The sequence below is a fragment of the Nocardioides sp. Kera G14 genome (assembly GCF_020715565.1).
GTDB lineage: Bacteria > Actinomycetota > Actinomycetes > Propionibacteriales > Nocardioidaceae > Nocardioides.
This window is the reverse complement of the sequence record NZ_CP085839.1, coordinates 3,062,209-3,118,558: the sequence shown is the minus strand read 5'-3', so window position 1 is coordinate 3,118,558 and position 56,350 is coordinate 3,062,209. Positions and strand designations below refer to the sequence as shown.

Genomic DNA, 56,350 nt, shown 5'->3' with positions numbered 1-56,350 from the left:
CACCAACCAGGTGCGGATCTCGAGAGCCCCGTTGCCGGCCTCGGAGAGGATCTCCTCGTCCGTCATCGACGCGATCGCGTCGAGGTCGCCGCGCTCCATCGCCTCGAGGACCCGGCGGTCCCACTCCTCGTTGATCTCGCCCATCCGGGGGATCGCCACCCAGTGCGAGAGTGCGCCGAGACCGAGCACGGCGACCGTGGTGGCCTCGGGGAGCTCGGCGATCGCCCGGCGCAGTGCGACGCCCAGGGAACGACACCGGCGGAGGGTGGGAAGCGGCGGTTCGTTGCAGCTGACATAGATCGGGACGACGTGGCGCTGCTGGAGCCCGAGTCGCTTGACGGGCACGAGGAAGCCGTGGTCGAGACGCATCTCGTGGGCGATCGCGACATCGAACTCCTGCGCGACGAGCGAGGAGTGCAGCACCTGCGCCGCCTTCGGGTCGCCGGCGACGTCCTCGACCGGGATGCCGTGCTCCCGGATCGCGCGGTGGATCTCGGCCGACCCGAGGGCGAAGATGGGGAGGTTCTCCAGCCCGAACGCCTCCTGGTGATCGGGCGCGATGAGGATCACGACGTCCGGGTCCGCGGCCGCGAGGTCGGCCGCCATCGCGTCCCAGCCGGCGGCCAGCGCGGCTCCCTGTGCCGTGTCGGTGCTCGGGTCGCGGAGGATGCCGCTCACGTGGGACGTGGTCCCGGCGTAGACGAGGGTTCCCATGCCTCGACCGTCGCATGTGACCGGGCTCACTGTCAACTGAAACGACATCATGTTGACCGAATGTGTCTGGCCTATCCTTGCGACGTGACCCTCCGAAGCGCGCAGAAGCAGATGACCCGCGACCTGCTCATGCGCTCCGCGCTGGAGGTCTTCGGGGAGAAGGGCTACGTCGGCACGACGGTCGACGACATCGCGGTGCGAGCCGGTGCGAACCGTGCCACGTTCTACCTCCACTTCTCCTCGAAGTCCGAGCTCGTGGCTGCGCTCGTCGGGGAGGTCAACGAGCTGGTCGTGTCGACCGACCGCCCGACGCTGACCGATGTCGTCGCCTCTGGTGAACGAGGCAAGATCGAGGCATTCTTCGCCCGTCGTTTCGACCAGTGGCCGCAAATGATGCCGTACGTCGTGGCCGCGAACCAGGCTGCGGATGTCGAGCCCTCCATCCAGGAGCTCGTCGACCGTTGGCACGAGAGCGCGATCGCCGAGATCACCGACGGTCTGACCCGTGCCGACCGGTTCGCCCCGGAGACCCGGCGCGCCCGGGCGCTGGCCGCGTTCGCCCAGCTGGAGTACTACTCCCGCCGGTGGGCGCACGTCGGCGGCTGGACCGAGCTGGTCACCCGTCAGACCGCGCTGCACGTCCTCACGGACGCGTGGCACTCGCTGCTCGTCGGCTGAGCCGGCTGGCCGCTGGCCGCGTCGGCGGTTGCCTTTTCGTTGAAACGATTGACACGCTGTCGAGTGACTCTGCATGATGTGCATCACATCGCGTGATCCCCATCACACCTGCAGCGGAGGCACCTGTGAGCTACTACGTCGGCATCGATATCGGCGGCACCTTCACCGACGCGGTCCTTCTGGACGACGAGGGCGTGGCGCGCCTGCTCAAGACGCCGACCACGCTCGACGACCCGGCCCGGGGCGTGAACAACGCGCTCGCGCTGGCCGAGAAGGAGCTCGGCTTCGAGGAGGGGTCGCTGCTCTCCCAGGTCGACTACTTCGGTCTCGGCACCACCGTCGCGACCAACGCGCTGATCGAGCGCAAGGGTGTCACGACGGGCATCCTCACCACGCGCGGCTTCCGTGACACCCTGCTCCTCCAGCGCGGCATGGGGCACTGGGCCGGCAAGGAGCTGCACGAGATCACACGCTTCTCCCGGCGTGAGCACCCGCAGCCGGTGGTGCCCCGGGAGCTGATCGCGGAGGTCACCGAGCGGATCGACTACAAGGGCTCCGTCGTCGCGCCGCTCGACGAGGCCTCGGTCCGGGCCTCGGTCCAGCGCCTCCTCGACGAGGGCGTCCAGGCGATCGCCGTCGTCCTGCTGTGGTCCTTCCGCAACCCGGCCCACGAGCAGCGCGTCGCCGAGATCGTCCGCGAGATGGCTCCGGACGTCTACCTCTCGGTCTCCTCCGACCTCGCGCCGGTCCTCGGCGAGTACGAGCGCACGGCGACCACGGCGCTCAACGCCTATCTCGGCCCGCACGTCCAGCGGTACATGAACCAGCTGCAGGAGTCCCTGCAGGCGCGCGGCATGAACGGCACGCTGCGCATCCTCGACTCCGGCGGCGGCGTGATCACGCCCGAGCGCTGTGGCGAGACGGCCGTCTCGGTCCTCACCTCCGGTCCCACCGGTGGCGTGCTCGCCTCCGCCAAGCTCGCCGAGCAGCTCGGCACCCCCAACGTCCTCACCACCGACATGGGCGGCACCTCGTTCGACGTCGGCATGATCCTCGACTACGAGCCCGTCGTGAGCCCGCGCCAGGAGGTCAACGGCTACCACGTACTCAAGCCAGCCGTGCAGGTCACCGCCATCGGCGCCGGCGGCGGCTCGATCGCCCAGGTCGTCGACGGCCAGCTGCTCGTCGGCCCCGAGTCGGCCGGCTCCGTGCCCGGCCCCGCGTGCTACATGCGCGGCGGCACCCGCCCGACCGTCACCGACGCCGACGTGGTCCTCGGCATCATCGACCCCGAGTACTTCCTCGGCGGTACCTTCCCGCTCGACCGCGACGCCGCGGTGCAGGCGATCAGGGAGCACGTCGCCGACCCGCTCGGCATCTCCGTCGAGGACGCCGCGGCCGGTATCAAGCAGATCGCCGACCACAAGATGGCCGATCTGCTCGACACGCTCACCGTCGGCAAGGGGCACGACCCGCGCGACTTCGTCGTCTACGCGTACGGCGGCGCCGGGGGTGCCCACTGCCACGGCTTCGGCCACGAGCTCGGCGTCCAGTCGGTCGTCGTCCCCTCCACCGCCACCGTGCACTCCGCCTTCGGTGCGGTGATGAGCGACCTCCACGTCGCCGCCGAGTTCTCCGACCCGCTGGCGACCCCGGTCTGGGAGGGCGCCGCCGAGATGCTGCCGGCCGCCCGGATCGCGGAGAACCTCGCCCGGCTCGAGGCCCAGGTGCGTGAGCAGCTGCTCGACTCCGGTGCCGAGGAGGACCGGATCCACGTGCAGCGCTACGCCGAGGTCCGCTTCCGGATGCAGTCCAAGTCGCTGCCGGTCGCGCTGCCGGCCGGTGAGCTGACCGCCGCCGACATGCAGCACCTGCTGGACTCCTTCGTCAAGCAGTTCGAGGAGACCTACGGCTCCGAGGCCGTCTTCACCGGCGCCGGCGTCGAGATCCCCTCGGTGCGGGTCCAGGCGAAGGGCGAGCTGAGGAAGCCGGCGATCAGCACGGTCATCTCCGGCGGCTCGGCGCTGGAGGTCGAGCGCCCGGCCACCCGCAAGGTCTACCTGCCCAGCGGCTGGACCGACGCCGACGTCGTACGTGGAACCGGGCTCAAGCCGGGCGACCTCGTCGACGGCCCGGCGATCATCGAGCACCCCGGCACCACCATCTTCATCGGCGAGGGCCAGCAGGCCGTCATCGACCGCCTCGAGAACACCGTCATCACCACGAAGGAGAGCTGAGATGGACCCGATCACCTACGAGGTCGTCCGCCACCGGTTGCTCGCGGTCGTCGCCCAGCAGTCGGCCGTGCTCAAGAACGTCTCCGGCTCACCGCTCGTCTTCGAGGCCAACGACTGCAACACCGGCGTCTACCTGCCCGACGGACAGATCGCTGCGATGGGCCCGCACATCGTCTTCCACTCCGGCTCGATGGAGCTCGTGGTGGGGAACATCATCCGGCAGTTCGAGGTCGAGTCCGACGGTGTCAGCGACATCAACGAGGGCGACATCTTCATCACGAACGACCCCTACTCCGGCGCGCTGCACCTGCCGGACGTCACCATGGTCGAGCCGGTCATCGTCGATGGCGAGCGGATCGGCTGGGTCGGGTCGTGCTGCCACGTGCTCGACATCGGTGGCATGACGCCGTCCTCGTGGTGCCCCGACGCCACCGAGAACGTCCAGGAGGGCCTGATCCTCCCGCCGACGAAGCTCGTGGAACGCGGTCGGACCCGCTCCGACATCTGGAACCTCATCCTCTCCTCGTCGCGTCTCGCGCCGAACCTCGGCCTCGACCTCAAGGCGATGATCGCGGCCAACACCCACGCCCGTAAGGGGATGTTGCGCCTGGTCGACCGCTACGGCGTCGACGTGGTCAAGGCCGTGATGGCGACCATGCTGGACAAGTCCGAGATCGCCACCCGCGAGCGGCTTCGGTCCCTGCCCGACGGCGTCTTCCAGGCCCGCAACTACTTCGACGCCGACGGCAAGAAGGCCGGGTTGCACCGCGTCGAGGTCGAGCTCACCAAGCGCGACGACACCCTCATCTTCGACTACTCGCGCTCGGCCGAGCAGGTTCCCTCGATCGTCAACTGCACCATCTCCGGCCTGCGCGGCGGCGTCTTCGCCTCCGTCCTCCCGGTCATCGCGCCGGACATCCCGTGGAACTCCGGCGTCATGCGTGCCATCGAGATCGAGGCCCCGGAGGGGCTCATCATCAACTGCGCCAAGCCCGCCCCGTGCGGCTCGGCGACCGTCGGCGGTGCCTACATGGTCAAGAACACCGCCCACGCCGCGGTCTCCACCCTCGCCGGCATCGACGACGTGACCCGCTCCGATGCGATGGCCGAGTCGACCGGCGCCATCCAGGTGCTGCACATCGGCGGGCTCAACCAGTACGGCGTCGGGTTCGGCGGCGCCCTCACCGAAGCGCTCTGCGGCGGTGGCGGTGCCACACCCGAGGCCGACGGTGCCGACTTCGTCGGTCCGCACGAGATCCTCTCCTACCAGTTCAACAACGTGGAGGGTGAGGAGGTCGCCTTCCCGCTGCTGTGGCTGCGCCGCGAGTTCAACACCGACTCCGGCGGCGCAGGCCGTCACCACGGCGGCACCTCGCTGTCCGCTGCCTGGACGGTGCACGACGCCGACTTCGTCCACGGCGTCCACATGGCGCACTCGCTCTCGATGCCGGCCTCCACCGGCCTGCACGGCGGACTGCCCGGCTCGACCCATGCGGTCACCGTGGCCCGCGGCACGGATGTCAACGAGGCCCTCGCGACCGGCCGGTCGGTGACCGGCGCCGCCGACCTCCAGGTCGACCCCGCCCAGGTGACCGTCTTCGACTCCAACCCGGGGGAGCAGATGTTCTTCCCGGGCGATGTCATGGACTGGTCCTTCCACGGCGGAGGGGGCTGGGGCGACGCCCTGGACGCCGACCCGGAGACGATCGCTCGCGACGTCCAGGAGGGCCGCATCTCCGAGACCGGTGCGCGACGCCACTACGGCGTCGTGCTCGCGGAGGGCGTCGTGGACGCTGCCGCCACCGAGGCGGCGCGGGCCGACGTACGCCGGCAGCGACGCGAGTGGAACCGCGCCCTGGTCGAGGAGTTCGCTCCCGTGACCGGCGAGGCACGCGTCGTGGGCGACAGGCTGCGCATCGTCGCCGGCCATGTCGCCTGCGAGTGCGGGCGGACGCTGGCGACGTCGGGTGAGGACTGGAAGCAGTACGCCGGCCACGCGACCCTCACCGCCGACGAGCTCGGCGAGAAGGTCCGCCTCCATCCCGACCTCGTCGCCGACGCCCACGCCTGCCCGGGCTGCGGCGGACTCCTGTCCGTCGAGATCCGGCACCACGAGGACGCGCCCCTGCGTGCCCTCACCCTCGCCTGAGCAACCAGGCACCAGATCTCGGGATCACCTCACCCCATCGGTTCGAAGGAGAGCCATGTCATGAACACGACCGTCGTCTCACAGAAGGGGTCGACCGGCCTGACGTATACGGCCGCCTACCTCTCCGTAGCGCTCGCCATGACGGCGTACGCGATCCCGGGCGCCCTCAACGGCACCTTCACCACCCAGTTCCACACCTCCGGTGCCGGCCTGACCTGGATCACCGCGATCTTCGAGCTCGGCATCGTCGCCTTCGAGCTCACCTTCGGCCTGCTGGGTGACCTCTTCGGCCGCAAGCGGCTCCTGGTCGGCGGCTCGGTGCTCGTCGTCATCGGTGCGGTCCTCTCCGCGATCGCGACCACGACCGGGTTCATGATCTTCTCCCAGGCCGTGATCGGCATCGGGTCGGGCATCCTCTTCCCGATCGGCCTGTCGATGGTCGCGGCGCTCACCGACGACCACGCCAAGCGGTCGAAGATCATCGCCACCTGGGCAGGCTTCCTCTCCCTCGGCGCCGTGATCTCGCCGGTCCTCTCGACGCAGACCCAGCTCCACTTCACCACCGACAGCTTCGCCGGCTGGCGGGTCACCTACTGGATCATCGTCGCCGTCGCGCTCCTCCTGGTCGCGATCTCCTTCGGCACCCGGGACTCCTCGGCGCCCGCCGGGCGTCACCTCGACCTGCCCGGCCAGATCACCTTCGCGCTGGGCCTGATCGCGGCGCTCTACGCCACGGTCACGGCCGTCGACAGCGGCTTCGGCGATGGCAAGGTCATCGGCGGGTACGTCGTCGGGGTGGTGCTCCTCGTCGCCTTCGTGGTCGTCGAGCTGCGCAGCCCGAGCCCGCTGCTGGACCTCGGTCTCTTCGCGAACAAGGACTTCTCACTCGGCTCCGTCGTGGCCGTGATCGGCATGTTCGCCTTCCTCGCGACCTGCTTCTCGACCTCGATCAGTGTCGGTGCCCTGGCGCAGGCGCCGGTCTGGGCGGTCGGCGTGCTCTTCGTCTTCATCCAGGGTCCGGCCTTCTTGCTCAGCCCGGTCGTCGGATGGCTGATCCACCACCGCTCGCCGCGGTTGGTGCTCACCGCGGGCTTCGCCTTCATCGCAGCCGCGGCGTACTGGCTCTCCTCGTTCACCCTGGGTGTGCCGGAGTCGTTCGGCGGCCCGTCGTGGACGGCGTGGATCGCGCCGCTCCTGCTGCTCGGCATCGGCTTCGCGCTGACCGCCGGCTCGATCACCGCGGTCGCGATCAACAACGTCGCCCCGCACCAGATCGGCATGGCGAGCGCCACCACCTCGGTGATGCGCGACCTCGGCTTCACGCTGGGGCCGGTGATCGGGTCGGTCGTCGCCTTCTCGATCGGAGCCTCGGACTTCGGCGCCAAGATCGGGGGGATCCTCACCGGTGCCAAGCTCCCTGCCGACGCCGTCGCCGGCCTCTCCCAGGTGCCGCCGCTCGGCTGGCTCTCCGGCTGGGACGGCGTGATCGGCCAGTTCTCCGGCCAGGTGCTGGCCTCGGGTGCGCCGCAGCAGGCGGTCGACGGCCTCGTCGCCGCGCTCAACGACCCGGCGACCAAGGGTGCCATCCAGGGTGCCGCGGACGCCTCGCTCGGCTCCGGCTTCGGGACCGTCTACCTGATCGCAGGCATCGCGGCCACGGTCTGCGCCCTCCTCACCCTCTTCATCGGACGCCGGGTGGACGTCCCGGTGACCGACGAGGAGATCGCCGAGCTCGTCGCCTGACACCACGCAGAAAACATCACAGGCCGGGGCTCTCGTCGACACGAGGCCCCGGCCTGCTGCATGCCGGTGAGGGAGTCTCAGAGGTGGCCGGCCTCGCCCTCGACGGTCTCCTCGAGGACCGTGTCGAAGGAGTGGTGCGGGGCCTCGCGCAGGACGGCGAGCACCAGCACCGCCACGACGAGGGCGAGGCCCGCGCAGGTGACCATGCCGATGTGCAGGGCGCCGACGAAGCTGTCGGTGAGCTGCGGGAGGCCGTCGAGCGGAACCCCGGCGGCGGCCGCTGCGGCGGCGCCTGCATCGAGGCCGGCCGGAAGCGCGCCGGCGAGGTGGGCGGTGACGATCGCCGAGAGGACCGCGGTGCCGATGGCGCCGCCGACCTGGAGGCAGGTGGTCTGGAAGCCGCTGGCCACACCGGCGAGGTGGACCGGAGCGCCACCCACGATGAGGTCGGCCGCCGACGGGATCGCGAAGCCGGAGCCGAACGAGATGAGGACGAACGGGATCGCCATCCACCAGTACGACGAGGTGGTGTCGACGTTCGTGAGCAGCAGCAGGCCGAGGGCCATCAGGGCCAGGCCGGTGGCGGCGACCTTACGGGCACCGATCCGACTCGTGAGGAGCGCGCCGATCGGTGCCGACGGGATGGAGAAGAGGCTCAGCGGCAGCATCATCAGACCGGCCCGGGTGGTGGTGTGGCCGAGCGTGTTGAGCAGGAAGAGCGTGATCAGGAAGGTCAGCCCGAGCATGGCGAAGAAGTTGGCCACGAAGACCGCGCCGCCGATGCTCACCGAGGGAGCCTTGAACAGGTGGAGCGGCAGCAGTGGCTCGGCCACGGTCTGCTCGACCTTGATGAAGGCGCCGAGGAGGACGACGGCGGCGACGAGGAGGCCGAGGGTGCGGGCGTCGCCCCAGCCCCAGGACTCCGACTGGACGACGGCGAAGACGACGCTGAAGAGCGTGAGTGCCAACAGGACGACACCGGCGAGGTCGAGCCGGCTTGCGGTGTCCCGCGGCGTCTCGGCGATCACGAACGCACCGAAGATGAGTCCGATGAGGGCGAACGGCGCGTTGATGTAGAAGACCCACTCCCAGCCGAGGTGCTCGACCAGGACGCCGCTGACCAGCGGCCCGCCGGCGATCGCGACGGAGGAGACGCCGCCCCAGATTCCGATCGCCATGCCGAACTGCTCGCGGGGGAAGGTGGCGCGCAGCAGCGCCACGGTCTGCGGCATCAGGACCGCTGCGGCCAGTCCCTGGACGGCGCGCAGGATGAGAACGCCCTCGATGCTGCCGATCAGGCCGATGCCGACGCTGGCGAGCCCGAAGGCGAGCACGCCGACGAGGTAGAGCCGCTTGCGGCCGAGGCGGTCGCCGAGCTTGCCGCCGAGGATGAGGAAGACCGCGAGCGTGAGCAGGTAGGAGTTGATCACCCACTGCAGTTCCGAGAAGGAGGCTCCGAGATCGGCCTGGATCGCCGGGTTTGCGATGTGGACCACCGTGGAGTCGAGTCCGACCATGAAGAGGCCGAAACAGACGGCGAGGAGGGTCAGGGCCTCGTCCTCCGCGAGCATCCCGCCAGTGATGGACGAAGTGTCGAGCTGGTCGCCACCGCCCTGGCGGAGGAGAGCCTGGCGCGGGTCCAGGCCTTCTGGGTGCAGCGCCTGCGCAGCGCCCCGACCGCCGTGCTCGCCGACGGCGCCCGGACCGCGAGCGCACTGGCCGCCCTCGCCTCCGCGCTCCGACAGGCCTGACCCTGACCTGGGCCCGACCTAGGATCGAGCGGGTGAGCAGGACCCACTTCTACGAACCTTCGCAGGGCCACGGACTGGCCCACGACCCGTTCAACTCCATCGTCGCGCCGCGTCCGATCGGCTGGATCTCGTCCCAGTCCGCCGACGGCGTACGCAATCTGGCGCCGTACAGCTTCTTCAACGGCTTCAACTACGCGCCGCCGATCATCGGGTTCGCCAGCCTCGGCTACAAGGATTCGGTGCGCAACATCGAGGTGACCGGTGAGTTCTGCTGGAACCTCGTCAGCCGGCCGCTCGCCGAGCAGATGAACGAGAGTTGCGCCGAGGTCGGTCCCGAGGTCGACGAGTTCGAGCTGAGCGGCCTGACTGCGGGCACCTCCAGCATCGTCAGCGCGCCGCACGTCGCGGAGGCCGGCGTCGTCTTCGAGTGTCGCCGGACCCAGATCCTGCGACTCCGGACCGCAGCCGGGGACGAGGTCGACAGCTGGCTCGTGCTCGGCGAGGTCGTCGGTGTCCACATCGACGAGTCGCTGCTCGTCGACGGTTCCTTCAGTACGACGGCGGCCCAGCCGGTCCTGCGCGGTGGAGGTCCTGCGGACTACTTCACGATCGGTGAGGAGCAGCTGTTCAGGATGCGAAGGCCGTCTCCGACGCGGGACTGACCACCTGCCGCGCCAGCACGAAGCAGCCGCCGCAGAGCAGTGCCGCGCCGAGCATCACGACGCCCATCGGCACGGCGGTGTCGTCGCCGGCCAGTCCGCCGAGGGGCGAGACGATGCCGCCCACAAGGAACTGCAGCCCGCCGATGACCGCTGAGCCGGCTCCGGCATGGTCACGCGCCTGCTGCATGGCGAGCGCGGTCAGATTGCCCGTGAGGAAACCGAAGGCGCAGGTCACCATGAGGAGCGGTCCGAGCAGCAACACCGGCCACGGGGAGAGCGCCGAGGCCAGCACGAGGATCGTGCCGCCGAGGAGGAAGGGGAGGGCTCGACGTACGGTGTGGGCCGGGTGGACCCGGTGGCGGGCCAGGCGGGTGGAGACGACGCCGGCGATCACGATGCCGACCGAGTTCACCCCGAATCCGACACCGAACGCCCAGCCGGGGAGGCCGAGCACGTTCTGGTAGACGAAGGACGAGCTTGAGATGTAGGTCATCAGCACGCCGAAGCTCAGCGCCATCGCCAGCGCGTGGAGAAGGTACGACGGCCGCCGTGCCACGACGACGAGGGAGGCGTAGGAGAGACGCGCTGCTCGTCGCTCGGGCGGCAGCGACTCGCGCACGACCCCGAGGACGCCCAGCCACTGCGCGGCCATCACGGCGAGGATGACCGCCAGCACGCCGCGCCAGGGCACGTGTCCGGCGAGGAGGCCGCCGACCACCGGCGCGGCGACCGGTCCGATGCCGTTGATCGTCATCATCAGGCTCAGTGCATGGGTGGCCCGGTATCCCGTCGACAGGTCGCTGATCACCGCACGCCCTATCACCAGCCCTGCGGCTGAGGCGAGGGCTTGGACGAAGCGGGCACCGATCAGCACCTCGACGTCGGGTGCGATGACGGTCACCGCCGAGGCCACGACGGCGAGGAGGGTGCCGGCGAACATCGGCCACCAGCGACCCACCCGGTCCGACAGCGGACCCCAGAGCAGTTGGCCGAGTCCGAGCCCGACGAGGAACGCGGTCAGGGTGAGCTGGATGTGCGAGGTGTCTGTCGACAGCCCGCTCTGCATCTCGGGGAACGACGCGAGATAGAGGTCGGTGGCGATCGGGGGCGTCACGGACAACAGCGCGAGGGCCAGGATCAGCGGAGTGCTGATGTCCTGGCCCTCGCGGCTGGGGACTGCGGTCGTCACCCTGCGACGGTAGCGGCGCCGACGTCGACGGAGTCGAGCGGGATCGGCGTGAACATCTCCGCCTCGTCCTCCGGGAAGAGGGCCGTCGGGCCGTAGAGCCAGTCCACGAACGAGTAGTCGTAGGTGTCCCGGGCGGAGAGGATCGCGTTGCGCTGCTCGCGCTTGGTCCCCACGTGATGCCAGAGGATGCCCCACTCGCGGCTCGTTGCCAGCACGCGGCGGGTGTGCTGCGTGCGGACGGCCTCGTAGGCCTTGAGTGCGGTGTCCCAGTCGACCTCGCCTGACTCCGAACGGTTGCGTGCGACGTGCTTCGCCAGGGCCCAGCCGTCCTCGATCGCCATGATCGCGCCTTGGGCGATGTACTGCAGCGGCGCGTGGGCGGAGTCGCCGAGCAGCGCGACGCGGCCGTAGATCCACTGGTCGATCGACTCGCGGTCGTACATCCGCCACCAGCGGTCGCGCCACATGAACTTCAGCCCGTCCTGAACGTCGCCGACGGTGTCGGCGAAGGCGGCGTCGAGCTCGTCCGGCGTGCCCCAGTCCTCCTGCCCTGCAAGGGCTTTCGGGGACTCGAAGACCGCGACCTGGTTGAACATCTCGCCACCGCGCAGGCCGTACTGCACGAAGTGGCAGTTGTTGCCCAGGTAGAGGACGACGGCCTTCTCGTGGATGTTGTTGGCCCGCGCCTCGTCGATCGGGATGGCTCCCCGATAGGCGACGTACGACGACGACACCGGCTCATCGCCGACGTACTTCGTCCGCGCGACGGACCGGATGCCGTCTGCGGCGATGACGACCGGTGCGGTGTGCGTCGTGCCGTCCTCGAGGGTCACCGTCGCCGACGAGTCGGTCGAGTCGTAGTCGACAGCCTTCGCGTTGGTGACCAGCTCGACCCCCGCGCGCTGGCACGCGCGCAGCAGGGTCGCGTGCAGGTCGGAGCGGTGGATCACCATGTAGGGATAGCCGTAGCGCTTCTCGAGGTCGCGCAGGTCGAGTCGGGTGACCTCCGTGCCGGAGCGCTGTTCGCCGACGCCGTCGAACATGATCATGTCGTCGGGCAGGACGCCGAGGCTCTTCACCTCATCGAGCAGGCCGTACTCGTCGAGGATCCGGGTGCAGTTCGGTGCGATCTGCAGGCCGGCGCCGACCTCGCCGAACTCGGGAGCGCTCTCCAGGAGTCGCACCTGCAGGCCCTCCCGTGAGAGGGCGAAGGCGGCGGAGAGGCCGCCGATGCCGCCGCCGACGATGAGGACGTCAGGGTTCGTCACAGCCAGGCTCCGATCTCGGGTGCGTCGGTCAGGGCGTGAGGACGCCCGGCGAGCCACGCGGCGACGTCGGCCTTGGTGCCCTCGGGGAGCTCGTCGGCCGACAGTCCACGCTTGCCGCAGATGTCCTCGATCAGTGCGTCGAGGAAGCCCTCGGGCAGGGCGGAGAAGTCGATGTCACCGCGAGCCGTACTGGTCGACAGGTCCACCGCGTGGATCAGGCCCTCGCGCGACCGCATGTAGGGCAGCTCGGTGGCAGGTACGGTGCGCCCCTGCGCCGTCACGACCTCGTTGCTCCACTCCTCGGAGGTGAGGCTGTCGAAGCCCTCGGCGAGAGCCCGGATCGAGGACTCCAGCCAGGTGGTCGCCTCCGAGGCCGAGAGGGTGTCGCCCTTGGCGATGCCCTCGGCGCGGTCGGTGGCGGAGGCGTACATCGGCGTCTCGACACCGGTCTTCGCCCAGGTCACGAGGTTGAGCAGCGCGTCGCCGTTCGCGGCGATGTGGGCGACCAGGTTGCCCACCGACCACCCCGGCAGGGTGGACGGCGCACGCAGGTCGTCGTCGGTCAGGCCGGCCGCCGCCTTGAGCACGAGCTCGTTGCCGAGCTCGGCCCAGGCCCGGGCCTCTTCGAGGGTGCGGGTCATGACGACCTCAGCCCTCGACGATCGTGTTGACGCACTCACCGAGGCCCTCGATCGAGGTGACGACCTTGTCGCCGACCTTGAGGAAGACCTTCGGGTCACGGGCCTGACCGACACCGGCCGGGGTGCCGCCGGCGATGATGTCACCGGGCTTGAGCGTGATCATCGTGGAGATGTACTTCACCAGGAAGACCGGGTCGAAGACGAGGGTGCCGGTGTTGTCGTTCTGCATGACCTCGCCGTTGACGACCGTCTTCACCTCGAGGGCGGGCTTGACCCCACCGACCTCGTCGGGGGTGACGACGTACGGGCCGACAGGCGTGGTCGCCTCCCAGATCTTGCCCTGGGTCCACTCGATGGTGCGGAACTGCCAGTCGCGCACGGAGATGTCGTTCATGACGGTGAAGCCGGCGATCGCTTCGGCGGCCTGCTCGTCCGTCGCGCGACGCACCTCCTTGCCGATCACGACGCAGATCTCGACCTCCCAGTCGAGCGCCTCGGTCTCGACGGGGTAGACGATGTCGTCGTTCGCACCCAGGAGCGTCTCGGCGAACTTCGGGAAGAGCACCGGGTACTCCGGCAGCTCGCGACCCATCTCCTTGATGTGGTTCGCGTAGTTGTGGCCGACACAGACGACCTTGCTCGGCTGGGTCACCGGGGCGAAGTCGGCGCCGGCGACCGGGTAGGTGGGGGCGTCAGCGGCGGGCGCGGGGCTGCCGGCGGCGAAGTACTCCCGCAGGTCGGAGAACCCGAGGTCGATGTGCTGGTCACCGTCGAGCTTGACGGCACGGGTGCCGGTCGACGTACGGATGGTGGCGAGCTTGCTCATGAATCAGATGTCCTTGCTGGTGCGGGTGAGGCCGAGCGCGTCGAAGATCGGCGCGTCGGAGAAACGGAAGAGGTCGAGGGCGGCGGAGTCGGAGTCGGAGGAGCCCGCCTCGGACTTGACGCTCCACGGCTCCCAGGAGGGGACGACGAAGAGGTCACCGCGGGTGACGCTCCACGTCTTGCCCCCGACGGTCACGACGCCGGAGCCGTCGAAGACCTGGAAGACGCTGCTGCCGGTCTCGCGCAGCGGCGTGGTCTCGAAGCCGGAGGCGACGCGGTGGAACTCGGTGCGCATCGTCGGCAGCACGTCGCCGGCGGTGGCGGGGTTGGTGTAGCGGACGGCCGCGTGGCCCGGCTCGACCGCGCCGGCGTACCCGGCCGCGTCCAGTGCGAGCTGGTCGGCCAGCGCGGCGTCGGTGTACTCCCACTTGTAGGAGAGGAGCGGCGACCCTGGCGCGGTCTCTCCGACGGACACCGGCCGGAGACCGGGGTGCGCCCAGAGCTGCTCGGAGCGCGAGCGCTCGGGCGTGATCCGCTCGGCGTCGGAGATCTCCTCGCGACCGAACTCGAAGAACTGCGCCTCGGACGTGTACTGGAAGGGGATGTCGAGCCCGTCGATCCACGCCATCGGGTGCTTGGTGGCGTTGTGGTGGGCGTGCCAGTTCCAGCCGGCCTGGGGCAGGAAGTCGCCCCGGCGCATCGGCACCGCGTCGCCACCGACGACCGTCCACACACCCTCGCCCTCGACGACGAAGCGGAAGGCGTGCTGGGTGTGGCGGTGCTCGGGGGCGTCCTCGCCGGGCATCAGGTACTGGATCGCGGCCCACAGGGTCGGCGTCGCGAACGGCCGTCCTCCCAGGGAGGGGTTGGCCAGCGCGATCGCGCGGCGCTCGCCGCCGCGACCGACCGGCACCAGGTCCCCGGCCTGCGCGGCGAGGCGGATCAAGTTCTCCCACCTCCACAGGTGCGGCGCGGCCTTGCTCCGCGGGTGGGTGGGCATGAGGTCGCCGATCTCGGTCCACAGCGGGACGAGCAGCTCGGCCTCGAAGCCCTGGTAGAGGGCCTCGAGCTCAGGGGTGACATCAGGCTGGCTGGGGGAGGCGACAGCCTTCAGTTTCACGGCCGTCTCTGTCGACGGTGCGCTGCGCTTGTCTGGGTTGGCGGACATGGGTCTATCGTGTGCCACGTCACACCCCGCAGAAAAGTCCGTTCCGGAGGACAGAATGGCCGACCGCCCGCTGAAGAACCCGCCGCCCTACGCCATCACCAGCGTCGACAACGCGCTGCGGATCGCGGCGATGTTGCAGCTCGAAGGGCCGCTCACCGTCACCGAGGTCGCACACCGGGTCGGCGTCGCTCCCTCGACGGCACATCGCCTGCTGCAGATGCTCGTCTATCGCGACTTCGCCACGCAGGACGAGAGCCGCGCCTACAGGGTGGGGCCCCTCCTGGAGCTCGCCTCGCACTCCCAGTCCGACACGTCCAAGCTCAGGGCAGCAGCGCTGCCGCACCTCCAGTGGCTCGTCGACAGGGTCGGGGAGTCGGCCAACCTCACCGTCCGCACCGGTGACACGGTCCGCTTCATCGCCTCCGTGGAGTCCTCGCAGGCGCTACGCGTCGGCAACCGCGAGGGCATGGTCTTCAACGCCCACGAGACGACCGCCGGACTGATCATGCTCGCCGAGCTGGAGCCTGAGGAGCTCGCCTCCCTGTACGGCGGGCCGGTCGATCCCGCGTACCCGCACGAGCGTCCGGATCTCGCGCAGCTCCGGACGGATCTCGCGCGGATCCGCCGGAGTGGCTTCGCCCTCAACGTCGGCCGCTCCGAGCGCGGAGTGGTCGCGATCGGTGTCCCGATCCACGGGACGGACCGGCATGCGATCGCCGGCATCTCCGTCTCGATGCCGTCGGTGCGTTACGACAAGAGTCAGCTGCCGACGTACGTCGACGCCCTGGCCGAGGCCGCCAAGCGACTCGAACGCGACCTCCAGGGTTAGCCAGCGCTGCGGGCGACGGCCTCCCGCTGGGCCGCGCGAATGATCGCGACGAGGTCGCGTCGGTCGATGTCGAGCGTCTCGTGGTGGGCGGCGATGGCGGCATCGATGTCGGCCTCGCTGATCACCACCGCAGTGTCGGTCGTCGTCTCCGGCGCGTCCGTGTCGGGTGTCGAGCGCGGGTGCGGGTAGACCTCGCCGGTCAGGCGGTGGAAGGCGAGTGCGAAGAGCACCAGCACCGAGGCGTTGAGTGCTACGGGCACGAGCGGGAAGAGCCAGTGCCACCGCTCGGTCAGCGGAGTGCCCAGGACGGCGCCGAGTGCCATCGAGGCGCCGGGAGGGTGGAGGCTCCGGGTGAAGGACATGGCGATGATCGCGAGGACGACCGCCAAGCTTCCGGCGACCATCGTGTTGTCGATGAGGCCGGCGACGACGAGGCCGACGGTCGCTGAGATGGTGTTCCCGAAGATCACGACCCAGGGCTGGGAGAACGGGCTGGTCGGCAGGATGAAGAGCAGTGCGGCGGCCGCTCCCATCGGAGCCACGAGCAGCGGAAGCCCGCCGTGGCTGTCGGCGACCAGGTCGCTGAGCAGGGCGGTCAGCATCAGGCTCACGAGGATCCCCACACAGCCGATCAGCCTGCCTCGGAGGGTCGCGCCCGGCAGGATCGGTCGGAAGAGCTTCGCGGGCACCGTCCCACGGTAGAGCCGCGCGGATTCCACACTCTGCCGGTCTCAGCCGGGATGTGATCCGCGACACCGATCCATTAGTTGCCGGATGCAACCATCTTTGGCAGGATGCCCCGGTGACCCAGAGTGATCAGACTGAACTGAGCCCCGGCGCCGAGCCCGAGGACGCCGATATCCGTGACCACACGACATCGAAGAAGGCCAACCTCGAACTGCTCTTCGTGGCCCTCGCCGGCCTCGTCGTCTCGCTGAGCCAGTCGATCCTCGTCCCTGTCCTTCCCGAGCTCAACGGGAAGTACGGCGCCAACGCCACCTGGATGCTCACCGCGACGCTCCTCGTGGCGGCCGTGGCCGTCCCCGTCTTCGGCCGCCTCGGCGACATGTTCGGCAAGCGCCGGATGCTGCTGATCTGCCTCGTCCTGCTGACGATCGGCTCGCTCGTCGACGCTGTAGGCGACAGCCTCGGCGTGCTGATCGCCGGTCGTGCGATCCAGGGCCTCGGCATGGCGATCATCCCGCTCGGCATCTCGCTGCTCGCGACGTTGATGCCGCGCGAGAAGGTCGGCTCGGCCGTCGCCCTGATCTCCGCGATGCTCGGCGTCGGCGGTGCGCTCGGACTGCCGCTGGCCGGACTGGTCGCGCAGAACTGGGACTGGCACATCCTGATGTGGATCAGTGCCGCGGTCTCGCTCATCTCCCTGATCGGCATCTGGGTCGTCGTGCCCGAGTCCCACCAGCACACGGGTGGCCGGATCGACGTCCCCGGCACGATCCTCATCACCGGCGGCCTGGTCTGCCTGATCCTCCCGCTCGAGCAGTCCGCGGAGTGGGGCTGGGGCTCGGCGAAGGTGTGGCTCCTGCTCGCCGCCGCCGTCGTGCTCTTCGCGATCCTCGTCGCGGTGGAGCTCCGCACCAAGGAGCCGCTCGTCGACCTGCGTGCGCTGGCCCGAAAGCCGATCGCGCTCACCAACCTGGCCTCGATCTGCTTCGGCTTCGCGCTCTTCGCGTCCTTCATCGGCACCGCGACGTTCGTCTCGATGGATCCCGACATCTTCCCGGCCGGGGAGACGGCGTACGGCTTCGGCTCCGGTGCGTTCGTCGCCGGCCTGACGATGCTGCCGTCGGGCCTGATGATGCTCCTCTTCGCACCGGTCGCGGCCCGTCTCATCGTCCTGCGCGGTGCGCCGCAGACCCTCGCCCTCGGCGCCCTCATCGTCGCCGTCGGCTGGGCCGAGCGCATCGTCCTGACCGACCACCTCTGGGAGGTCATCGTCGGTTCGACGATCATCGGCCTCGGCACGGGCATCGGGTACGCCGCCATGCCGACGCTGATCAACACCAACACCCCGCCGCACGAGATCGCCGCAGCCAACGGGCTCAACAGCCTCTTCCGGTCTCTGGGCTCGACGCTCGCGACCGCAGTCGGGTCCTCGCTGCTCGCCTCGATGGCCTTCGACCTCAGTGGCGCCGAGGTCCCGACGCTGGCGGGCTATCGCTGGCTCTTCGCGATCTGTGCCGCTGCCGCCGTCCTGGCTGCTGCGCTCGTCCTTACTGTGCCGCGCAGTCCTCGGGGTTGATCCGCCGGTTGATCTTCTCGGCGATCGCGTGCAGTGAGCTGACCTCCTCGGGGCTCAGCGCGTCGAAGACCAGCTCCCGCACCCGCGCCACGTGCGCGGGTGCGGCCTTCTGCAGGTGTGCGAAGCCGTCGTCCGTGAGGATGGCGTTGGTGTAGCGGCCGTCGGTCGGGTCCGGCTCACGGCGTACGAGTCCCCGGTTCTCCAGGCGCTTGACCATGTGGGAGAGGCGGGAGAGCTCGGCGTTGGCGAAGAGCGCCAGCCGGCTCATCCGCATCGTGCGCTCGGGCGCGTCGGAGAGGCCGGCGAGGACGTAGTACTCGGTGAAGGAGAGATCGCTCTCGCGCTGGAGCTGGTCGGTGAGCACCGTCGGCAGCATCGACATCAGGTAGGTCAGCGACATCCAGCCCTCCAGCTCGGCCGGACTCAGCCAGCGGGGCTCGGAGGTCATGCGACTACTTTATCTGGACGTCGCGGTGTGACGTCCGTCTCTTTGATCGTTCCGATGTGCCCCGAAGAGTCTCGTCGTCAAGAGATCCCTTCCCGACTCACAGAATCACTGGCAGGCTCCCCCCTCATGCGTATCGGAGTGACCCGCGAAGGGGCGGGCGAGACACGAGTCTCGGCCACCCCGACCACCGTGAAACAGCTGTTGGCCCTCGGATACGACGTGGTCGTCGAGGCAGGAGCCGGTGCACTCTCCGCCTTCAGCGACGAGGCGTACGCCGACGCCGGCGCCACCATCGGATCGGATGCGGACGCCTGGGGCTCCGACGTCGTCTTCCGGGTCAACGCGCCGACCCTCGGTCAGGTGCCGCAGCTGCGCTCCGGGTCCTACCTCGTCTCGCTCGTCGCTCCCGCGCAGAACGCCGAGCTGCTCGAGGCCCTCCGTGCGCAGGGCGTCACGACGCTGGCCATGGACGCGGTGCCGCGCATCTCGCGCGCCCAGTCGATGGACGTGCTCTCCTCGATGGCGAACATCGCGGGCTACCGCGCGGTCGTCGAGGCAGCCCACGTCTTCGGTCGCTTCTTCACCGGTCAGGTCACGGCCGCGGGCAAGGTCCCGCCGGCCAAGGTGCTCATCGCCGGTGCCGGTGTGGCCGGGCTCGCGGCCATCGGTGCGGCCTCGTCGCTCGGTGCGATCGTCCGCGCCACCGACCCCCGTCCCGAGGTCGCCGACCAGGTCAAGTCGCTGGGTGGTGAGTACCTTCCGGTCGTGGTCCCGGACGAGGTCGCTGAGAAGTCGAGCGACGGTTATGCCAAGGCCACCTCCGACGCCTACAACGCCGCTGCCGCGAAGCTCTACAGCGACCAGGCCGCCGACGTCGACATCATCATCACGACCGCGCTCATCCCTGGTCGTCCGGCTCCGCGGCTCATCACCGCCGCCGACGTCGCCTCGATGAAGCCGGGCTCCGTGCTCGTCGACATGGCCGCCGCCCAGGGCGGCAACGTCGAGGGCTCCCGCCCGGGGGAGGTCGTCACCACCGACAACGGTGTGACGATCATCGGCTACACCGACCTCGCGGGACGCCTTCCCACCCAGGCCTCGCAGCTCTACGGCACCAACCTCGTCAACCTGCTCAAGCTCGTCACTCCCGAGAAGGACGGCGTGCTCACGCTGGACCTCGACGACGTCGTGCAGCGTGGCCTGACGGTCACCCACAACAACGGTGGGGCCACCGAGATCCTCTGGCCGCCGCCGCCCGTGCAGGTCTCGGCCGCTCCGGTGGCGGCGCCGCCCGCCAAGCCGGCTGTCGAGAAGCCCGAGCCCGCGAGGCTGACCCCGGCGGCCAAGCTCGGTCTCGTCGTCGTCGGCCTCGTCGTGTTCTTCTTCGTCAACGCCACGGCGCCCGACCCGATCCCGCAGCACTTCACTGTGCTCACGCTGGCGATCGTCGTCGGCTTCTACGTCATCGGGCATGTCGCGCACGCGCTGCACACGCCCCTGATGTCGGTGACCAACGCGATCTCCGGGGTCATCGTCGTCGGCGCCCTCATCCAGGTCGCCAGCAACGACCACGTCATCCAGATCCTCGCCGGCCTCGCTGTGCTGCTGGCCTCGATCAACATCTTCGGTGGCTTCGCGGTGACGCGTCGCATGCTCTCGATGTTCCAGAAGGCCTGAGAAGGAGCGCCTGAGAGATGTCTATCGAAACCACCGCCACGTCGGCGTACCTGCTGGCGGCACTGCTCTTCATCCTGTCCCTCGCCGGCCTCTCGAAGCACGAGACCGCCAAGCGGGGTTGGGCTTTCGGCGTCGCCGGCATGACGCTGGCCGTGATCGCCACCGTCGCTCTCGTGATCGACAACGCGACCGATGACGACAACGTGATCGGCGGCGGCACCCTGTCGGTCGTCATCCTGATCGTCGCGATCATCATCGGAGCCGTCATCGGCCTGTGGCGCGCGCGCATCGTCGAGATGACGGGCATGCCCGAGCTGATCGCGCTGCTGCACTCGTTCGTGGGCCTCGCGGCTGTCCTCGTCGGTTGGAACGGCTACCTCGAGGTCCGTCACATCGCCGACCTGTTCGGTGGCGACGCCGAGGCGCAGCTCTTCGCCTCCTCCTCGCTCGAGCACATCCACGACGCCGAGGTCGTGATCGGCATCTTCATCGGTGCCGTCACCTTCACCGGCTCCATCGTTGCCAACCTGAAGCTCTCCGCGCGGATCTCCTCCTCGCCGCTGGTCCTGCCGGGCAAGAACCTGATCAACCTCGGCGCCCTCGCGGCGTTCGTCGTGCTGACGATCTGGTTCATCGCGGACCCGGCCCTGTGGATCCTCGCCGTCGTCACGCTCGTCGCGCTCGCCTTCGGCTGGCACCTCGTCGCCTCCATCGGCGGCGGCGACATGCCGGTCGTGGTGTCGATGCTCAACTCCTACTCGGGCTGGGCCGCGGCTGCGAGCGGCTTCCTGCTCAACAACGACCTGCTGATCGTCACGGGCGCGCTCGTCGGCTCCTCCGGTGCCTACCTCTCCTACATCATGTGCCAGGCGATGAACCGTTCGTTCCTCTCGGTCATCGCAGGCGGCTTCGGCATCGAGGCGTCCGCCGGCGACGACGTCGACTACGGCGAGCACCGCGAGATCGACGCCGCCGGCGCCGCCGAACTGCTGGCCAACGCGTCGTCGGTCGTCATCACCCCCGGTTACGGCATGGCCGTCGCGCAGGCGCAGTACGGCGTCGCCGAGCTCACCCGCAAGCTGCGCGACTCCGGCGTCGACGTGAAGTTCGGCATCCACCCCGTCGCCGGTCGTCTCCCCGGCCACATGAACGTCCTGCTCGCCGAGGCCAAGGTCCCCTACGACATCGTCCTCGAGATGGACGAGATCAACGACGACCTCGCCGACACCGACGTGGTTCTGGTCATCGGTGCCAACGACACGGTCAACCCGGCCGCGTCCGAGGACCCGTCCTCGCCCATCGCGGGCATGCCGGTCCTGCGGGTGTGGGAGGCGAAGAACGTCATCGTCTTCAAGCGCTCGATGGCGTCCGGCTACGCCGGCGTCCAGAACCCGCTCTTCTTCCGGGAGAACGCCCAGATGCTCTTCGGTGACGCCAAGGACAAGGTCACCGACATCCTCAACTCCCTGCCTGTGAAGGCCTGATAGTCGGGTGGAGCACTGGCTCCTACGTCCTGCGCGTGAACCTCACGTCGCCGTTGGGGAGGCGTTCGTGGGTGTAGTTGGGGTCGTGCATGCGGCGGTGGTCGGCTTTGCAGAAGAGGTCGAGGTCGGCCAGGTCTGTCTTTCCGCCTTGTGACCAGGCGTTGAGGTGGTGAACCTCGGTCATTGAGGCTGGGACCTCGCAGCCTTCGCCGCTACAGGTCGCCCGAATCAGCATCAACGCCTTCTTCTGTGCCTTGGTCGCGAGGCGTGCGGTGCGTCCGAGGTCGAGGACGTGGCCCTTGCCGTCGAGGACGGCGGGGATGATCCCCGCCTCACACGCGAGGCGGCGGGCTTCGTGGGCGGTGATCCGCTCGACACCGGTGGGGCCCAGCACCGTAGCGGCGGCAAGGTCGCGACGCAGGTCGGCCAGCGGGATGGTGACGATGAGTTCGGTGCCGGTGGTGCCGTGTTGCGGCATCGTGGCGGGGTCGATGTTCTCCAGCAGTTCGCAGAAGGCGTGGCCGAGCTTCTTGTTGTTCGGGAGCTTCCACCACACCCTCTCACCCGCCTCATCGCCGGCCGCGTCCGCGAGTGCCTGCTTGTCGGCGGGGTCGTGGCGAGGAGACGTGAAGGCGTGCAGCAGGTGGGCGAGGCGGGTGGCGGTGAGGTCGGGGACGACGAGGGTGATCTTGGTGGTGCCATCGTGCTTCTTGGCGAAGCTCAACCGGGTCTTCTGGAACGCTGACTTCTCCTCGGCGGCGAGCTTCTTGGCTTCGCGGGACTCGGCGCCGTCGGGGTCGATCACGTCCAACACCTGACGGGCCAGGACGCGGAGTTGGTTGGGGTTCCACCGGGACGCTTCGTCGACGAGGTGTGCCTCAGCCTTCGGGATCAGCGCAGGCTCGGTGTCCTCAGGTAGGGCGTTCAACGCACGGGTGATGATCTCGGCCTGCTCCCGGTTCACCACCCCGGCACGCATCCCCGCCGCCACGGCCGGCCATGCCTCGAGTGCTTCAGCCAATCGTTTCTGGGCTTTGGCTTCCCTGGGGCCGAGGTGGGTCTCGTGGGCGAGCCAGGCTGCGGTGTCGTTCTTGCCGGACTGGTCGGCGATCTGGGGTGCGGCGGCCATGACCCGGGCACGGAGCTCGGTGAGCTGGTTCGTGGCCGCGACCATCTCTCGGAGCGCCTCGGCCTGCGCGCCCGGTGACATGAACAGCGGGTTCACGTCCGCAAGATCGCCGAGGATCTCGCGGATCTGCTGGGCGCCCGCGACGATCGGATGGGTCGGTTCGACGTACTGCACGACCATCGGGCAACCTCCTTCGCAACACGGCAAACGGACCAGACCCCTGCCGAAGGCAGGTGGTCTCTCAACGTTCGCCGGCTCGAATGAGCGAAGGTGGGTGTTCCTCGGCTGACCGATCGCTTCGACCCTGTGGACTGGGCCTCCTTCACGACCGGATGCTCCGATCCTACTCCCGAGCACCGACAGAACCAAGGAGGATATGAGGGGAATCCCCTTATGCCATTGGGCTTTCGCGGTTTTCGAGACTCGGTCTCACCCGATCAACTCGACCTCGCACGCATCCCCGGCGCCGTCCCGGAGGCGGCGGTCGCCGGTGAGAAGGGGGACACCGATTCGGCCGGCAAGGGCGACGTAGAGGGCGTCGTACGCCGAGAGCCGGTCGCGCAGGTGCCATGCCGCAGTGATGAGATCACGATGCGGAACCCGCTCGATCGGGAGGGTGCGGAGGCCGGTGATGGCGGCCTCGGCCTGGGCCGCGGTGATCTGGCGGCCTCGACGCAGACCCCGTAGTGCACTGAGAGCCTCGGCATCGATCAGCTCAGGCGCCACCACGCGGTCCGCGGACAGGCGCCGGGCCACAGCCCCGCTCGTCGCCTGTGACCCGACCAGGAGTGCGATCAGCGCGGAGTTGTCCAGGACAAGCATCAGCGGTCGCGATCGGCGCGCTGCAGATCGACGATGTCGTCCATCGACGGCTGCTTGCTCCAGCGGAGGTCGGCGCGCACGGAGGCGAGGGACTCGCTGATCGTCGGTTCTGCGGCAAGACGTTCCAGACTCAGCCGCAGGTACTCCTGCAATGAGCGCCCGGATGCGGCTGCCCGTTGACGAAGGACCTCGTACGCCGCCTCGTCGACGTTCCGAACCTGCACAGTGGCCATGCATACAGAGTAGCGCTGTTATGCATGCACACGGCGCGCTGAGTTACGAGCCTCGGTAGGTCGTGTAGGAGAACGGGCTGAGCAGCAGGGCGACGTGGTGGTGCTCGCCCGCGGTGACGGTGAAGGTCACCGTGATCGAGGGGTAGAAGGTCGCCCGCCCCTGCCCCTCGAACCACTCGCCGGTGGCGAAGACGAGGCTGTGGGTGCCGGCGGGGACGTCATCGGAGAAGCGAAGACGCCCGTCCGAGTCGGTCTTCCCCTCCAGCGTGGCACCGCTCGGCAGGGTGAGCGTGAGCCCCATGCCGGCCGCGGGACGCCCCAGCTGGGCGTCGAGGACATGGGTGGAGACGGTGCTCATGAACGCGAAGTCTAAGGTGCTCGGGTGAGTGTCACCCCTGCCGGAATCGCCGCTGCCGCCGAGAAGACCATCGCCCGGCGGACTGCGTTGGAGAGGTCGGAGCGACTCAGCGAGCGCTCGGGTGCCGAGGTCTTCCTCAAGCGTGAGGACCAGCAGCTGGGGCGCTCCTACAAGGTCCGCGGCGCCTTCCAGCTGATGAGCCAGCTCTCCCCGGAGGAGCTGGCGCGCGGCGTCGTCTGCGCGAGCGCCGGCAACCATGCGCAGGGCGTCGCGATCTCGTGCGCTCGCCTCGGCACCAAGGGTCACATCTTCGTGCCGACCAACACGCCGCGCCAGAAGCGGGACCGGATCCTCGCCCTCGGCGGCGATGCCGTCACGCTGACGATGGTGGGGTCGACGTACGACGAGGCGTCGGCCGCTGCGCACGCCTACGCCCGCGACATCGACGCGACCTACGTGCATGCCTTCGACGACGGCCGCACGATCGCGGGCCAGGGCACGGTCGGTGTCGAGATCACCGACCAGGCCACCGAGATCGCCGGCGGGCCGCTCGACGTGCTGATCGTGCCGGTCGGCGGCGGCGGTCTGCTCGCCGGTGTCGCGACCTGGGTCAAGTCGGTGTGGCCGGAGTGCCGGATCATCGGCGCCGAGCCGGTCGGCGCCGCCTCGATGAAGGCCGCCGTGCGTGCGGGCGGTCCGGTCAGGCTCGACAACCTCGACACCTTCGTCGACGGTGCCTCGGTCGGCCTCGTCGGGGCCGTGCCGTACGAGGTGGCGCGGGACCTCGTCGACGAGATCGTCGAGGTGCCGGTCGGTGCGATCTGTGTCGAGATGCTCGACCTCTACCAGACGGAGGGGATCATCGCGGAGCCTGCCGGAGCGCTGGCCTCAGCGGCGATGGCGCAGGTCGGCGACCTCGTCGGCAAGCGGGTCGGCGTCATCGTGTCCGGCGGCAACAACGACGTGTCGCGGTACCCCGACATCGTCGAGCGCGCGATCGTCTTCCAGGGCCTGCGCCATTACTTCCTGGTGAGCTTCCCGCAGGAGCCGGGTGCCCTGCGCGGCTTCCTCGACCACGTGCTCGCCGACGGTGAGGACATCGTCGTCTTCGACTACATCAAGCGTTCCAACCGCGAGACCGGCCCCGCGCTCGTCGGCATCGACCTTGAGTCCGCGGACCGCCTCGCCCCGCTGCTCGAGCGGATGGCCGCGAGTCAGCTCATCATCGAGAAGATCGACAACGACTCCGAGCTTTTCACCTTCCTGCGCTAGCAGGAAGGCATCTGCTCAGCCTGCGCTGACGAGCTCCTCGAGGAGCTTCGCGACGTACTCCTGCTCCTCCGTGTAGGGGTGGTAGGCGAACCCCTTCCGGCCGGGGGCCACCGTGGCACCGGCGATCCAGGGGTCGTCGCCGCAGATGTCGTGCCCCTTCGTCCCGGAGAGGACGTCCACGAAGTCGACCTTGGTCGCATCCGCAGCCTTCTGGACGGCGGCATTGATGCCGACGTTGAGGTCATAGGCCCACCCGAGATCACCGGTGGCGATCGGCAGCTCACTGCACCCGCCCTGCTCGGGCGTGGGAACGACCTGGGGGTAGCCCACGGCCACGATCCGAGCGTCGGGCGCAGCCTTCCGGATCGTGTGGAAGAGGCTGACCAGCCGCTTCTCGACGTCGGCGAGGCGGTTCGCCACACTGTTCTCGCCCCCTGCCGCGTCGACCGTGGTGCACGGACTGCCGGAGGGGTCGCTCGCTGAGAGCTGGACACAGGTGAGGACGACGCGGCCGAAGAGGTCGAAGTCGTTGGCACCGAGCCCGACCGTGACAAGGTCGGTGTCCTTGTCGATGGCATCGATCTGCGGGGCTTCCACCGATCCCTGCGGCGTGCGCTGTGAGGAGGTCACTGCTTCGGTTGTGGCACTCGAGCAGCTCACGTCATCCAGGACGAGCTTCGCCTGCTTGGCGAGGAGATGGGGATAGTCGTTGGTCGACCGGAAGCAGCCGTCGCTCCCGTCGAGGGTTCCGATGTACGGCGCCGCCGTGTAGGAGTCGCCGAGGGCGACGTACGTCGTCGGCTCGTCGCTGCCGCAGCCCGACAGGGAGCCGATCAGGGCTGAGGCGACCAGCGCGGAGACGAGGCGCCTCAACCGAGTGCGCTCGCAGCCCAGCCCTGCGGGCTGGGTGCTCGCTCGCTCGCCTTGAGCACCGACGCAAGCGCCACGCTCATGCTTGCTCGCTCGCATACAGCGCTGCGCCGATCACGCCGGCCTTGTTGCGCAGCGTGGCGGGGATGATCTCGGTCTCGATGTCGATCAGATCGCCGAACTCGGCCCAGTCCTTGGAGACGCCTCCGCCGACGAGGAAGAGGTCGGGGGAGAAGAGCATCTCGAGCGTCCGGTAGTACGTCGTCAACCGCTCGCCCCACTCCTTCCAGGACAGCTCCTTCTCCTCGCGGGCGCGGTTCGAGGCGCGGGCCTCGGCCTCGTGCCCGTCGATCTCGAGGTGGCCGAGCTCGGTGTTGGGCAGCAACACGCCGTCGTACACGAGGGCGGAGCCGATGCCGGTGCCGAGTGTCGTCACGATGACCAGGCCGTTGCGGCCCTTGGCAGCTCCGAAGCGCACCTCCGCGAGACCGGCGGCGTCGGCGTCGTTGACCGCGTGGACCGGCCGGCCGAGCCTGTCGGAGAAGAGCTTGTCGGCATCGCAGCCGATCCAGGACTCGTCGATGTTCGCGGCGCTCGACACCACTCCATGCCGTACGACGCCGGGGACCGTCACGCCGATCGGACCGTCATGGTTCGGGAAGGAGTCGAGCAGCTCGAGGAAGACGTCGGCCACCTTCGTGGGCGTGGACTTCTCCGGGGTCTTGATCCGGACCCGCTCGGCCGCGAACCTGCCCGCCGCCAGGTCGACAGGAGCACCCTTGATACCCGTCCCGCCGAAGTCGATGCCGAACGCTGTCGTCATGGCCCCCAACCTAACGGGTAACAGGTACCGTGACCGGGGGAGGTTGAGCAGATGTTCCATGGGGTGCGGCGTGCGGCCGCATGGCTCGGCAGCGCCCTGCTCGTGACGACGTTGGTGGCAGGGTGCGGCTCCGGCGACCCCGCCTCCAAGGCCTCCCCACGTACGTCGGCAGCAACCGCCACAGCGAGCACAACCGCCAGCGACAGCGTCAGTGCGACCCCGAACGCGACCGTCGTCGCCGACCCCGCCCATGCCGTGCCGCCACCCGGCCCACGCACCGGCGCGCTGGTCCCGGCCGACCTGCTGGTCGTCTCCCCGGACCCGCTCAGCGCGGCCCTCGTCAAGAAGGTCCGCGCCACCACGGGTGTCAGTGGCGTTGCGCAGGTCTCGCTCGCGAACATCTCCGTCGAGGACCGGCTGCTCCGCGTGATGGCCGTCGACCCGGCGACGTACCGCAACTTCACCCCCGTCCAGACGGCCGACAACCTGCCGCTGTGGCAGCGGGTCGCCGGTGGCGAGGTGGCAATGGACACCAGCTTGCAGAGCACCGTCGCGCCGGATGCCCAGGGCTACGTCACCTTGGGCGCGACGAAGAACGCGCCGAAGCTCCACGTCGGTGCGTGGGCCCCGCAGATCACCAGTGCCGTCGACGCCGTGGTCAACCAGCGTTGGGGAAAGTCCCTCGACATGGTCAGCGGGAACGTCCTGCTCGTCACCACGACCTCGGTCGCCCCCGACCGCGTGGTCAAGCCGCTCCAAGCACTGATCGGCAGTGACGCCTCGGTGCAGCGCCTCGACGTGGTGGCGCGCCAGGGTCTGGACATCAATGCGGTCCAGGTCGCCGTACCGGTGGGGACCGTCGCCCAGGCGGTCGGCCGCTACACCTACCGCGTCGCGGGCGGCGGCCGCATCACGCCCTCCAGCGAGTGGGTGCGGAGCCACATCTCGACTCAACAGGTGCCGATCCTCGGCGCGGTCACCTGCAACAACGCGCTCTTCCCCCAGCTCAAGGCTGCGTTGGCCGACGTACTCGCCCAGGGGCTCGCCTCCAAGATCCACTCCACCGCCGGCTGCTACTACCCCCGCTTCATCGCCGGTACGACGTCGATCTCCAACCACGCCTTCGGCCTGGCCATCGACATCAACGCCCCGGAGAACGGCCGCGGCACCGCCGGCCAGATGGACCGCTCCGTCGTCGCGATCTTCGAGAAGTGGGGCTTCACGTGGGGCGGCGTCTGGCACTACACGGATCCCATGCACTTCGAGATGAACCGGATCGTGAAGCCCGGCTGACGCCTGCCGGCGGTGACGGCTCTCTATAGAGTGCCTGCGTGAGCATTCTCGATGACGCCCGCTCGGGCATGGACGACTCGATCCGCCCGCAGGACGACCTCTTCGGCTACGTCAACGGCACGTGGCTGCGCGACGAGGAGATCCCCTCGGACCGCTCCAGCTGGGGCCCCTTCGTACAGCTGGCCGACAACGCCGAGGCGCAGGTCAAGGAGATCATCGAGGAGCTCGCGGCCGGATCGGCCGCGGACGGCACCGACGCCAAGAAGATCGGCGACCTCTTCGCCTCCTTCATGGACACCGAGGCCATCGCCGCTGCCGGCCTGGCGCCCCTGCAGCCCCTACTCTCCGGCGTCGACGGCATCAGCGACCTGCGCGAGCTCGCGGCGTTCCTCGGCGAGTTCGAGCGCTTCGGTGGTCGCGGCCTCTTCGGCTCCTACATCGACAACGACGACCGAAACTCCGACCGCTACGTCGTCAACCTGCTCCAGGGCGGTCTCGGCCTCCCCGACGAGAGCTACTACACGGACGAGAAGTTCGCCGACATCCGGACGGCGTACGTCGCCTACCTGGCGCGCCTGCTGACGCTGGCCGAGATCGACCGAGCCGAGGAGAAGGCTGCCACGATCCTCGCGATCGACACCAAGCTGGCCGAGGGCCACTGGGAGCGCGCCGAGACCCGTGACGTGCAGAAGACCTACAACCTGAGGACCTACGCCCAGGTCCAGGCGCTGACGCCGTCCTTCGACTGGGAGATCTACGTCCGCAACCTGTCGGCGGCGTCCACGACGGCCGAGGAGCTGCTCTTCGAGGTCACCGTCCGCCAGCCGAGCTTCTTCGAGCACCTCGAGGGCGTGCTGCACGGGGTGAGCATCGAGGACTGGCGCACGTGGCTGACCTCGCACGTGCTGCGGTTGGCGGCGCCGTACCTCACGGACGACTTCGTCGAGACGAACTTCGGCTTCTACGGCCGCACCCTGTCCGGCACGCCCGAGCTGCGCGCCCGTTGGAAGCGCGGCGTCGCCCTGGTCGAGGGCGCGCTTGGCGAGGCCGTCGGCCAGGAGTACGTGAAGCGGCACTTCCCACCCACCTCCAAGGCGCTGATGGACGACCTCGTCGCCAACCTCCTCGCCGCCTACCGCGCCTCGATCGCCAAGCTGGACTGGATGACCGAGGAGACGAAGCAGCGGGCGTACGCCAAGCTCGAGACCTTCACGCCGAAGATCGGTTATCCGACCAAGTGGCGCGACTACTCCGCGCTGGTCATCACCCCGGGCGAGCTGCTGAGCAACGTCTTCGCCACCTCGGCCTTCGAGACCGACCGCCAGCTCGGCAAGATCGGCAAGCCGGTCGACCGCGACGAGTGGTTCATGCTGCCGCAGACGGTCAACGCCTACTACAACCCCGGCACCAACGAGATCTGTTTCCCGGCCGGAATCCTGCAGCGCCCGTTCTTCTCCGCCGATGCGTTGATGGAGGAGAACTACGGCGGCATCGGCGCCGTCATCGGCCACGAGATCGGCCACGGATTCGACGACCAGGGTGCGCAGTTCGACGGCGCGGGCAACCTCAACGACTGGTGGACTCCTGCGGACAAGGAGGCGTTCGAGACCAAGACCAAGGCCCTCATCGCGCAGTACGACGCCTTCGAGCCGCGTAGCCTCCCGGGAGAGCACGTCAACGGCGCCCTCACGGTCGGCGAGAACGTCGGTGACCTCGGCGGCCTCACGATCGCCCACACCGCCTTCCTGATCGCCAAGCCGGACGCGACCAAGGAGGAGAGGCGGAGGCTCTTCCAGAACTGGGCCTACTGCTGGCGCACCAAGCGCCGCAAGGAGCAGGAGCAGCAGTACCTCACCATCGACCCGCACAGCCCGCCGGAGTTCCGCGCCAACATCGTGCGCAACCTCGACGAGTTCCACGAGGTCTACGGGACGACCGAGGGCGACGGCCTCTGGCTGGACCCGTCGGAGCGCGTGCGCATCTGGTGACGCCCGCCTAGCGCGGGTGCTCGATCGCCTGCTGGACGAGGTCGGCGATCGCCTGGTGCCCCATGGCGTTGGGATGGAAGCTGCTCGGGTCGACGATCATCATGCCCGGGCCACCGAAGTCAAGGTCGTTGATCCACGGGTCGGCGCTGCCGATGCCGTGCCCGTGGAAGGCGGCCGTCGGGTCGACGAAGGTCACACCGGCCTGCTTGGCGGCGTCGCGCAGCATCGCATTGAGGTCGGCGGCCTTCTGGTTCATCCAGACCTGGTCCTCCTTGTAGAGGAGGTCATGGAAGTCGTCGGTCGGGTTGTCGACAAAGAGTTGTGGGTAACCGACGATCACGATGCGGGCGTTCGGCGCCTTCTTCTGGAGCGCGCGATAGGTCGCGATGAGCTGCTGCTCGAGCACCGGGAGGAGCGCCTTGATGCGGGCGTCGTGCTTCGCCTGGCAGGTGTCGGGTCCGACACCGCGGGCGCCGTTGAGGATGCAGTCCCTGAGCACGTCGGCGAAGCCCAGGTCATTGCCGCCCATCGTCATCGTGATCAGTGAGACGTCGTCGCCGAGCGCATCGCTCTGCGGATCCTCGCCGGTCTCCTTGTGGTTCGGTTGCTCAAGGTCGGCGAGAATCGAGCCGGAGCAGGCGACGAAGGTGGTGCCGCCCTCGAAGTCATTGGTGGCTGCGAGCACCTGACTGTAGGCATGGGGCGAGCGATGGCAGCGGTTGTGGAGCTCGTTGTCGTCGTCGAACGGCCATGCGTCGTCGCGGTCGTCGAAGTCCGTGCCCTCCTCGTAGTCCCACGCGCCCTCGCCCGAGGAGTAGCTGTCGCCGAGGGCGACGTAACGACCACTGGTCGCCTGCTCGAGCGGGGTCTCGCCGCTGCCGGGTGTGCGGCACGCGGTCTGCTGCAGGACCGAGCAGACCGCCTGGTGGATGCCGTCGGCGAGCTCATGCCTGACCGGTGTCAGCGTGACGGCGAGGGCGATGCCGGCGGCGATGATCGTGCTGCCGACGTACTCGGCGGTCGAGGCCCCGCGACTGCTCCTCATCGCACTGTCACTGCACGGTCATTGCACGGCGGGCAGAGCGGCAGCCGCGCGGGCGAGGACGGCCGGGTCGGGGGTGTCGCGGATCGCGTAGGACATCAGCAGGACCGCGGCGTCGCCGTGGGGCACGAGCAGCAGGTCGCTTGTGATCGGCACGGTGCCGTCGGGCCGCTGCCGCCAGGCGACGCTGTCTTCCGGAGCACCGGCCACGGTGAGCGGCTCGACCGAGAAGTGGGCGGTCGGACTCGCAGGGTCCGAGCCGCGGGCGGCGTACGACGAGCAGGAGCGCAGCGCGGCACGGAGCTCCTCCGCGACGTCCTCGATGGTGCGACCCGAGTCGTAGACGCGGACGTGCTCCTCGAGGAACGGTCCCAAAGCGCTCTGTGCGAAGCGGACACTCGTGACCGCCTCGGGAGCCTGCGGTTCGAGGTCGACCCCACAGACCGTCACGCGGTAGTCGGTGCCGGGTGAGCTGCTGCTCCGCCAGCCTGTCGGGAGGTCGTCGACGTGGACGAGCAGTGAGCTTGGGCTGACCGTGTCGGCCGCACGTGTGCTCGGTGCGGAGGTGCCGCACCCGGACGGCGCGAGTGCGGCGACCGCGATGACGACACTGCCGAGCGTCCGGCACAGTCTGTGGGTGGTCACAGCCTGACCGTAGGGACGCGCGGCGCCTTCACCATGGGTCCGCGGTCCCAGCAGCGGGGCCCGACGAGGGTGGGCCCACTGGCGGTTCTGCCGGTGTCGACAGGCACTGGTAGACACGTGACCATGTCCGACACCGCCCTCCGCGACCGCGCCGAAGCGCACCTGCGCGCCCTCGTCGGGCGCGACGACGCGCGTCTGCGCGACGACCAGTGGTCGGCGATCTCCGCCCTGGTGGAGGAGCGGCGGCGGACCCTCGTCGTGCAGAAGACCGGCTGGGGGAAGTCGGCGGTCTACTTCGTGGCGACCCTCCTGCTGCGCGAGGCAGGAGCGGGACCGACGGTGATCGTCTCGCCGCTGCTCGCGTTGATGCGCAACCAGATCGCCGCCGCCGAGCGAGCCGGGATCCGGGCGGCGACGATCAACTCGACCAACATCGACGAGTGGTCCTCGATCGAAGCGGCCATCCACTCACGTGAGGTCGACGTCCTGCTGGTGAGCCCGGAGCGGCTCAACAACCCGGGGTTCCGCGATGCGGTGCTGCCGAGGCTCGCTGCCGAGTGCGGGCTCCTCGTCGTCGACGAGGCGCACTGCATCTCCGACTGGGGACACGACTTCCGGCCCGACTACCGCCGCATCCGCACGCTCCTGCATGACCTCCCGAGCGGCGTTCCGGTCCTTGCGACGACCGCCACGGCCAACGCCCGCGTCACCGCCGACGTCGCGGAGCAGCTCGGCACGGACGTCCTGGTCCTGCGCGGATCGCTCGACCGCGAGTCACTCCAGCTCGCCGTCGTACGGCTGAAGACACCGGAGATGCGGTTGGCCTGGCTCGCCGGCCACGTCGCCGCCCAGCAGGGTTCGGGAATCGTCTACTGCCTGACCGTCGCGGCGACCGAGGAGGTTGCCGACTACCTACGCTCGCGAGGCATCGACGCGGCCGCCTACTCCGGGCGCACCGAGACCACCGAGCGGCACGCGCTCGAGGAGGCGCTCGCCGCAGGCCGGATCAAGGTGCTCGTCGCGACCTCGGCACTCGGCATGGGCTACGACGCTCCACTCGGTTTCGTGGTCAACCTCGGCGCACCGTCGTCGCCGGTCTCCTACTACCAGCAGGTCGGCCGTGCCGGCCGAGGCATCGTCGGGACCGCCTCGGTCGTCCTGCTGCCGGGCATCGAGGACCGCGACATCTGGGCCTACTTCGCTTCCCTCGCCTTCCCGCGCGAGGAGCAGGTCCGTCAGACCCTCTCCGTCCTGTCGGCGAGCGAGAAGCCGCTCTCCACCCAGGCCCTCGAGCCGTACGTCGACCTCTCCCGCACCCGCCTGGAGACGATGCTCAAGGTGCTCGATGTCGATGGTGCGGTGCGACGGGTCCAAGGCGGTTGGACGGCCACGGGTGAGGCGTGGAGCTACGACGCCGAGCGCTATGCGCGCGTCACGGATGCGCGGAGACGCGAGGAGGAGGCGATGCTCGGCTACCTCTCGACCACGGAATGCCGGATGCGCTACCTCCGCTCGCAGCTGGATGATCCGAAGCCCGAGGACTGCGGCCGCTGTGACAACTGCGGCGGTCTGTCGCTGTCGGCACAGGTGTCCGAGGCGGCGGTCGCGGCCGCCGATGAGCGCCTGCACCGACCCGGTGTTCCGATCGAGCCGAAGAAGCTCTGGCCGTCGGGCCTGCCTGCGATCGGGATCGAGCTCAAGGGGAAGATCGCGGAGGGGGCTGAGGAGGGCCGTGTCATCGCGCGCCTCACCGACCTCGGTCACGGCAACGCCCTGCGCGAGATCTTCAAGGCCGACGACGGACCGGTGCCCGTGCCGTTGGCCCGTGCGATGGTCGAGGTGGTGAGCGACTGGCTCCCGAGCGCCGGTGGCAACGTCGACGGCATCGTCATGGTCGAGTCGCTCTCCCACCCGCAGCTCGTCGCCGACCTGACCCACGGGCTCTCGCGCTATCTCAAGAAGCCGATCCTCGGCACGTGGGCGCTGCGCGACCCATCGGTACCCCCTGGTGCAGGTGCGACCAACTCCGCCCACCGCGTCGCGGCAGTCATGCGGCGAGCAGCGCTCGACGCCCAGATCCCTAGCGGCGCAAGGGTTCTGCTCGTCGACGACCGCCTGTCGACGGGCTGGACGCTCACCTGCGTCGCAGTCGCCATACGGGAGGCGGGCGCCGCCGTCGTACTGCCGCTCGCTCTCGCCTCCGAGAACTAGTCATCCCTGGGATGGCGGTCAGTGCATCATCGTCGGCTGCTGAGGAGCGTTGAGCCCCTCCTCCTTCTTCCGCGGAAGGAGCGCGACCGGGATGAGGGTCGCGACGATGACGATGAGCGCCACGATGTAGCTCGTCTGGAACGCGCCGCCCATGTCGGAGAGGGCCTGCGGCGAGCCGGGGGCCGTCGCGATGGCGTCGGAGCCGTTGAGCTTGTTGGTCAACACGACCGAGATGACCGCCACGCCGACGGACGAGGCGATCTGCTGGATCACGTTGAGGAGCGTCGATCCGCGGGCCACCTCGACCTGCGTGAGCGTGCGCAGCGCGGCCGTGAAGATCGGCATCATCGTGCCGCCCATGCCGAGACCGGTCACGAAGAGCCAGGCGCAGATGTGCCACGTCGGGGTGTCGGGCGAGGTGCTGGAGGCCAGGCCGATGAAGCCGATGATGATGCCGAGGAAGCCGAACGGCACGATCTTGCCGACCGGGATCTTGTCGGCCAGCGTGCCGGCGATCGGCATGACGAGCATGGCGCCGAGGCCCTGCGGGGCCACGAGCAGGCCGGCGTCGAGGGTCGACTCGCCGCGCACCGTCTGGAAGTACGTCGGCACCAGCAGCAGCGCACCGAAGAAGGCGCCGGCGAAGAGGAACATGATGATGTTCGAGACCGTGAACTGACGGTCGTGGAAGAGGCGCAGGTCGAGCAGCGGGTGCTGCGGACGGAAGGACCAGAAGACGAAGCCGATGATCAACGCGAGGCCGATCAGCGCGGGGATGAGCACCTCAGCGGAGGCGGCGGTGCCGGTGCTCGGGATCTTCGAGACGCCGTAGAGGAACGCCGCGAGACCGGGGGACATCAGCAGGAAGCCGACGAAGTCGAAGGTCTCGGTGCCGTTGGCGTTGTCGCGTGGGAGCGCGAACAGGGCGTAGACGATCGTGATGACGCCCAGCGGCAGGTTGATCAGGAAGACCCAGTGCCATGAGGCGGCGTCGATCAGCCAGCCACCGAGGATCGGGCCGAGGATCGGGCCGAGCAGCATCGGCACACCGAGGATCGCCATCAGCTTGCCCATCCGGTGGGGGCCGGCCGCCTTGGTCATGATGGTCATGCCGAGCGGCATCAGCATGCCGCCACCGAGGCCCTGCAGCACGCGGAACGCGATCAGCGACTCGATGCTCCACGCGGTCGCGCACAGCGCCGACCCGAGCGTGAAGAGGGTGACCGCGCCGATGAAGAGCTTCTTGGTGCCGAAGCGGTCGGCGGCCCACCCGGTGATCGGAATGACCATCGCGAGCGCCAGCGTGTAACCGGTCACGGTCCACGCCACGGTGGAGTACGCGATCTCCTTGCCGCCGTTGGCCAGCTCGGTCTGGAACGTCGGCAGCGCGACGTTGACCACCGTGATGTCGAGGATCGACATGATCATGCCGAGCACCACGACCCCAGCGATGACCAGGATGTCCTTGGTGATCTTGTCGTCTGCGTCGAGCGGGGTCGCCGCCGTTGTCGTCTCTGAGGTCACCTGCAAACCGTAGTTGCCGAAGGCAACCAATCCAATTCGGTTGTTCGGTGGTCCGGATCACACGAGGGAGTTGATCGCCTCGAGCACCTCGGGAGCCTCAGGCTCGGTGCGGGGGCCGAAGCGCTTCACGACCTGCCCCTCGGCGTCGACCAGGAACTTCTCGAAGTTCCAGGTGATGTCGCCGGCCTCGCCGGTGCTCGCCTCCGGCGTGGTGGTCAGTGCGCCGTAGATCTCGTGTCGGCCCTCACCGTTGACCTCGATCTTCTCCGTGAGCGGGAAGGTGACGCCGTACGTCGACGAACAGAACTCCTGGATCTCCTCGGGTGAGCCGGGCTCCTGGCCCATGAACTGGTTGCACGGGAAGCCGATGACGGTCAGGCCGGGCGTGGACTCGGCGATCCGCTCGAGACCTTCGTACTGCGGCGTGAGGCCGCACTTCGAGGCGACGTTGACGAGGAGGGCGGGCTTGCCGCCGGTCAGGGCGCCGAGGGTGGTCGGCTCGCCGTCAAGGGTGGAGATCTGGGCGTCGAGGAGGCTCATGCGGCGAGCGTACGCCGACCACGCTGAGCCCATGGTTCGGACCGCTCCGCGGCCCGAACTGTCCGCGGCGCCGCATAAGGTCATTGGGTGAGCTTCATCCCCCTGACCGGTCCGGCGGTGCTCACCGTCGGTGCCCGGCCGCGGGAGGGGTCGATCGTCTTCTCCGACGACCGTCGCACGGTGTCGCTGCCGATCGTCTCGGCCGTGCCGGTGCTCACCCGCGCGCTGCGCGACTCGGCGGTGCACCCGTCGGTCGGGCTCCTCGGGGCAGCGGCGCAGTACGCGTTGAAGCTGATCGCCGAGGGGAAGTACGACACGCTCTCCGACGGCTCGCGTGCCCCCGTCATCCAGGGGGACGACGTGGAGCGGCTGCGGCTGCTCGCGGAGTTCCGCTCCTATGAGGGCGTCGACGGGGAGGGCGCCGAGGCGCTGGCCTGGGCCATGGTCGCCGCCACCATCGACGGCATGCCCGGCGGTTCCTCCCAGGGCCTCGCCCGCCGCGCGGCCGAGTCGACGCGACCTGCAGGCTCGCTGCGGGAGCGGATGCTCGAGCGCCAGCGGGCTCGTGCGGCCGAGCTCGAGGAGCGGATGGCCTCGATCATCGGCCGATCAGGTGGCCAGCGCCGGAGCGAGACGGTGGACGACGGCCTCCCGGCCGAGATCTCGCTGTCGATCCGCATCGAGGCGGACGAGGAGTCCCTGACCGAGGGCGTCCTGCGTGCCGTCCTGCAGGTGCACGACGAGGCCAACCCCCTGCACTTCGCCGACGCGTCGGTGCTCTGGCACGACGACCCGCGGATCCACCACTTCGGTCCGCGCACGCGGCAGCAGATCTCGCTGCGGCTGGCCGAGGCGACTCGGGCCTGGGCTCCGTTGGAGCGGATGCGGTTCCAGGCCTCGCCGACCGAGCTGATCCTCGAGGGCGACGAGGTCGGCTCCCTCCTGGGGGAGGGCGTCGCGGCCCTGAAGGCGATCGGCGTCGACGTGATGTGGCCCCGCTCCCTCGGTCGTGAGCTCAAGGCCCAAGCTGTGCTGGACGTGGCCCCGCGTCCCCGCGAGGAGAGCGACTGGGAGGAGCAGCTCAACACCGGCCTCTTCGCCCGTGACGACCTCTTCGCCTTCAGGTGGCAGCTCGCACTCGGTGACGAGCCGCTCACCGACGACGAGATGGACGAGCTGGCCAAGGCGGCCTCCCCGATCCTGAAGCTGCGCGGCTCGTGGACGGTCGTCGACCCCGGCATCGCCCGCAAGGCGCGGAAGCGGATGCTCCGCCCGCTCACCGGGGCCGAGGCCCTCGGTGCGGCGCTCACAGGTGTGGGCCAGATCGATGGCCGCTCGGAGTCGCCGCTCAGCGATGTCATCGTCGGCGCGACGATCGAGAAGCTCAAGCAGACGGTGGCCGAGGTCGGGCGCGGCGAGCTGCTGCCCGTGCCGCCCGCGCTTCGGGCGACGCTGCGTGACTACCAGCGCCGGGGTCTCACCTGGCTGGCAGAGCTGACCGCCCTCGGCCTTGGCGGCGTCCTCGCCGACGACATGGGTCTGGGCAAGACGGTGCAGCTGATCGCCCTCCACCTGCATCGTGGCGCGGGGCCGACGCTGGTCGTCTGCCCGACGAGCCTGATGGGCAACTGGGAGGCGGAGATCGCACGGTTCGCGCCGGGCGCGCCGGTGCGGCGGTTCCATGGCGGCGAGCGCGACCTGACGGACGCGAGGCAGGGGTTCGTGCTGACGACGTACGGCACGATGCGGCGCGACGCGCGGCTCCTCGCGACGGTGCCGTGGGATCTCGTCGTCGCCGACGAGGCCCAGCATCTCAAGAACCCTGCCTCCGCCACGGCGCGGGCGATCCGCACCATCCCAGGAACTGCACGCGTCGCGCTGACCGGGACGCCGGTGGAGAACGACCTCAGCGAGCTGTGGGCCATCCTCGACTGGTGCGTGCCCGGCCTGCTCGGCAGCCGCAAGGCCTTCCGCAAGGCGTGGGCGGCACCGATCGAGGCGGGTATCGAGGCGCCGACGAAGCAGTTCGCCGACATGGTCGCGCCGTTCCTGCTGCGGCGGCGCAAGACCGATCCGGGCATCGCGCCCGAGCTCCCGCCCAAGACGGAGACCGACCACCTGCTCAGCCTCACCAAGGAGCAGACGGTGCTCTACGAGGCGTACGTCCGCGACACGATGGAGCGGATCGAGCGGCTGCCGGGTGACGATCCGGCGCGTCGCGGTCTGATCCTGATGATGCTCACCGGCCTCAAGCAGATCTGCAACCACCCCGCGCAGTTCTTGAAGCAGAGTCTCAAGCAGACGCAGGGACGCTCAGGCGGGCGGAGTCAGAAGCTCGACCTCCTCGACGAGGTGATCGAGACCGCCACCAGCGAGGGCGGGGCGGTGCTCGTCTTCACCCAGTACGTCGCCATGGCGAGGCTCCTCGAGGAGCACTGGACCGACGTCGGCATCGCCCATCAGTTCCTCCACGGCGGCACCCCGGTGGCCGAGCGTGAGCGCATGATCGCGGCCTTCCAGGACGGACACGTGCCGGTCTTCCTGCTCAGCCTCAAGGCCGGCGGCACCGGCCTCAACCTCACGCGCGCCGATCACGTGGTCCACGTCGACCGCTGGTGGAACCCCGCGGTCGAGGACCAGGCCTCCGACCGGGCCTGGCGGATCGGCCAGACCAAGCCGGTCCAGGTCCATCGACTCGTCATGCGCGGCACCCTGGAGGAACGGATCGCGCTGCTCCTCGAGCACAAGAGGGCCTTGGCTGAGGCTGTTCTCGGCCGTGGTGAGAGTGCGTTGACCGAGCTCAGCAACGCCGACCTGCGCGACCTCGTCACGCTCGACCGCGACGGCGTCAATCGCGCCTGGCGCTGAGGGGAACCCCCACAGTTTCGATTCAGGTCGGCCGGGCAGAATCTGCGCCATGGCAACGGTCTTCCTCCATGTCGGTGCCCCGAAGACAGGCACCACCTACCTGCAGGACCGGCTGGCCCGCAACCGCGCCAGCCTGGCCCGCCATGGGGTGAAGTACCCGATCGGCATGCGCGACTCGATGTTCCTCCCCGCCGTCGACCTGACGGGCATCAAGTGGCCCGGCTTCCACGAGCAGGCCAGCGGCGAATGGAAGGCCCTGGTCCGGCGGATCAACGTCGCCCGGGGCACCGTCATCGTCAGTCACGAGGTCTTCGCCGTGACGAAGCCGTCGCGGATCGCGATGGCGATGGAGGACCTCGCCGGGCACGACGTCCATGTCATCTTCACCGCACGTGAGCCGGGGCGACAGCTCGCCGCCGACTGGCAGGAGGGGCTGAAGACCTACAACTCCCGGACCTTCGACCGGTTCCTGAACCGCATCGTCGAGGCGGATCCGATGACGTCGCGACTCTGGTTCTGGCGCGCCCAGCATCTGCCGCGCGCGCTCGCCAACTGGAGTGCGGTCCTGCCCCCGGAGAAGGTCCACCTGCTCACGGTCCCCCAGGGTCCGTCGGACACGCTGTGGCTCCGCTTCTGCGGCCTCACCGGCATCGACCCGGCATGGGCGCCGGAGGAGGCCACGAAGGTCAACCAGTCACTCGGCATCGCCGGTGCGCAGACGCTGCGGCGACTCAACGCCGCGCTCTTCAAGGCGGGCGTCAACGCCGAGGAGCACCGCGACCTGGTGTTCAACACGATCGTGCCGCGGCTGCTCGAGGTGATCGAGGACCCGGCGCCGATCTCCACCCCGCCTGCCCTCGACGCGTGGGTGGAGAACCTCGCCGAGGAGTGGATCCACTGGGCGAAGAGTGCAGCCATCGATGTCGTCGGAGATCTCGAGGAGCTGCGCCCGCTCGCCCGCACCGGCGAATGGCAGGACCCCGACGACGTGCAGCTCCGTCGTGTCCTGCGCCTGATGACGACGGCGACCGTGGCGGCCGTCCAGGAGGCGACCTCCAGGCCGGAGCCCGCCGGTCGCCTCCCCGCCCGGGTGATGCGGGCAGGGCGTCGCCTGCTGCGCCGCCCCGAGCCCGTGGACTGAGCAGGTCAGGAGCGCCGGCGCCAGGGCAGCTTCGACAGCGCGGTGTCCTTGAGCCGATGCGCGGCGACGACACCTGACTCGCCGGAGAGGATGTCTCGGCGGAGGCCGTTCTCGACATCGACGAAGCGCTGGTCGATGAACTTCGTCAGGTAGAGCACGAGGCCGAGGCCGTTCTCGCCGACGTACTGCCGGAGGGCGGCGTCCCGGACGAGGCCGTCCATCTTCTCGTGGGCGTTGCCGGAGCCGATCACGGAGTTGCCGTCGGAGCCGACCGCCGCGGGACGCTGGTGCCAGAAGGCGAGCGGCGGCCCGTCGAGGTAGGTCAGCGCCCAGCGGGAGAGCACCTTGAGGTTGAAGTCCCAGTCGCCGACGACCGAGAGCTCCTCGTTGTAGAGCCCGACCTCCGCATGCAATTCGCGGCGGTAGAGGAAGCCGATCGGCACGAAGCGATTGAAGAGCAGCGTGGAGCCGAGCAGCGGGTCGTGCAGCTGCTCCTGGAAGATCTCCCGGCCGGTCTCGACCAGGTCCGGCGTCTCCCAGACGATCTCGATCCGGCTGACCACGCCCGGCGCGAGCGGATGCGCGTCGAGGTAGGCCACCGACGTCTCGAGGAACGTCGGAGCCCAGGTGTCGTCGTCGTCATGGAGGACGAGGTACGGCGTCTCCCCGGCCGTCACCCCCGCGTTGGCGCTCGGCCAGCGCCCCAAGGAGGTCGGGTGGTCGATGATCGTGACCTTGGCGCGGTCCTCGGGACTCAGGGCGTCGACGACCTCCAGCACACCCGCAGGGTCGCCGCCGTCGTTGACGATGAACGCCTGCCAGTCGACGTACGTCTGCGCGGTGATGCTCCGCAGGGCCCGCGCGAGGAAGTGGGGGCGGTCCTTCGTGCGGACCACGATGCCGACTGCTGCCATGTCGATAGTCTCGCAGCATGGGTGCGAAGGTGCTGCTCCACGTCGGTACGCCGAAGACGGCGACGACCTTCTTCCAGGACGTGCTCTTCCGGCACCGCCTGATGTTGGCCGAGCGCGGCATCCACTACCCGGGGGCGACCTTCGACATGCAGTTCCGCGCCGCGCTCGACCTGTTGCGACGGGAGTGGGGCGGCCTCGAGGACGAGGTCGTCGGTGAATGGGACGCTCTCGCCGCCGAAGTCCGCGCCGAGTCGGGCATCCACATCATCAGCAACGAGATCCTCGCCGGCGCCACCGCCGAGCAGGCGGCGCGTGCGCTCGGATCGTTCGGTGACGCCGAGGTCCACCTCGTCCTGACGGTGCGCGACCTCTTCCGCCAGATCCCTGCGGAGTGGCAGGAGACCGTGAAGCACTTCGGCACCGAGACCTACGCCGACTTCCTCGCCGCGATCCGCACCCGGAGCGGTCGCAGCGCCGACCTCTTCTGGGCGGTCCAGGACCTGCCGGGAATCCTTGCGCGGTGGGCCGAGTCGCTCCCGCCGGAGCGGGTGCACATCGTCACGCTCCCGCCTCGAGGGACCGACCCGGCCGTGCTGTGGAAGCGACTGGAGTCCGTCTTCGGACTCGAGGGCCTCGAGCTCGACCTCACCAGTGACCGGTCCAACGAGTCGATGGGCGCCAACGCCACGAGCTTTGTCCGGGGGCTGAACGAGGTCACGCAGGACTTCCTCACCAAGGACCAGTACCGCTGGCTCGTCATGGAGCTCCTGGCCCATCGGACACTCTCCACCCGCACGGGCAAGCGCCGGATCATGGTGCCGCCCGACGACTGGGACTGGGTCTCCGACCTCACCACCTCGTGGATGACGGTGCTGCTCTCCTCCTCCTACGACGTCGTGGGCGACCTCGACGAGCTGGTGGGGGAGCGACCGGAGACGTTCACCGATCCCGATGTCACGGACCCGGAGCGGATCGCCTCCATCGCCACGGATTCCACGATCGCGCTGTTGGCGGAGGCAGGCCGCCTGATGGGTGAGCGTGACGCCCTGCGGGCCGAGGTGGAGCAGCTCCGCGAGGTGGCGGGGCTGCGCAACGCCGTACGCGCGAAGCTCGAGACGAGCGAGGCCGGCCAGCGTGTGTTGGGCCTCTACCGCGACGTGCGCGGCAGAAGCTCGCGGCGGGCGTAGCGCCCAATCTGGTAGGTGTCCCAGCCGTCGACGCCGGCGCCGACGAAGCCGCCGATGATCGGCGTGCGCTTCCCGATCGTGCTCGCCAGGCGCTTGCCCGCGACGCGGGTCAGCATCTCGGCGGCGACCTCGGAGGCGACGATGTGGTCGAGCGTCGGGTCGTGCACCGGAGCGGTCGCCACAGCCATCGGGGTGGCGGGCAGCTTCTTCTTCGCCACCTTGCTGTCGACGGTGGACTCGCCGAGCATGATCAGCAGCATGGCGTCGCGGACCCTCGGGTCGTCCAGGTCATAACCCCGCAGATGTGCGATCGACGCGATCATCCGGCACTCGATCACGGCCAGTCCGACGACGTTGGCCGGGATCGTGGCGACGGCGGTGATGAGGCCGCCGAGGTTGGTCGCGAAGCCCTCGGTCGTCGCATAGGCGACGTGCTTGCGGATGAGCGCGTTGATCGCCTTGTCCACGGTGCCGTGCTTGCGCAGCGCAGTGTCACCGGCAGCGGCAGCTCCGGGCAGCGGGCCGACGCCCAGGATGGCGCGGTTGAGCGTGTGCCCGATGAGCGAACTCGTCGCGTCGGGGGCGAGCTGGATGATCTTGGGGGCCAGCGACGTGCCGACGGCCGCGGCTGCCTTCTTGGTCACGCTCTTCATATGCTCACGCTAGCGAAGCATCGGTAACGTCGGCTCCGTGTCTGAGCGGAGTCCAGTCGAACCCGAGCCGTCGCGCTGGGTCTTCGGCGACCCGGACGACGAGCAGCTCGACGACCTGGTCGCCCTGGGCGCCGACCTGTCGCCGGGCACCGTCCTGGCGGCGTACCGACGCGGCCTCTTCCCGATGCCCGGCACCCGTCGCCGCGATCCCCTTCACTGGTTCTCGCCCGTGCAGCGCGGCGTGCTGCCGCTCGACGGCCTGCGCGTCCCGCGCTCGTTGCGGAAGTCGGCCAAGCACTTCGAGATCCGTGTCGACACCTGCTTCGACGAGGTCGTCGCGGCCTGTGCCGATCCCACGCGCGACGGCGGTTGGATCGACACCCGGATCCGGGAGGCGTACGGCGACCTCCACCGTCTCGGCTGGGCGCACTCCATCGAGGCCTGGACACTGGGCACCGACGGGGCGGCGCCGCGTCTGGCCGGCGGGCTCTACGGCCTTGCCATCGGCGGCCTGTTCGCCGGGGAGTCGATGTTCCACCGCGAGCGTGACGCCTCGAAGGTCGCGCTGATGGGACTCGTCGACATCCTGGGGGCCGACGGCGTGGCCGGGAGGCTGCTCGACGTGCAGTGGCAGACCGACCACCTGGCGACGCTCGGCGTCGTGGAGATCCCGCGCTCGGAATATCTCCGTCGCCTGGCGGTCGCCCTCGAGCTGCCGCCGATCGCCTGGCCTCAGACGACCTGAGGCGTGCCGCCGGTCTCGCTCACCATCGGCCGCCCGTCCGCCTCCCAGTCGAGCATGCCGCCGTCGAGGTTGACCACCTCGTAGCCGTTGGCCGCGAGCCACATCGTCGCCTGGCTGCTGCGGCCGCCGACCTTGCAGACCACGAGGATCTGACCCTCGGGCAGCTCGTCGGTCCGGACCGGCACGGTCGACAGCGGGATGTGGGTCGCACCCTCGATGTGGCCGTGCACCCACTCCGACTCCTCGCGCACATCGAGGACCGACAGGCCCTCCGGCAGCGGGTTCGGCAGCTGGTCGATGGTCACGGTGGGGATGCTCACCCCTCCATTATCCGCACTGATGCATCGGTCAGAACGGTGACCGACTGCGGAGGCCGCAGTCGACCGGCGCCCGGGCGCTGAAATCCCCCGTTCGGCCGGCACTGACGCATCGGTCACAACTCTGACCGACTGCGACGTCGAGTGGGGCGCGGTTCTGACCGATGCGTCAGTGGCCCGCGTCAGAGCGGTGGCCATAGCGCTCGTTTGAAACCTTCGTGGCTGGCCTCGTAGCGGAGGGCGGCGTAGAAGCGGTGTGCATCGACGCGGCTCTTGTCGGACGTGAGTTGGGCGAGGGTCGCTCCGCGCTGCTGTCCGTAGGCGTGGGCCCACCGGATAAGTGCTGACCCGAGGCCCGACCCGCGCAGTACGGCCGAGACGCGGACGGCCTCAATCTGTAGGCGTTTGGCCCCGCCGCGCGACAGTACGGGGATGACGGTGAGTTGCATGGTCGCGACGACCGTGCCGCCCTCATCGCGGGCCGCCACGAGGAACTGGTTGTCGTCCTTGTCTATCTCCTGGAACGCGAAGACGTAAGGGGCGAGGTCGTCCGACTCGCGTTGGGCTCCCAGCTCGTCGTCGGCCAGGAGCGCCGCGAGGGCTGGGACATCGGCTTCAGTAGCGCGGGTGATTGCGAGTTCGCGACCGTCGACGGTGATCGAGTCCATGGGCGGAGCATGCCAGCAGCTGAGCCCTACTTGAGCAGGCGCGACATCCGTCGGTCGGCCAAGGGCTTCCCGCCGGTCTGGCAGGTCGGGCAGTACTCGAGGGACGAGTCCGCGAAGGAGATCGAGAGGATCGTGTCGCCGCAGCGCGGACAGGGCTTGCCCGTCTGGGCGTGGACGCGGAGGTTGCTCTTCTTCTCCCGCTTCAGCTCCGAGGCCTTGAGCCCCTCGGAGCGCTTCACCGCGTCGGTGAGCATCGACTGGATCGCCGCGAAGAGCTCGGCGGCGTCTACGGTGTCAGCCGGCTTGTAGGGCGAGAGCTTCGCCTCCCACAGGATCTCGTCGCTGTAGGCGTTGCCGATCCCGGCGATCAGGGCCTGATCGCGGAGCACACCCTTGATCTGCTTCCGCCCCGCGTCGGCGAGGATCGTTGCCAGGACGTCGACGGTGAAGGACGCGGACAGCGGATCGGGTCCGAGCGTGGCGATCCGCGGGACGTCGAGCGGCGAGCGGACGACGTACAGGGCAAGGGATTTCTTCGTGCCCGCCTCGGTGAGGTCGAAGCCCTCCTCGTTGTCGAGGACGACGCGGGCCGCGATCAGCGACTTGGACGAGGGCTTGGGCGGTGTCGGAGGGACGACGTCGCGCCACTGCACCCAGCCGGCACGGGCGAGGTAGGTGACGAGGTGGAGGCCGCCGACGGAGAAGTCGAGGAACTTGCCGTGCCGGGTGACGCCGTCGACGAAGGCTCCGGAGAGCGCCGCCAGAGGCGGATCGAAGGTCTTCAGCGCCGCGAACTGGGCGAGGTGGACGGTGCCGATCGCGCGGCCCTCCAGTCGCCGGCCCAGGTCCTGGGCCAGCGCTTCCACCTCGGGCAGCTCCGGCATGTGCACAGCGTAGGTGCGGTGTCTAGGGCCAGAATGGGCCTCGTGGGAGAGAAGCGGCCGCAGGTGGTGGCCCACCGTGGCGCGAGCGCCGACGAGGCGGAGCACACCCTGGGGGCGTACATGCGGGCCCTCGACGTCGGGGCCGACGCCCTGGAGTGCGACGTCCGGCTGACCGCTGACGGTCACCTGGTCTGCGTGCACGACCGCACCATCCGGCGTACGACGGGCCAGGCCGGGCTGGTCTCGACGATGGAGCTGGCCGACCTCGCTCAGCTCGACTTCGCCAGTTGGAAGAACCCGTGGAACGAGCTCGACGACGAGGCGCCGATGCGCGACGAGCGACTCGACCAGGTGCTGACGCTGGAGACGCTGCTGGAGACCGTCCGCGACTACTCCGCGAGCACCGGGCGCCGGGTGGAGCTGGCGATCGAGACGAAGCACCCCACGCGCTACGGCGGTCTGGTGGAGAAGCGGCTGGTGGAGAAGCTGCGCGAATTCGACTGGGACGGCGCCGACTCGCCCGTGCGGGTGATGAGCTTCAGCTTCACCGCACTGCAGCGGGTGGAGCGGCTCGCCCCCGACCTGCGGCTCGTGCAGCTGATCGAGCACGGCCGCAACTGGTCGCTGCTGCGCACCGCGATCGGCCGGGACTGGATCGTTGCGCCGGGCATCAAGGAGATCAAGAAGCATCCCAAGCTCGGTCGGAAGATCGTCGACTCCGGCCGGGAGCTCCATGTCTGGACGGTCAACGGTGAGGCCAACCTTCAGCGCTGCCTCGACCTGGGAGCCACCGCGGTGATCAGCGACAAGCCGGCGCAGATCTTCCAGTGGCTCGCCGAGCGCGGCCTCTGAGCCCGGCTCAGCCCACCACGCGGCGCAGCGCCCACGGCTGCAGCCGCGAGTAGCCCTTGACCGAGGTCCGCCGGAGGCGCTGGAGCGAGTAGCCACCGGATAGCGCCTCGACGGCGCCGTCGTCGACGACCACGGTGCCCGGGCGAGCGATGCTGGTGAGGCGTGAGGCGATGTTGACCGTCGGGCCGAAGACGTCACCGAGCCGCGGGACGACCTCGCCGACCGAAAGCCCACCGCGCACCCGGGGGAACGGATCGGAGTCGGACTCGCCCTTGTCGGTGAGCGTCAGGGCCGCCTCGGCCGCGGCGACGGGATCGTCGCCGACGAAGAGGACCGCGTCACCGAGGGTCTTGATCAGCCGGCAGCCGTGGTCCACCACGACGCCGGTGGCGGTCGACTCGAACTCCTCGAGCCACTCGACGAGCTCCTCCTCCGACATCGATCGTGAGCGGGCGGTGTAGCCGACGATGTCGACGAAGCAGACCGCCATTCTCCGCGCCTCACCCGTCGAGACCGCGAGCACGCGACTGGCGGCGGCCGCCAGGTGACGGCGCCAGATATGGGACTGCAGCCACTCGACCCGGGGGATCACCTCCGACGCGAGCGAGGCCGCCTCGGTGGCGAGATCACCGGGCCGCTCGACGGCGATGTCGGCGAGCAGCGCCACCTCCCACTCCGCAAGCCGCGCGAAGGAGCGGCCCCACGTGCGGACCATCGCCGACTGCTCGTCGGGTGAGAGCACTCCGGCCTCGTAGAGCGCCTTGGTGTGGCGCAGCGACTCCACGTCGCTCGAGGTGAAGGCGCGCTCGTCGGGATCCGGCTTGGGAAAACCGAGGAGCCGCCACAGCTCGTCGGCCAGCGGGAGCGGTACGCCGGCGGCATCGGCCACCTGCTGGCGTGTCATGCTCGGCGACTCGCCGAGCAGCACCTCGTCGACGAGCGCCTGGACCGCCGCGAGGTCGAAACCCGGGTCGGACGCGGCCGACTCCGGGCCGGTCAGGAGACCCTCTCGGCGGCGATCTTCTCCAACGCTTCGTGGAAGGACGGCATCTCGACGTACAACCGCATGAGCGCCTCGGAGGAGAGGTGGATCAGGTCGAGCGGGGTGAGAGCCACGATGGACGCGTTGCGCAGCGCGCGGTTGAGGATGGCGGCCTCGCCGACGATGTCGCCGGCGCCGAGCTGCGCGACCTCCTCCCCGTCCTTCCGGACGGAGACCGAGCCCGACAGGATGATGTACGCCTTGTCGGCGGGGGTGTCCTCCCAGATCGGCGACCAGCCCTCGGGCAGCGAGACGCGCGTACCGGCGGAGCTGATCTTGGCGATCTCCTGTGGCGTGAACAGGGAGAAGAACGACTCGGCCACGGGGCCCTCCGGTCTGAGTGCTCGGGTGTGAGGGGGATTACATGCCGTCAACGAACGATAGCCGGAAGGGTGACGCGGGGTAGACCCCCAGCACCTTGATGTCCGTGGTGAAGAAGGTCAGCTCCTCGAGCGCCCGCGCCAGGTTCACGTCGTCGGGGTGTCCGTCGACCTCGGCGAGGAACTGGGTCGCCGTGAAGCCGCCGCCCACCATGTAGCTCTCCAGCTTGGTCATGTTGATGCCGTTGGTCGCGAAGCCGCCGAGCGCCTTGTAGAGCGCGGCCGGGAGGTTGCGGACGTTGAAGATGAAGCTCGTGACGGTGGGACCGCTGCCCGGTGCGGGGATGACCGCCTCGGGGGAGAGCACGACGAAGCGCGTGGTGTTGTGGTCCTCGTCCTCGACATCCGTCGCGAGGACGTCGAGCCCGTAGATCGAGGCGGCCATCGGTGGTGCGATGGCGCCCATCGTCCGGTCGCCCGCCTCGCGCACCTCACGGGCGGAACCGGCCGTGTCGCCGCTGATCACTGGTGTGAAGCCGTGCTCGCGGATCAGGTTGCGGCACTGGCCGAGGGCGTGGACGTGCGAGTGCACCGTCCGGATCTCGTCGATGCTGGTGCCGGGCAGTCCCATCAGGTTGAACCTGATCCGCAGGAAGTGCTCGGCGATGATGTGCAGATTGCTGGTGGGCAGGAAATGGTGGATGTCGGCCACCCGCCCTGCGAGTGAGTTGTCGATCGGGATCATCGCGAGTTGGCAGTCGCCCGACTCCACGGCGGCGAAGGCGTCCTCGAACGATGCGCACGGCACCGGCTCCCAGTCGGGGTAGTGCTCGGCGCACACGATGTGCGAGTTGGCCCCAGGCTCTCCCTGGTAGGCGATCCGCTTGCTCACCCGCGCAGTCTAGGGAGCGTCGTCGGTGCGGCTGCGTTTGTCGACATACATCGCCTTGTCGGCGATGTGGAGCGTCGCCTCGAGGTTCTCGCCCTGGTGGCAGGTGGAGGTTCCGATCGCGAAGTCGACCGCGGGGCCGCCGTAGTACTGGTTGTTGAGCTCGACCAGCTCACGGATCCGGCCGATCATCGAGGCGGCTCCCTCGTCGTCGACGGCCGGGAGCAGCAGCGCGAACTCGTCCCCGCCGATCCGCGCCGCGCACTGGCCTGTGTCGATCGCCTTGGCGAGCACCTCGCCGGCCCGACGCAGCAGCGCGTCACCGGCGGCATGCCCGGAGTCGTCGTTGATCGCCTTGAGGCCGTTGAGGTCGAGCATGATCACGGAGACCGGCCACGGACCGCGGCGGCTCAGCCGCGACACCTCGTCGGAGTAGTAGGAGCGGTTGCGCAGCGTGGTGAGGGTGTCGTGCTTGCCGAGGTACTCCAGGTAGGCCTCGGCCTTCTTCCGCGCAGAGATGTCGGTGAGCGAGATGAGCACCAGGCTCCAGTCGTCCTCATGACCGGGGAACACGGAGAACTGCATGTGTACGTCGACCCGCTCGCCCGACAGCGAGTAGTTGACCGTCTCGCGCTGCTGGTGGAGGAGGCCGTTCCACAGGTCGTTGAGCTGGTCGCCGAAGTGCCGGCGCATGTCGTCGCGGAAGACGAGGTCGAGGTTGCGCAGCAGATGGTCGCGGTCGTTCGCGCCGAACAGGGTGAGGGTCTGCCGGTTGACGTCGGAGACCCGGATCTCCTGCATGCACCGCTCGATGAACTCGGGGTGCACGTCGATGAAGGTCCGGAAGTCGCTGATGCCGCTGGCTCGGACGCCGTCCAGCAGAGCCTTCACCTCACGGAAGTCCTCCACCCACAGGGAGACCGGCGAGTGCTGGAAGAGGCCGCGGGCGTACTGCTCGCTGAGCATCAGCGCCTGCTGCGCGCGCACCTGGGAGGTGACATCCTCGACCGAGACCATCACGCGGTCCCAGGTCTCCTCGTGCCCGGGCAGCACCGTGGCCTTGACGTCGACGTCGAGCGGGATGCCGGCGAGGGTGTAGTTGATCGTGCGGGTGGTGAACTCCGTGCGGCCCTCCCAGAAGGCGACCAGCTCGTCGACGTGCATGTCGAACATGTCGCCGCTGAAGACGGTGCCGAGGTTGTCGACGAGGTGGTCGAGGTCACGGGCACCGAGCAGGTCGAGAGTGCGGCGGTTGACGTGGAGCACCCGGATCTTCGACGTGCCCTCGGCGACGCGGCCGGGACGCTCGGCAAGATGGGCGCGCAGGTCGCTGACCCCTTCGGCCCGCCAGGACTCGAAGAGCGGCCGCAGGCCGGAGAAGTCCTCGAGCCAGAGCGAGACGGGCGCGAGCTCGAACATGTCGGAGGCATCCGACGCGGGTGTGGCGAGGTGCGGGCTGGCGGTCACGACGGCAGCCTACGTAGCGGAAGGGCGGTCCGGGATGGCTTTGCCCCAAGCCGAATTCGAAGCCGACGCCGGTCAGCGGGCGACGCGGATGAGCAGCCGGCCGTGGATGTTCCGCATGATCAGTTCCTTGCCCTCGCCGACGGGATCGCCGTCGAGCTGGCGCGGCGTCTCGCGGTCGGCACGGATGATCACCTCGCGGCCGGTGAAGCGGTTGATGGTGTCGTCGATGTGCGGGCGCTTGGCGAGGATCCGGAAGGCCAGCGGGACCCACGACCAGAACCGCTGCGGGTGCAGCAGCACGACGTCGAGGAGGCCGTCGTCGATCGACGCGTCGGGGATGAGTGGCATGCCGGCGGTGAGCGTGCCGACGTTGCCGACGACGATCGTGCGGGCGCGGTGCTTGGTGAACTCACCGCCGTCGATGGAGATCTCGACCTTCACCGCAGGGAACATCAGCGCGCGCATGCCGGAGAGGACGTAGGCGAGCCAGCCGATCTTCGCCTTCACGGTCTCGTTGGCGCCCTCCATGATCGCGGCGTCGAAGCCCATGCCCGCCATGACGAGGAAGTGCGAGTCCTCCATGTTGTCGCCGGAGACCTCGACCATGTCGATCGCGCGGTCCTGGCCGTTGAAGGCCACGTCGACGGCCGAGCGGAGATAGAGCGGCAGCGCGAGGTTGCGGGCCAGCAGGTTGCCCGTGCCTGCCGGGATCACGCCGACAGAGATGCCGGTGCCGGCGAGCTCCGCGCAGACCTCGCGCACGGTGCCGTCACCACCGCAGACCAGCACGAGCGCGGCGCCGTCGACCGCTGCCTGGGCGGCCTGGCCGGTGCCGGAGTCGTCGACCGTCGTGAGGTAGTACCGCGGCTCCTCCCAGCCGCTCGCCAGCGCGATCTCGCTGACCGTCGCCTGGAACGCGCCGACCGAGTCGACCTTGATCGGGTTGAGCACCACGGCACACCGCCGGTCGTGCGCAGGCGCCGCCGGCAGGGCCAGCGGCTGCGGCACCACCGTGAGCAGCGGGATGGGTGAGTACGCCGCCAGCCCGATCAGCACGAGGCCGGACCCGATCAGGATCGCGGCCACGACATCGGTCAGGTGGTGCCGGCCGAGCACGAGCCGGTCGACGGCCACGAGCAGGATCACCAGCGTGCACGCGGCGGTCAGGAGGCGACGTACGCCCTTCTTGCGGATGAAGATCCGGGTCAGGGCGATCGCGATGCCGAAGAAGACCGTCGAGTGCATGACGTGCCCGCTGGGGAAGGCCGTGTGCGCGTGGATCAGGCCGAGCGTGTCCTGCCACGGCGGCCGGGGGCGCCCGACGAGCGCCTGCAGCAGGGGGGTGAGGACGAAGTCGAGCGCCATCAGCGCCGCCACCCAGGCGGCCGCGCGGCGGTAGCCCTTGAAGGCGAGCGTGCCGACGAAGACGAGGGAGGCGCCCACCATCGGCCAGAAGCTGAAGGTCCACGCGATGCCGTCGGCGTTCCAGTGCCAGAAGCCGTCGTAGGTCACGAAGCCCTTGAGCGAGTCGTCGAGCCCGTCGGTGACGCCGGTGTGGACGAGGAGCCACGTGATCACGGCGAGTCCGAGGAGGGCGAGGCCCCAGCAGAGTGTCATGAGACGTGTCATGGGGCGGGCCGGCACGGTCGCAAGGATAGAGGGCGACACGCCCCGATAGGCTCACGAGTGTGATCGACCCCCGCATCCTCCGTGACGAGCCTGACCGCGTGCGAGCCTCCCAGGCGAAGCGTGGACTGAGTGACGACGTGGTGGATGCGGCGCTCGCGGCCGACGCCACCCGACGCGCCTCGATCCAGGTCTTCGAGTCCAAGCGGGCCGAGCAGAAGAAGGCGGGTGCGCTGGTCGCCAAGGCCTCCGCCGAGGAGCGGCCCGCCCTGCTCGCGCAGACCAAGGCGCTCGCCGCCGAGGTCAAGGAGCTCGAGGCCGCCAACCGCGAGGCCGAAGCGGCGTGGGACGCCGCACTGCGCGCCATCCCCAACGTCACCGCCGACGAGACCCCGGCCGGTGGCGAGGACGACTTCGTGGTGCTCGAGACCGTCGGCACTCCGCGTGACTTCGCGGCCGAGGGCTTCCAGCCGCGGGACCACGTCGAGCTCGGCGAGCTGCTCGGCGCCATCGACCTCGAGCGTGGCGCGAAGGTGTCGGGCTCGCGCTTCTACTTCCTCACCGGTGTCGGTGCCGAGCTCGAGTTCGCGCTGATCAACCTTGCGCTGGAGCAGGCCCGCGAGGCCGGCTTCACCCAGGTCGTCGCCCCCGCACTCGTCCGCCCCGAGGCGATGGCCGGCACCGGCTTCCTCGACCAGGTCGACGACGGGGTCTACAAGGTGGACGACCTCTACCTCGTCGGCACGTCCGAGGTCCCGATGGCGGCATACCACTCCGACGAGATCCTCGACCCCGAGACGCTTCCCCGGCGGTACGCCGCCTTCTCCTCGTGTTTCCGCAAGGAGGCGGGCTCTGCAGGGAAGGACACCAAGGGCATCATCCGGGTGCACCAGTTCGAGAAGGTCGAGATGTTCGTCTACACGACCCTCGAGGAGGCGCCGGCGGAGCACGAGCGACTGCTCGCCTGGGAGAAGGCGTTCCTCGACAAGCTCGAGCTGGCCTACCAGGTGATCGACGTCGCCGCCGGCGACCTCGGCCCCTCCGCGGTACGGAAGTTCGACTGCGAGGCGTGGATCCCGACGCAGGGGAAGTACCGCGAGCTCACCTCGACCTCGAACTGCACCGACTTCCAGTCCCGTCGCCTCGACATCCGGCAGCGCACGGCCGAGGGCAGCACCGTCCCCGTCGCCACGCTCAACGGCACGCTCACCGCCGTCACCCGCGCGATCGTCGCCGTCCTCGAGACCCACCAGCAGGCAGACGGCTCGGTGAGGGTCCCCAAGGCGCTGCAGAAGTGGATGGGTCGCGAGGTCCTCACGCCGGTCGCCCGATGAGCTGGCCCCCGCACAGTTCGACGGCTTCGGGCTGGCGCCCGAAGCTCATCGCCCTCGACATCGACGGCACCCTGCTGGCGTGGATCGAGGGCCTCGGGCAGACGCTCGAGGTCGTGACCGAGCCCGTGCGTGACTCCATCCGCCGCGCTGCCGCGGCGGGGGCCCACATCGTGCTGGCCTCGGGTCGCTCGGCCCATGCCATGACGCCGGTCGCCGACGCGCTCGGCCTCCCGCTCGAGGACCAGGGACGGCTCTGGATCGTCGCCTCCAACGGTGCTGTCGTCACGCGGTATCCCCCGCTCGAGGTCGTGCACGAGGAGGTCTTCGACGCCCGCGACGCGGTCTCCCGGATCGTGGCGGCGCGCCCCGAGGTGCTCGTCGCGGTCGAGGAGCGCGGGCTCGGCTACCGGGTGAACCGGCCCTTCCCGGAGGGCGAGCTCACCGGTGAGCAGATCGTCACGACGGTGGAGGAGATGGTGGCCGATCCGGTCGCCCGTGTCGTGATCCGCGATCCCGACTCCTCGCCCGAGGACTTCATGGAGCTCGGGCGCGAGGTCGGTCTCGAGGGCATCAGCTATCACGTCGGCTGGACCGCCTGGCTCGACCTCGCGCCCATCGGCATCTCCAAGGCCGCCGGCCTCGCCTACGTCCTCGACGAGCTCGACCTCAAACCCACCGACGTCCTCGCGATCGGCGACGGCCGCAACGACATCGAGATGCTCGAGTGGGCCGGCCGCGGTGTGGCGATGGGTCAGGCCACCGACGACGTGAAGGAGGTCGCCGACGCGATCACCCTCCCCGTCGAGGAGGACGGTGCCGCCGTCGAGATCGACCGCTGGTTCCCGACCGGCGGCTGATCAGCCCTCGGATCGGCCCAGCGCGGCGACGACCTTCTTGGCGGTCTCCTTGGCCGAGCCGGGGTTCTGGCCGGTGACGAGGTTGCCGTCGGTGACGGCGTACGACGTGAAGGGGATCAGTCCCTTCTCGTAGAGTGCGCCCCGCTCCTTGACCTTCTCCTCGGCGTTGTACGGGACCAGCTTGTCCACCTTGGCGAGGACCTCCTCGCGCCAGGCGAAGCCGGTGAGCTTCTTCCCCGCCACGAGGTAGGAGCCGTCGGAGAGCTTCGTGTTGAGCAGGCCGCAGTAGCCGTGGCAGACGGAGGAGACGATGTCGCCACGCTCGTAGAGCTCCCGGGTGATCCGCTGCAGCCCCTCACTGTCGGGGAAGTCGTACATCGTCGCGTGGCCACCCGTGAAGTAGATCGCGTCGAAGTCCGCCGAGACGATCTCGTCGGGACTCTTCGTGGTCTGGAGCAGTGCCATCTTCGCCGGGTCGGCGAGCCACGCCTTGCCGCTCTTGTCGATGTTCGGGAACTTCAGCGAGCGCGGCTCGAGCGGTACGGCGCCACCCAGCGGGCTCACGAGCGTCATGTCGTAGCCCGCCTCCTCGAAGACGTGCCACGCGTGGGTGAGCTCGGTCAGCCAGAGGCCCGTCGGGTGGCTCGGGTCGTCGTAGTGGCCGACGTTGGTGACGACGATCAGGACACGCTTGCTCATGGGGCATCTCTTTCGGTGATGGAGAGGATGGCTGCGAACGCCGCTCCGACACGCGCGGCCACGTCGTCGCTTGACGGGGCCTTCAGCTTCCCGTCGAGGTACAGGAACGCGAGACCATGGGCGAGTGCCCAGCCTGCGTCGGTGAGGGCATCGGTCGCCCGCCCGGGAAAGACCTGATCCATCGCGGCTGCGAGCATGTCGTGGAGCTCCGCTGCTGCGAGGACGCGCTGGTCGTCGTCGGTGTCGCACTCTCGGCCGAACATCAGTCGGAACAAGGAGGGTCGGCGAAGGGCGAACCTGACGTAGATGACGCCGAGCTCACCGAGGTCGTCGGGTGTGCTGGGGGCTGGGACAGCGGCCAGCTCGGCCTTGAGGTCCCTGAGTCCTTCGGTCGCGAGAGCCGACTCGATCGCCTCGCGATCCTCGAAATGTCGGTAGGGGGCCGTGGCCGAGACTCCCGCGCGTCGTGCCACAGCACGCAGGGAGAACGTCTCGCCGCCTTCGAGCATCTCCATCGCGCTCGCCAGCAGGGCGGCGCGGAGGTCGCCATGGTGATACGTGGGCTTGGCCGTGGTGGTCACGTCGACATCCTCGCGCAGACTCACCGATGTCGGCTCATGACTCATCGGTCGGCTTCACGGGTCTCGAGCCAGGCGGCGTACTGCCGCAGGGCGCCTCGTCGATGCAGCATCTCACGGAGATAGGCACCGACGGGGTGGACGGACGGCCGGGTACGTCGTCCTTGACCCAGACGTCGCAACTGGTAGCGGACGCGGGCCATGCCCGCTGCGGAGGCGATCGCCTTGTCCTTGATCGTGACCGGCTTGAGCACGACCTTCGCCTCCGCGTCGCGGCGCCAGGTGTTCGGCAGGTCCGGATCGACGGCGAGCGCGGTGCCCATGCCCACGATGTCGATCCCACCGCTCAGAACCTCCTCGGCGATAGGACGACGCACGATGCCGCCCGTGAGCATGATCGGCAACGCACTGGACTCGGCCAGTTCGGAGGCGAGCGTGAGGAAGTAGGCCTCCCGGGCCAGGGTGCGCTCGTCGGCGGAGCGGCCCGACATCGCCGGGCTCTCGTAGCTGCCGCCGGAGAGCTCGACCACGTCGACGCCGAGCGGCGCGAGCAGATCGATGACCTTCTTGGCGTCGTCGGCGTCGAAGCCTCCGCGCTGGAAGTCGGCGGAGTTGAGCTTGACCGCGACCGCGAAGCCCCCGCCGACGACCGCGCGGATGGCGCGGGTGATGTCGAGCAGCAGACGTGCCCGGTTCTCGAGGGAGCCGCCCCACTCGTCGGTGCGGCGGTTGGCGAGGGGGGAGAGGAACTGGGAGAGCAGATAGCCGTGGGCGGCGTGGATCTCGACTCCGTCGAAACCGGCGCGCTCGGCGCGTCGAGCCGTGGTGGCGAA

At 69.2% G+C, this 56,350-nt stretch carries 53 protein-coding genes (2 of these 53 running past the window's edge); 21 read left to right on the top strand and 32 right to left on the bottom strand.

Annotated features, from left to right (window positions below):
- A protein-coding gene (locus LH076_RS15245; protein ID WP_227781605.1) for a hypothetical protein crosses the window boundary here: on the bottom strand, positions 1–714 show its 5' portion. 114 nt of this gene lie to the left of the window's left edge; the window shows 714 of its 828 coding nt (coding positions 1–714); it begins with the start codon at positions 712–714; its stop codon lies off the left edge, out of view.
- Positions 715–798: 84 nt separating this feature from the next.
- On the opposite strand from LH076_RS15245, the gene LH076_RS15240 reads away from it, so the two are divergent.
- From LH076_RS15240 to LH076_RS15225, 4 genes are all read left to right on the top strand, one after another.
- Positions 799–1,392, top strand: coding sequence for a TetR/AcrR family transcriptional regulator (locus tag LH076_RS15240; protein ID WP_227781604.1), 594 nt, complete (start codon positions 799–801; stop codon positions 1,390–1,392).
- 125 nt (positions 1,393–1,517) lie between these two features.
- Positions 1,518–3,629 (top strand): hydantoinase/oxoprolinase family protein, encoded by a 2,112-nt coding sequence (locus LH076_RS15235; protein WP_227781603.1) that lies wholly within the window; start codon positions 1,518–1,520, stop codon positions 3,627–3,629.
- Position 3,630: 1 nt separating this feature from the next.
- A complete protein-coding gene (locus LH076_RS15230; protein WP_227781602.1) occupies positions 3,631–5,778 on the top strand; it encodes a hydantoinase B/oxoprolinase family protein in 2,148 nt (715 codons plus the stop codon).
- Positions 5,779–5,838: 60 nt separating this feature from the next.
- The gene (locus LH076_RS15225; protein ID WP_227781601.1) at positions 5,839–7,521 is read left to right on the top strand and encodes an MFS transporter; all 1,683 of its coding nucleotides are present in this window, start codon (positions 5,839–5,841) and stop codon (positions 7,519–7,521) included.
- 77 nt (positions 7,522–7,598) lie between these two features.
- On the opposite strand, the gene LH076_RS15220 is transcribed toward LH076_RS15225, so the two are convergent.
- Positions 7,599–9,038, bottom strand: coding sequence for an MFS transporter (locus LH076_RS15220; protein WP_265333825.1), 1,440 nt, complete (start codon positions 9,036–9,038; stop codon positions 7,599–7,601).
- Here LH076_RS15220 and LH076_RS15215 point away from each other — a divergent pair.
- Positions 9,009–9,272: a hypothetical protein gene (locus tag LH076_RS15215; RefSeq protein WP_227783663.1), complete on the top strand. Its 264-nt coding sequence runs from the start codon at positions 9,009–9,011 to the stop codon at positions 9,270–9,272. The genes LH076_RS15220 and LH076_RS15215 overlap by 30 nt on opposite strands.
- A 32-nt stretch (positions 9,273–9,304) precedes the next feature.
- Complete coding sequence (locus tag LH076_RS15210; protein WP_227781599.1) at positions 9,305–9,934, top strand: flavin reductase family protein; 630 nt, start codon at positions 9,305–9,307, stop codon at positions 9,932–9,934.
- On the opposite strand, the gene LH076_RS15205 is transcribed toward LH076_RS15210, so the two are convergent.
- Genes LH076_RS15205 through LH076_RS15185 form a run of 5 tightly spaced genes read right to left on the bottom strand, consistent with a single transcriptional unit; the run spans position 9,900 to position 15,025 of the window.
- Positions 9,900–11,123: a multidrug effflux MFS transporter gene (locus LH076_RS15205; protein ID WP_227781598.1), complete on the bottom strand. Its 1,224-nt coding sequence runs from the start codon at positions 11,121–11,123 to the stop codon at positions 9,900–9,902. The two genes, LH076_RS15210 and LH076_RS15205, sit on opposite strands and share 35 nt — an antisense overlap.
- Complete coding sequence (locus LH076_RS15200) at positions 11,120–12,391, bottom strand: FAD-dependent oxidoreductase (RefSeq protein WP_227781597.1); 1,272 nt, start codon at positions 12,389–12,391, stop codon at positions 11,120–11,122. The genes LH076_RS15205 and LH076_RS15200 overlap by 4 nt, the downstream gene beginning before the upstream one ends.
- On the bottom strand, positions 12,388–13,032 hold the full coding sequence (locus LH076_RS15195; protein ID WP_227781596.1) for a maleylpyruvate isomerase family mycothiol-dependent enzyme: 645 nt from the start codon (positions 13,030–13,032) through the stop codon (positions 12,388–12,390). Before LH076_RS15195 ends, LH076_RS15200 begins: the two co-directional genes overlap by 4 nt.
- Before the next feature lie 7 nt (positions 13,033–13,039).
- On the bottom strand, positions 13,040–13,858 hold the full coding sequence (locus LH076_RS15190) for a fumarylacetoacetate hydrolase family protein (RefSeq protein WP_227781595.1): 819 nt from the start codon (positions 13,856–13,858) through the stop codon (positions 13,040–13,042).
- A 3-nt stretch (positions 13,859–13,861) separates the two neighbouring features.
- Entirely contained in the window at positions 13,862–15,025 is a 1,164-nt protein-coding gene (locus tag LH076_RS15185) for a cupin domain-containing protein (protein ID WP_227781594.1), read from the bottom strand.
- Between the two features lie 55 nt (positions 15,026–15,080).
- On the opposite strand from LH076_RS15185, the gene LH076_RS15180 reads away from it, so the two are divergent.
- Positions 15,081–15,854 (top strand): IclR family transcriptional regulator, encoded by a 774-nt coding sequence (locus tag LH076_RS15180; RefSeq protein ID WP_227781593.1) that lies wholly within the window; start codon positions 15,081–15,083, stop codon positions 15,852–15,854.
- On the opposite strand, the gene LH076_RS15175 is transcribed toward LH076_RS15180, so the two are convergent.
- Complete coding sequence (locus tag LH076_RS15175; RefSeq protein ID WP_227781592.1) at positions 15,851–16,543, bottom strand: HPP family protein; 693 nt, start codon at positions 16,541–16,543, stop codon at positions 15,851–15,853. The two genes, LH076_RS15180 and LH076_RS15175, sit on opposite strands and share 4 nt — an antisense overlap.
- A gap of 113 nt (positions 16,544–16,656) precedes the next feature.
- Between LH076_RS15175 and LH076_RS15170 the strand changes: the two genes are divergently transcribed.
- Positions 16,657–18,117 carry an MFS transporter gene (locus LH076_RS15170; protein WP_227781591.1) on the top strand — a complete coding sequence of 487 codons (1,461 nt, stop codon included), beginning with the start codon at positions 16,657–16,659 and terminating at the stop codon, positions 18,115–18,117.
- On the opposite strand, the gene LH076_RS15165 is transcribed toward LH076_RS15170, so the two are convergent.
- Positions 18,089–18,565 carry a MarR family winged helix-turn-helix transcriptional regulator gene (locus LH076_RS15165; protein ID WP_227781590.1) on the bottom strand — a complete coding sequence of 159 codons (477 nt, stop codon included), beginning with the start codon at positions 18,563–18,565 and terminating at the stop codon, positions 18,089–18,091. The two genes, LH076_RS15170 and LH076_RS15165, sit on opposite strands and share 29 nt — an antisense overlap.
- Before the next feature lie 126 nt (positions 18,566–18,691).
- Here LH076_RS15165 and LH076_RS15160 point away from each other — a divergent pair, with 126 nt between their 5' ends.
- Together LH076_RS15160 and pntB are read left to right on the top strand one after the other, a co-directional pair.
- Positions 18,692–20,242 (top strand): Re/Si-specific NAD(P)(+) transhydrogenase subunit alpha, encoded by a 1,551-nt coding sequence (locus tag LH076_RS15160; RefSeq protein ID WP_227781589.1) that lies wholly within the window; start codon positions 18,692–18,694, stop codon positions 20,240–20,242.
- A 17-nt stretch (positions 20,243–20,259) separates the two neighbouring features.
- Complete coding sequence (gene pntB / locus LH076_RS15155) at positions 20,260–21,726, top strand: Re/Si-specific NAD(P)(+) transhydrogenase subunit beta (RefSeq protein ID WP_227781588.1); 1,467 nt, start codon at positions 20,260–20,262, stop codon at positions 21,724–21,726.
- Positions 21,727–21,748: 22 nt separating this feature from the next.
- Here the strand turns inward: pntB and LH076_RS15150 are convergent, their stop codons facing one another.
- The 4 genes from LH076_RS15150 to uraH all read right to left on the bottom strand — a co-directional run bounded on the left by LH076_RS15150 (position 21,749) and on the right by uraH (position 24,268).
- The gene (locus LH076_RS15150) at positions 21,749–23,035 is read right to left on the bottom strand and encodes an HNH endonuclease signature motif containing protein (protein WP_227781587.1); all 1,287 of its coding nucleotides are present in this window, start codon (positions 23,033–23,035) and stop codon (positions 21,749–21,751) included.
- Between the two features lie 249 nt (positions 23,036–23,284).
- Positions 23,285–23,677 carry a type II toxin-antitoxin system VapC family toxin gene (locus LH076_RS15145; RefSeq protein ID WP_227781586.1) on the bottom strand — a complete coding sequence of 131 codons (393 nt, stop codon included), beginning with the start codon at positions 23,675–23,677 and terminating at the stop codon, positions 23,285–23,287.
- Positions 23,677–23,910, bottom strand: a complete 234-nt coding sequence (locus LH076_RS15140; RefSeq protein WP_227781585.1) for a FitA-like ribbon-helix-helix domain-containing protein — start codon at positions 23,908–23,910, stop codon at positions 23,677–23,679. The genes LH076_RS15145 and LH076_RS15140 overlap by 1 nt, the downstream gene beginning before the upstream one ends.
- A gap of 43 nt (positions 23,911–23,953) precedes the next feature.
- Entirely contained in the window at positions 23,954–24,268 is a 315-nt protein-coding gene (gene uraH / locus LH076_RS15135) for a hydroxyisourate hydrolase (RefSeq protein WP_227781584.1), read from the bottom strand.
- 24 nt (positions 24,269–24,292) lie between these two features.
- On the opposite strand from uraH, the gene ilvA reads away from it, so the two are divergent.
- Complete coding sequence (gene ilvA, locus LH076_RS15130; RefSeq protein ID WP_227781583.1) at positions 24,293–25,540, top strand: threonine ammonia-lyase IlvA; 1,248 nt, start codon at positions 24,293–24,295, stop codon at positions 25,538–25,540.
- Between the two features lie 15 nt (positions 25,541–25,555).
- Here ilvA and LH076_RS15125 read toward each other — a convergent pair whose 3' ends face one another.
- Both LH076_RS15125 and ppgK read right to left on the bottom strand, forming a co-directional pair.
- Positions 25,556–26,413: an SGNH/GDSL hydrolase family protein gene (locus LH076_RS15125; RefSeq protein WP_227781582.1), complete on the bottom strand. Its 858-nt coding sequence runs from the start codon at positions 26,411–26,413 to the stop codon at positions 25,556–25,558.
- A gap of 76 nt (positions 26,414–26,489) precedes the next feature.
- Entirely contained in the window at positions 26,490–27,233 is a 744-nt protein-coding gene (gene ppgK / locus LH076_RS15120) for a polyphosphate--glucose phosphotransferase (protein ID WP_227781581.1), read from the bottom strand.
- 51 nt (positions 27,234–27,284) lie between these two features.
- Here ppgK and LH076_RS15115 point away from each other — a divergent pair, with 51 nt between their 5' ends.
- Together LH076_RS15115 and LH076_RS15110 are read left to right on the top strand one after the other, a co-directional pair.
- A complete protein-coding gene (locus tag LH076_RS15115; protein WP_227781580.1) occupies positions 27,285–28,526 on the top strand; it encodes a M15 family metallopeptidase in 1,242 nt (413 codons plus the stop codon).
- 38 nt (positions 28,527–28,564) lie between these two features.
- Positions 28,565–30,514 carry a M13 family metallopeptidase gene (locus LH076_RS15110; RefSeq protein ID WP_321573716.1) on the top strand — a complete coding sequence of 650 codons (1,950 nt, stop codon included), beginning with the start codon at positions 28,565–28,567 and terminating at the stop codon, positions 30,512–30,514.
- Positions 30,515–30,521: 7 nt separating this feature from the next.
- On the opposite strand, the gene LH076_RS15105 is transcribed toward LH076_RS15110, so the two are convergent.
- Positions 30,522–31,559, bottom strand: a complete 1,038-nt coding sequence (locus tag LH076_RS15105; RefSeq protein WP_227781579.1) for an SGNH/GDSL hydrolase family protein — start codon at positions 31,557–31,559, stop codon at positions 30,522–30,524.
- 18 nt (positions 31,560–31,577) lie between these two features.
- Positions 31,578–32,201 carry a hypothetical protein gene (locus LH076_RS15100; RefSeq protein WP_227781578.1) on the bottom strand — a complete coding sequence of 208 codons (624 nt, stop codon included), beginning with the start codon at positions 32,199–32,201 and terminating at the stop codon, positions 31,578–31,580.
- 123 nt (positions 32,202–32,324) lie between these two features.
- On the opposite strand from LH076_RS15100, the gene LH076_RS15095 reads away from it, so the two are divergent.
- A complete protein-coding gene (locus tag LH076_RS15095; RefSeq protein WP_227781577.1) occupies positions 32,325–34,412 on the top strand; it encodes a RecQ family ATP-dependent DNA helicase in 2,088 nt (695 codons plus the stop codon).
- Positions 34,413–34,430: 18 nt separating this feature from the next.
- Here LH076_RS15095 and LH076_RS15090 read toward each other — a convergent pair whose 3' ends face one another.
- Positions 34,431–35,936, bottom strand: coding sequence for a DHA2 family efflux MFS transporter permease subunit (locus LH076_RS15090; RefSeq protein ID WP_227781576.1), 1,506 nt, complete (start codon positions 35,934–35,936; stop codon positions 34,431–34,433).
- Between the two features lie 57 nt (positions 35,937–35,993).
- Positions 35,994–36,476 carry a glutathione peroxidase gene (locus LH076_RS15085; protein ID WP_227781575.1) on the bottom strand — a complete coding sequence of 161 codons (483 nt, stop codon included), beginning with the start codon at positions 36,474–36,476 and terminating at the stop codon, positions 35,994–35,996.
- 87 nt (positions 36,477–36,563) lie between these two features.
- Between LH076_RS15085 and LH076_RS15080 the strand changes: the two genes are divergently transcribed.
- Positions 36,564–39,344 (top strand): DEAD/DEAH box helicase, encoded by a 2,781-nt coding sequence (locus LH076_RS15080; RefSeq protein WP_227781574.1) that lies wholly within the window; start codon positions 36,564–36,566, stop codon positions 39,342–39,344.
- A 49-nt stretch (positions 39,345–39,393) separates the two neighbouring features.
- Positions 39,394–40,485: a hypothetical protein gene (locus LH076_RS15075; protein WP_227781573.1), complete on the top strand. Its 1,092-nt coding sequence runs from the start codon at positions 39,394–39,396 to the stop codon at positions 40,483–40,485.
- 5 nt (positions 40,486–40,490) lie between these two features.
- Here the strand turns inward: LH076_RS15075 and LH076_RS15070 are convergent, their stop codons facing one another.
- The gene (locus LH076_RS15070) at positions 40,491–41,399 is read right to left on the bottom strand and encodes a glycosyltransferase family 2 protein (protein WP_227781572.1); all 909 of its coding nucleotides are present in this window, start codon (positions 41,397–41,399) and stop codon (positions 40,491–40,493) included.
- Between the two features lie 17 nt (positions 41,400–41,416).
- Between LH076_RS15070 and LH076_RS15065 the strand changes: the two genes are divergently transcribed.
- Positions 41,417–42,586, top strand: coding sequence for a hypothetical protein (locus LH076_RS15065; RefSeq protein ID WP_227781571.1), 1,170 nt, complete (start codon positions 41,417–41,419; stop codon positions 42,584–42,586).
- Here the strand turns inward: LH076_RS15065 and LH076_RS15060 are convergent.
- A complete protein-coding gene (locus LH076_RS15060; RefSeq protein ID WP_227781570.1) occupies positions 42,547–43,230 on the bottom strand; it encodes an EcsC family protein in 684 nt (227 codons plus the stop codon). The two genes, LH076_RS15065 and LH076_RS15060, sit on opposite strands and share 40 nt — an antisense overlap.
- A gap of 46 nt (positions 43,231–43,276) precedes the next feature.
- Here LH076_RS15060 and aat point away from each other — a divergent pair, with 46 nt between their 5' ends.
- Complete coding sequence (gene aat, locus LH076_RS15055) at positions 43,277–43,984, top strand: leucyl/phenylalanyl-tRNA--protein transferase (RefSeq protein ID WP_227781569.1); 708 nt, start codon at positions 43,277–43,279, stop codon at positions 43,982–43,984.
- Here the strand turns inward: aat and LH076_RS15050 are convergent.
- The 3 genes from LH076_RS15050 to LH076_RS15040 all read right to left on the bottom strand — a co-directional run bounded on the left by LH076_RS15050 (position 43,972) and on the right by LH076_RS15040 (position 45,853).
- Positions 43,972–44,304, bottom strand: a complete 333-nt coding sequence (locus LH076_RS15050) for a rhodanese-like domain-containing protein (RefSeq protein WP_227781568.1) — start codon at positions 44,302–44,304, stop codon at positions 43,972–43,974. The two genes, aat and LH076_RS15050, sit on opposite strands and share 13 nt — an antisense overlap.
- 179 nt (positions 44,305–44,483) lie before the next feature.
- Positions 44,484–44,969, bottom strand: a complete 486-nt coding sequence (locus LH076_RS15045) for a GNAT family N-acetyltransferase (protein WP_227781567.1) — start codon at positions 44,967–44,969, stop codon at positions 44,484–44,486.
- A gap of 26 nt (positions 44,970–44,995) precedes the next feature.
- The gene (locus LH076_RS15040) at positions 44,996–45,853 is read right to left on the bottom strand and encodes an Fpg/Nei family DNA glycosylase (RefSeq protein ID WP_227781566.1); all 858 of its coding nucleotides are present in this window, start codon (positions 45,851–45,853) and stop codon (positions 44,996–44,998) included.
- Positions 45,854–45,895: 42 nt separating this feature from the next.
- Here LH076_RS15040 and LH076_RS15035 point away from each other — a divergent pair, with 42 nt between their 5' ends.
- The gene (locus LH076_RS15035) at positions 45,896–46,705 is read left to right on the top strand and encodes a glycerophosphodiester phosphodiesterase (protein ID WP_227781565.1); all 810 of its coding nucleotides are present in this window, start codon (positions 45,896–45,898) and stop codon (positions 46,703–46,705) included.
- Between the two features lie 7 nt (positions 46,706–46,712).
- On the opposite strand, the gene LH076_RS15030 is transcribed toward LH076_RS15035, so the two are convergent.
- The 5 genes from LH076_RS15030 to LH076_RS15010 form a co-directional block, all read right to left on the bottom strand.
- Positions 46,713–47,633, bottom strand: a complete 921-nt coding sequence (locus LH076_RS15030) for an adenylate/guanylate cyclase domain-containing protein (protein ID WP_227781564.1) — start codon at positions 47,631–47,633, stop codon at positions 46,713–46,715.
- A gap of 68 nt (positions 47,634–47,701) precedes the next feature.
- Positions 47,702–48,070: a Crp/Fnr family transcriptional regulator gene (locus tag LH076_RS15025; RefSeq protein WP_227781563.1), complete on the bottom strand. Its 369-nt coding sequence runs from the start codon at positions 48,068–48,070 to the stop codon at positions 47,702–47,704.
- Between the two features lie 37 nt (positions 48,071–48,107).
- A complete protein-coding gene (locus tag LH076_RS15020) occupies positions 48,108–48,959 on the bottom strand; it encodes a prephenate dehydratase (protein ID WP_227781562.1) in 852 nt (283 codons plus the stop codon).
- 9 nt (positions 48,960–48,968) lie between these two features.
- Complete coding sequence (locus LH076_RS15015) at positions 48,969–50,423, bottom strand: sensor domain-containing diguanylate cyclase (protein ID WP_227781561.1); 1,455 nt, start codon at positions 50,421–50,423, stop codon at positions 48,969–48,971.
- Between the two features lie 72 nt (positions 50,424–50,495).
- Positions 50,496–52,040, bottom strand: coding sequence for a YegS/Rv2252/BmrU family lipid kinase (locus LH076_RS15010; RefSeq protein ID WP_227781560.1), 1,545 nt, complete (start codon positions 52,038–52,040; stop codon positions 50,496–50,498).
- A gap of 71 nt (positions 52,041–52,111) precedes the next feature.
- On the opposite strand from LH076_RS15010, the gene serS reads away from it, so the two are divergent.
- On the top strand, positions 52,112–53,383 hold the full coding sequence (serS, locus tag LH076_RS15005) for a serine--tRNA ligase (RefSeq protein ID WP_227781559.1): 1,272 nt from the start codon (positions 52,112–52,114) through the stop codon (positions 53,381–53,383).
- On the top strand, positions 53,380–54,240 hold the full coding sequence (locus tag LH076_RS15000) for an HAD family hydrolase (protein ID WP_227781558.1): 861 nt from the start codon (positions 53,380–53,382) through the stop codon (positions 54,238–54,240). Before serS ends, LH076_RS15000 begins: the two co-directional genes overlap by 4 nt.
- Here LH076_RS15000 and LH076_RS14995 read toward each other — a convergent pair whose 3' ends face one another.
- The 3 genes in view from LH076_RS14995 to LH076_RS14985 are tightly spaced (at most 41 nt apart) and all read right to left on the bottom strand, a layout consistent with a single transcriptional unit that may run on beyond the window.
- Positions 54,241–54,939 (bottom strand): type 1 glutamine amidotransferase domain-containing protein, encoded by a 699-nt coding sequence (locus LH076_RS14995; RefSeq protein ID WP_227781557.1) that lies wholly within the window; start codon positions 54,937–54,939, stop codon positions 54,241–54,243.
- Positions 54,936–55,520, bottom strand: a complete 585-nt coding sequence (locus tag LH076_RS14990; RefSeq protein WP_227781556.1) for a TetR/AcrR family transcriptional regulator — start codon at positions 55,518–55,520, stop codon at positions 54,936–54,938. Before LH076_RS14990 ends, LH076_RS14995 begins: the two co-directional genes overlap by 4 nt.
- A 41-nt stretch (positions 55,521–55,561) precedes the next feature.
- Positions 55,562–56,350, bottom strand: partial view of an NADH:flavin oxidoreductase/NADH oxidase family protein gene (locus tag LH076_RS14985; RefSeq protein WP_227781555.1) — the 3' portion only. The gene runs 456 nt beyond the window's last position; only the last 789 of its 1,245 coding nucleotides appear in the window; its start codon lies off the right edge, out of view — the gene reads right to left on this strand; the stop codon is at positions 55,562–55,564.

What these genes read in the sequence shown, in the direction of transcription:
- LH076_RS15045 (WP_227781567.1), bottom strand. Translation starts at nt 44,969, where the DNA reads ATGGACTCGATCACCGTCGACGGTCGCGAACTCGCAATCACCCGCGCT.
- LH076_RS15000 (WP_227781558.1), top strand. Translation starts at nt 53,380, where the DNA reads ATGAGCTGGCCCCCGCACAGTTCGACGGCTTCGGGCTGGCGCCCGAAG.
- LH076_RS15070 (WP_227781572.1), bottom strand. Translation starts at nt 41,399, where the DNA reads ATGGCAGCAGTCGGCATCGTGGTCCGCACGAAGGACCGCCCCCACTTC.
- LH076_RS15010 (WP_227781560.1), bottom strand. Translation starts at nt 52,040, where the DNA reads ATGACACTCTGCTGGGGCCTCGCCCTCCTCGGACTCGCCGTGATCACG.
- pntB (WP_227781588.1), top strand. Translation starts at nt 20,260, where the DNA reads ATGTCTATCGAAACCACCGCCACGTCGGCGTACCTGCTGGCGGCACTG.
- LH076_RS15085 (WP_227781575.1), bottom strand. Translation starts at nt 36,476, where the DNA reads ATGAGCCTCCTCGACGCCCAGATCTCCACCCTTGACGGCGAGCCGACC.
- LH076_RS15230 (WP_227781602.1), top strand. Translation starts at nt 3,631, where the DNA reads ATGGACCCGATCACCTACGAGGTCGTCCGCCACCGGTTGCTCGCGGTC.
- LH076_RS15040 (WP_227781566.1), bottom strand. Translation starts at nt 45,853, where the DNA reads ATGCCGGAGCTGCCCGAGGTGGAAGCGCTGGCCCAGGACCTGGGCCGG.
- LH076_RS14995 (WP_227781557.1), bottom strand. Translation starts at nt 54,939, where the DNA reads ATGAGCAAGCGTGTCCTGATCGTCGTCACCAACGTCGGCCACTACGAC.
- LH076_RS15145 (WP_227781586.1), bottom strand. Translation starts at nt 23,677, where the DNA reads ATGCTTGTCCTGGACAACTCCGCGCTGATCGCACTCCTGGTCGGGTCA.
- ppgK (WP_227781581.1), bottom strand. Translation starts at nt 27,233, where the DNA reads ATGACGACAGCGTTCGGCATCGACTTCGGCGGGACGGGTATCAAGGGT.
- LH076_RS15160 (WP_227781589.1), top strand. Translation starts at nt 18,692, where the DNA reads ATGCGTATCGGAGTGACCCGCGAAGGGGCGGGCGAGACACGAGTCTCG.
- LH076_RS15185 (WP_227781594.1), bottom strand. Translation starts at nt 15,025, where the DNA reads ATGTCCGCCAACCCAGACAAGCGCAGCGCACCGTCGACAGAGACGGCC.
- LH076_RS15190 (WP_227781595.1), bottom strand. Translation starts at nt 13,858, where the DNA reads ATGAGCAAGCTCGCCACCATCCGTACGTCGACCGGCACCCGTGCCGTC.
- LH076_RS15065 (WP_227781571.1), top strand. Translation starts at nt 41,417, where the DNA reads ATGGGTGCGAAGGTGCTGCTCCACGTCGGTACGCCGAAGACGGCGACG.
- LH076_RS15075 (WP_227781573.1), top strand. Translation starts at nt 39,394, where the DNA reads ATGGCAACGGTCTTCCTCCATGTCGGTGCCCCGAAGACAGGCACCACC.
- LH076_RS15105 (WP_227781579.1), bottom strand. Translation starts at nt 31,559, where the DNA reads ATGAGGAGCAGTCGCGGGGCCTCGACCGCCGAGTACGTCGGCAGCACG.
- LH076_RS15225 (WP_227781601.1), top strand. Translation starts at nt 5,839, where the DNA reads ATGAACACGACCGTCGTCTCACAGAAGGGGTCGACCGGCCTGACGTAT.
- uraH (WP_227781584.1), bottom strand. Translation starts at nt 24,268, where the DNA reads ATGAGCACCGTCTCCACCCATGTCCTCGACGCCCAGCTGGGGCGTCCC.
- LH076_RS15195 (WP_227781596.1), bottom strand. Translation starts at nt 13,032, where the DNA reads ATGACCCGCACCCTCGAAGAGGCCCGGGCCTGGGCCGAGCTCGGCAAC.
- LH076_RS15180 (WP_227781593.1), top strand. Translation starts at nt 15,081, where the DNA reads ATGGCCGACCGCCCGCTGAAGAACCCGCCGCCCTACGCCATCACCAGC.
- LH076_RS15150 (WP_227781587.1), bottom strand. Translation starts at nt 23,035, where the DNA reads ATGGTCGTGCAGTACGTCGAACCGACCCATCCGATCGTCGCGGGCGCC.
- LH076_RS15165 (WP_227781590.1), bottom strand. Translation starts at nt 18,565, where the DNA reads ATGACCTCCGAGCCCCGCTGGCTGAGTCCGGCCGAGCTGGAGGGCTGG.
- LH076_RS15220 (WP_265333825.1), bottom strand. Translation starts at nt 9,038, where the DNA reads ATGGTCGGACTCGACTCCACGGTGGTCCACATCGCAAACCCGGCGATC.
- LH076_RS15115 (WP_227781580.1), top strand. Translation starts at nt 27,285, where the DNA reads ATGTTCCATGGGGTGCGGCGTGCGGCCGCATGGCTCGGCAGCGCCCTG.
- LH076_RS15140 (WP_227781585.1), bottom strand. Translation starts at nt 23,910, where the DNA reads ATGGCCACTGTGCAGGTTCGGAACGTCGACGAGGCGGCGTACGAGGTC.
- LH076_RS15095 (WP_227781577.1), top strand. Translation starts at nt 32,325, where the DNA reads ATGTCCGACACCGCCCTCCGCGACCGCGCCGAAGCGCACCTGCGCGCC.